Below are 57,671 nucleotides of genomic sequence, written 5' to 3'. Positions count from 1 at the left end.
CCGTTTGCGGAGGGCAAGCATGGCATTTTTACGGATGACACGATTGCTGGCATCGCTGCTAAGTATGGCAAGACAAACGGTCAAGTGATCCTCCGCTGGTTGTTGCAACGCGGCATTACCGTGATTCCAAAGTCTGTCCATCAAAACCGAATGGCAGAAAACATCGCGGTGTTTGATTTTGAACTGTCAGACGCCGATATGGCGACCATGAATAGTCTGGACAAACAAGAAAGCCAATTCTTTGACCACCGTGATCCGGTGACCATTGAACAGATTTTCGGTTCAAGTCTGGCACAGTTACACGATTAGAGATAAAAAAGGAGACAGATTATGAAAACAATCACCTTAAATGATGGCAACAAGATTCCGGCTATTGGGTTTGGCACCTTCCAAATTCCCAGTGACGGCTCAACCTATAAAGCTGTTTTAGAAGCACTGAAACTTGGGTATCGACACATTGATACGGCCGTTGCCTACTTCAATGAAGGCGAAGTGGGACAAGCAGTTAAGGACAGCGGCATTCCCCGCGACGAGATCTGGATCACCAGTAAACTTTGGCTGCAAGACTACGGCGAGGAGGCGGCACAAAAAGCGATTGAACTTTCTTTAACAAAACTAGGGCTGGACTATCTGGACCTGTATCTGCTTCACCAACCATACGGCGACGTGCCAGGTGCCTGGCGGGCACTGGAAACTGCCAAACAAGCGGGTAAAATCAGATCTATCGGTGTTTCCAATATGACCCCTAAACTTTGGCAACAGTTCGTGCCGAAATTTGCCACGATGCCAGCTGTGAACCAAGTTGAGTTTAACCCATACTTTCAACAGCAGGACCTTCGCGCGCTTTTAGCGACCGACGATGTGAAGATTGAGGCTTGGGCACCGCTGGGGCAAGGCAACCAGACGTTGTTTAAGGAACCAGTCCTGACCGCCTTGGCATCCAAGTATCAAAAAGACGTTGGGCAGATCATCCTGCGATTTGAAAATCAGGAAGGCATTATCGTTTTCCCGAAATCCGTTCACGAAGCACGCATTAAGAGTAATCTCGACATTTTCGACTTTGAACTGACGGCCGATGAGTTGGCGCAAATCCGAACACTAGATACCGGAAAAGGGATGCATGATCCCGATGCACCGGGTGTGGGTGACATGTTGTTATCTGCGTTTGACGTGCATGCGTAAGACTAGATGAGTTAAAAAACCACTTCGGAATAACTTCCTGGGTGGTTTTTTGATACCCCCAACCTCAGAAATGACATCGATTTTTGCACCTAACTATGCGATACTAAGAGGACTAAGTCGCGACGATGGGGTCGTCACAATCGGGGGAACGCATGAAAAAATGGGGTGTATCGTTTATTTGTCTGGTCTGGCTATTACTGATGCCAGTCACGGCTGCTGCTCGCGCGGGTGGTGGCGGTGGCGGAGGAGGCGGCGGTGGGGGCTTCGGGGGATCATATAGTTCCGGCCGCTCGACCTGGTTTAACACCGCCGAAGAATATGTTGCGATTGGGTATGTCGGCTATAGCGGGGTAAAGATGGCGGTTCGACTTCGGAAAAAATGGCGCAACCGGGTTCGCGAAACGGCACCCATTGACCCGAAATTAGCAGCCCAATTTGAACCGCTCTTCACTGAGGTTGAAGCCGCCTGGTCGGTGAATCAGCAAGCTGACCTCGCCACCCTCATGCAACCGGATTATTTTCTCGAACAAAAAAAGGTCCTCGACCGGTGGGCAATTGAAGGCAAGCTCAACAAGGTCGATGATCTTAAAATTTTAAATCTCAAACAGGAAGTCACGCCAGACAAGAATCGCCCGCACGTGGTGGTCTTTGCTGAAGCGCGTGACTATTTCATTAAACCAAAAGAAACCAAAACCATTCAGCAAACGGCTTATCGCAATTGTAAGCTGAAATCGTTTCAGGAGGTTTGGAAACTCGCTTATAACGTGGACTCGAAATTAATTGTGACCAATATTCGTCAGTAGACTGAAAAGTCAGTGCAATCATGGGAATCCCTTGATTGCACTGACTTTTTTGAAGTATTGGGTGGATAGTTCGTTGCATTCCGCAATTCGGCAGGCCGTCGTAGTGGCTCGCGACTGAGCTAACTCGATTCTGCTGCGCAGCTCTCGAGTGGATCTCAGTCGACTCGCACATCAGTAACCGACCCAAGTACGGTCGCAAACTGATGTCGACACCACGACAACCTGCCGAATTGCTCCATTCCACTGACGTTGAGCTTATTTTTTACCATTAATTAAGCATCGCAATAGCGTTCAAACGAGTTTGCAGAGAATCCGCCCTCGACTGCTAGTAATCCCATTGACAGCCATGCTTCTCACAATGGGCAAGTCGTTGGTAACAATTGAGTAACAGGTTTCATGACCCCACTTTTGAAGACTTTACCATCAATGAAGCGCCACATTAGCGTGTTTTAAATCACTCGCCAAACAATAGAAAGACCCTTTCAGTGTCGCGAAATCAAAGCGAGATTCGCCCGCACCACGTGCTCATTTATCGTGCTCAGTTCCTCATATGAAACGGTGTCGGGATGGTTAAACCAGTAGACATAGGCGTTTAGCAGGCCAGCTGTTAGCTGCTGTAAGACAATTTGCGAAGCGCCGTCTGGTCGATTACCCAGGAGTTCTCCGCAGAGTGCCTGAAACAACATTTGCTGCAGCTGGTCGACTAAGGGGCGGTGCTGCTGGTTGAGACACAGTAGTTTAAAGCCGGTAAAGTTGCTCATGAGGATGCGGTCGAATACCGCTAACAGGGCTTCTGGTGTGTCATAGTTGTGGGTCAGGGCGTGGTCCACTTCGGTAAACAATTGATCCGAAAAATCTTCAAAAATATCGGCTACTTTTTCATAGTGAATGTAAAAGGTTCGCCGGTCGATCTGGGCGGTGCGGCACAACTCCGCCACCGTAATCTTCGTGAGGGGCTTATCCGCCAACAGCGTGAAGAGGGCGTCGCGTAATTTTGTTTTCGTTTTTATGATTCGCCGATCCATTTTTCTTCACCTCAAAACGATAAAAGATAATGCACACATTTTAAATAACTGGTACGAAACACCTGATATTACCTTCTATAATAATGGACAATCAAGCAATTATCCATTAGGAGGTCTTCATTATGTGGTCAATGCTTCATACTGTTTTTGCCACTTACAACGGCACAACGTACAGTTTAACTGACTTTGTCAACGCACTGAGCCCCAGTAATCCCCACTACATCGCAGCTTTAGCGGTAGCGGGACTTACCTTTGCGATTGGGTTCATCGAATATATTTACAGTTTCCTGCTGGTCAACCGGGAGAAAAAATCACCGTACAACGTGTTGATGCACACGTTCTACTTTGCCATCGACAGCATGGGGATCTTTGTGTTTGCCCTTGCATCGCACGCCACTGGCGGGTTCTGGGTATTTACGGCTGCTTCGATTGCGGAGGTCGTTTGGACACTGTTCGAAATTTACAACCTTGTTCTTTGTATCTACGTCGAACGCGTTGATATCTGGGGGTCAGCCGTCACGGTTGCCCAAGCTTGGTGGAAGGTGCTCGGCTGGCTGCTGGTCATGATTCCCACGGTCAATTTGTTCCGGGTCTTCATGAATGATCCCGCCATGTTGAAATGGTACATCTTCACGAACATCCTGATGGGCATCATGCCTGGTCTGTACTGGGAAAAACGCGGCACGCGGCTTGGTGCCTCGTGGGGACTGGCCATCGTCATTTGCGTCGGCACGATCAACTCATTCCTGCTGACCAACATGTGGGCAACTATCAGCAGTTATTTCAGTATCCAAAACAACCCGTGGTTCTACGTGGTCGGCGTGGTCGCAATCTTCTTTTCGATCCGCGCCTTCTGGGTGCTGCACAAACTGCCAGCAAAGCCCAAAACGATGCCAAATGGCAAGAAAACGATTTGGTAACGGGCTGAATACCGACATATTTTTGAATAGTGTTTATTAGTGTAACTATTTTGCACAATCTTTAGTATAATAAAGAATGAACCCGCAACCTTGAGGCAATCGTTGATGGCCTTAACAAGCTGGTTCATTTGTACATATTTGGAGGACATATCGAGTAGGCTGCTGGTGGGGGTCGCGCACACTGACAGAGGACATCGAAATGACAGAAACAACATGGCTCGTGCAGCCACTATTTACGGGTATCTTTATGGTGCTGGGACTCCTGTTGTTTTACCAGACACTCGGTAAAACAGTCGCGCGTCTCACGCAACATAATGCGATCAAAATTAATTTTAGAAAGGGGCCATTGTTTGTTTACAGCGTAGCCTATTGGACGCTGATCAGCGGGTATGTGCAATATCGGATCGGACTGACCAACAACGCCTTAGGATTTTTGAACTTCGGCATTTTGATTTTATTTTATGTGCTGCTATATCTGAGAATTCGTGGGTTGGCCTGGGTCGCAATCGGGACAATGGTCGCGCAGATCTTATTTTTAAACGGCACGCAAATGCGCATCGATAACGCGATTAGCACAGTGATTATGTGTGCCATTTTGGTTGGCATGACGGTGCTGGTCAATCGGAGCCGCACTGGTCTGAAAATGCTCATTGTGGCCGTGGATATCTTAGATGTCTGTACATGGGGCATCCTGCTTTTTGTGAAACTACCTGGCGTTTCTACCGTAACACCGCACATGCTGTGGGATAACTGGTTTGCGTTTATCGTCATGAACGCCGCACTGATTTACACACAAACGCGATTAAACGACGATAATACCTATATCTGGAACGTCGCCACCCGCGCCACGGTGGATGCGCTCACCCAAATTCCAAACTTTGGGACGTTTCGTAATGAACTGCAAAAGGACTACGACCAATACTACGACACCGATGACGTGCTGACGATGATCACACTGGATGTTGACCATTTTAAGAGTTTTAACGACCAATACGGTCATCTGGCTGGTAATCAAATCTTGCGGTCAGTGGGCCGCTTCTTAAATGATGTCGTCTCACCATTTCCAGGCGCCGTGGCCTGTCGTGTCGGCGGTGAAGAGTTTAATTTACTGTTGCCTGATGTGACCCTTGACCAAGCAACCCGAATCGCTAAAGGGATGCAGGCGCGGATGGCTGAACAGGTGATTCATTACAATGAACAGCGGATGTCGATCACCATCTCACTCGGCGTTGCGCAACTCAGTCACCAGGATGAAAAAGCCACTGACTTCTATCAGCGAGCCGATGAATTACTTTATCAAGCTAAAGCACAAGGGCGCAATTGAGTGGCTACTGAAATGGCGCAGCGGTAATTGAACAGTGTGTTGTGTTAGGATTCAGTTTATTTGGTCGTTGCATTCCGCAATTTGGCACTCCGTGTGGTGGCTCGCGATGAAGCTAATTCGATTTCTGCTGCGCAGCTCTCGAATGGATCTCCATCGTCTCGCATATCACTAGGTGGCCCGCTTATCTGCTACATTGTGGAAACGTGCTCCGCAAGCCAACTCCCTACTGTGTAAGTCAACTTTGTCAGAAATTCAGAACCGGAATTTCCGACAAAGTCGCCTTACACTCCGGGAGTTACCCGGCTTGCTACACACTCTGGCAGCATCGACACCACAGCTCCGCGCCAAACGACTCCATTCCACTAACTGTGAGCATGCTTCTCACTTTCACACAAGTACCGTAATCCAATTAAACCTGGTTCGAAGATTATCCGCACTCGACTGCTGATAATCGAATGACAGCGAACTTAGTGATGGTGATTGCGGATTGACAGGATATTATGAATATTATAGTAGTTGAACAACGTCTTGTTCTGCAATAGTTGAGTTAGTATTTGTTTCGATGATGCGCAAATGTTAGCGTAGTGAAGCCGGTCGGCATTGCAGGCTGTGGTGTCGGTGTTTGTTGGCGAGGGTTCTTTCCTCGCCTACAAACACGGGAGACGGAGGAGATCCTTGAATTTCTGACAAGAAATTCAATAGCTCCGGAGCGACGCTTTTACATTGCCGAAACGTGCTCCGCAGGCCAACTCCCTACTGTGTAAGGCGACTTTACCAGAAATTCAAGCCCGGAATTTCCGGCAAAGTCGCCTTACAATCCGGGAGTTACCCGGCCTGCTCCACACTCTGACAGCAGCCTGCAGGGCCGACCGGCGCAACGAAGCGTAATTATCCCACCATTAAATGCGATGGCACTCATCACTCTGAGTAAATCATCGCGTTTTTGTGCAACCTGGCTTAAAATAGAGGGGACACTATTTAGTTAGGAAGAATGCTATGACAACACATACAATTGCCGTTCTCTCGGACAGCCATGGTAACGGAACTGCCATGCGTGCTGTGCTAGCGGACGCTGAAAAATTTAACGTTGATGAGATCTGGTCGCTTGGTGATATCGCGTTTGGCGGGCCGTCGTCTGAAGACTGCTATCAACTGCTGAGTGAAGTGAACACGACACAGTATCTCAAGGGAAATTGGGAATCAGCTTACAATATGTTTACTGATACTAAAAAGATCAACTTGGATGACCCGACTCAGGTTTACTACGCCATGTTAGTTGCGTACGATTACGACCGGTTCGGCCCTGAACGCGACAAACAGTTGCACGAATTGCCCATGACGGGACGTAAGGAAATGGATGGGTTAACGATTTCGCTGACTCATAATTTACCGAACATCAATCGCGGGCACACGCTCTTTCCGGTTGAAGCACAGGAAAATTTCGATGCCATTACGCCAGATGAGGACGTGGACATCGCGATATATGCGCATACCCACACCCCACTTTGGCGGTACACTTCCTCGGAACAGATGGTGTTGAATCCAGGCTCTGTCGGGCAGAGTTGGTTTACCCGACAAAAATTTCTAGCTGACCGAGACGCGAGCTATCTGCTTTTGACCCTGGCTGATGGCAAGGTCATGGATGTGCATTTCTGCCGGGTTCTATTTTCATGGGAAACAGAGATTCAAATCGCGAAGGACCGGCATTTTCCATACGTGAGCGTTTATCAACATCTTCTTGAAACGGGCAATGCGTCAACGCATAACGCAGAGGTGCTTGGCAAAATCAATGATGCGCACAACTATCGGCAAACAGTGATTGATTTTTTGAAGGAACTTGAGGAAAAATAACCACCAGCGATGATTTAATAACAATCAAGAAAGCAACAATAAATAAGCCGTACCACTGACACGAAGGGAAGCATAGCAATGTTCACAGAAATCGGTACCGCAATTAAACAGGCCGCAACCATTGTGATCCTGCGTCACCAAAATCCAGATCCAGACGCCATTGGTTCACAGACTGGATTGGCAACGCTGATTCGGGAGGCTTACCCGGATAAGCAGGTGTATACGCCAGGGGTGACGCAAGCTGGGCTGACTTGGATCGGTGACATGACGCCAATCACGGATGACGTTTATACAACGGCACTGGTCATCGTGGTTGATACTGCCAATACGCCACGCCTAGATGCTTCGCCCGCGTATCGGCAGGCCAAACAGGTCATTAAAATTGACCATCACCCAGATGTTGACCACTTTGGCGATATCGTTTGGGTCGATGACCAGTCGGCAAGTTGTGCTGAAATGATTTACAAATTGACCCTGCACATTCCAGATTTAATATTATCGCAGAAATCGGCCACAGCGCTGTATGCTGGTATCGTGGGGGATACCAACCGGTTCTTGTATGATAGTACGACGGCCGACACGCTGGCCACTGCGACTGCCTTAGCGAAAACGGGCATCAATGTGTCTGCAATCAGTCACCACGACTACGAGATCACACCCCAGACAGCCCGGTTGGAAGCTTATATTCTGACTAACTTTACTTTAACTGGAACGGGGCTGGGCTACGTGATTTTAGACCTAGCAACGCTGCGTCAGTTTGACCTGAAGAAGGGTGACCTTGATGACGTTGTGCCGCTGATCGGTCAGGTTTCAACAGTGCGGGATTGGGTGGTCATCAGCGAACAGGCCGATGGTCGCTACCGGGTCAACTTCCGCTCCAAGGCCGTTTCAATTGAGCCGATTGCCCGCAAGTACGGTGGTGGCGGGCATCCGCTAGCGAGCGGCGCCTACGTGAAAGACCGGGCCATGGTTGACGCGCTATTGGCCGATCTGGATCACTTAAACCAACAACCATAAAAAAGAACCGCTATCGATGTCCGATAGGCGGTTCTTTTTAGATTAATGCATAAATGAGTGGCAGCGTGACTAAGCAGCCAGTGTCGAAATACCAAATAGCGGGATTGCCTGGTTTGTGTCGGACTTGTACTGAACTGAAAACAGCACGACCAAACTTGCGGTGGGGCAGGCGGCCATGAGGATGGTTGCCAGCGCGCCCGTTCCCGTTACGCCAAGCACCTTCAACAGGACGATCATGACAACTGGAAAAATCAGGTTGCGCAACGCTAATGACAACCAAAGGTGGCCGTTGAGGGTTTGCTTGCTAATGCGAACCTGTACCAGACTGGCACCCACTACAAACATGGCAAGTGGCGTGTTCAGGTTGCTGATGTCGGTGAGAAATTGGTTGACGGGATGCGGCAGATCAACGTTGCCAATGAAGATGCCCAATCCGACAATCACCGCCCACAAATTGGGATTCTTAATGAGTTGACGTAAGGTGTCACGCCGGCTGGCCTGTTTTTCGAACAACCCAATGCCGTGCGTCCAGTTAAAAATATTATAGATAGCCAGTGAAATTGAGGCAAAGAAAACACCCTTACTGCCAAACAGCGCCTGAACGAGTGGAATCCCCATGAAGCCAGCGTTGGAATAAATACTGGCAAATTCAAGGACGCGCTTGGTGGCACCATCCTGAACGCCGTGAAACAGCACCTTTGACACGACGATTTCGATGAGATAAAACAGGACCAATGCGATGACGATCAGAAGCAGTTCTTTTAAATACCGGGTGGAAAATGGCATTTCAAACGAGTTAATAATGAGGAAGGGGGAAACGACGTACAGTAAGATATTCGTGAGGTCCGAAACGGTAAACCCGCTGAGTGACCCCGCCCGTTTGATGCCGATCCCCGTGATGATCAGAGCGGCAATGATGCCAATTTGTGTTAATAAGACTGTGATGTTCATTTTGATTACTCCCAACGTTTCAAGCATCCAATAACGTGAAAACTAGCTGACTTGTCAGCTAATTAATTCTATTTTAGGTGTGCTATACTAAATTTGTCAAGAACGGGAAGTGAAAAAATGGACCATTTGTATTTTTTAGTAAGTATATGGCTGGCATCTACCGGGAATCGAAGGTGGAGATCAAAGCCCAGTTTGGGAAGCTCGGCGTGCACACCACCGAGGGCGATATTCTGCTGTTTATCAACGATAATCCGGGTATCAGTCAACGCGAAGTGGCGTATAAAATGGTATTGGATTCAGGCATCGTGACGCGCCATATGCGCAGCCTTGAAAAAAAGGGATTTGTGACGCAGGTCGTTGACCCAGCGGATGCCCGGCGCCGCGTCATTAATTTAACCGCTAAGGGGCAAAAGACCGTTCGCGGATTGCAGGCCATTTTGTCACAGTGGTGGCAGGAGCTGTTTGCCCAAGCTGGCGTCAGCGATTCAGAACAGACCCAGGCGGATTTGGCGCGGCTCTACCAAGTTATTATTCAAAAGAAAAAACGCTAGTCGGCGCGGCTAACGATCCATTGGGGGATGAATCATGGAATTTCGCCAGTTATCTTACTTTAAAACGGTCGTTGAGATGGGCAGTTTTACGGCCGCTGCCAAACAGCTACATATGGCCCAGCCACCGCTTTCCAGGCAGATCAGCAACCTTGAGGACGAACTCAACGTGCAGCTGCTGAATCGGGGTGCCAAGGGGGTGGTGCCGACGGATGCCGGTAAACTGCTGTTGGCTTATGCTGACCAACTCATTCAACTGCGTGCGGAAGCGGATCACCAGGTGCGTTTTTTGGGCACCGCTGTTTCCGGGAAATTACGGTTGGGGATGATCTCATCTGCTGTTGGAGTCGTGCCCAACACGCTGGCAACCATCACCGACTACTACCCCAACGTCCAATTATTGATTTCAGAGAGTGACACCTATCAGTTGATTGACCAACTTGAGAAGCATCAAATCGATGCTGCAATCGTGCGGACACCATTTTCGGTGCGCCACATGCGCGAGGAGGCACTCATGGAAGAACGGATGGTGGCGGTCGTGCCTAAGCCTATGAAACGGGATTAGCGTCTCGAATCTCGATTCATGATCTGGACGCCCTGCCGCTGATCGTGTACCGGCGCTTTCGTAATATTTTCAATCAAACGTTCTTTGAACAGGACATTAATCCATTTATTGCCAGCTATTGTGACGACGCGCGGACAGCGGTGCAGCTGGCAAACGCCAAGCTCGGCGTCGCACTGGTGCCAGAATCGGTCGGGCTGGCCTACCTCGGCATCGGTGTGACGATCCACCCGATTAATTTTGCGGGGTGGCGGACGCAGGCGAAATTACTTTGGCCCAAAGACACGGCTGCCAGTCCGCTGCTTAAACTATTCATTCAGCAATTTCACGATTAGGCAGTGCTTGCTGGCACAACCACTAGTTTTGCATATTAGATTTACTTTAAAAGTATGACTTACTAACGCCGACATATAAGCGTTAGTAAGCCTTTTTACTTGAAATTAGTTTGATTATTGTTGGATTTTTGAAATTGTGCCGTTTATCTCATTTTATAGAATCATTGTCATACCAAGCTTTCAGGTATCTCTTATAAAACCGATATACCTGAGACTGGTAGAATTTGACGTCGCGGTATTTTTCAGAAACCCCCATAATGAGGCCCGTAATCAATTGAAGGGGGTCTCAATGATGAAACTTTTGAAAAATGTTAAGTTCTTGGCAATCGTTGCGGTACTTGTTATTGGCGTTGGGTTTGCCTGGTTCAAGCTCGGTGTGCAACCGACACAGGCTGCTAGCACTAAGGTGAGTGGTCACGAGCCGTTAAACGTCCTAGTAATCGGGACAACTGATAATGGCAAAACGCAGTCAAGCATGACACTCGTTTCGCTGAATCCGAAGAAACAAGAAACGCTGTTAACCCAGATTCCAAATAACGAGGAAACAACGATCCGCGGGTATAAGAACTATGCGCTGATGCCGTTATCAACCGCTTTTGATGCTGGCGGCGCAACCACAGCAGTGCAGACAGTGCGCGATTTAATGCACGTGTCAGTGGATGGCGCCGTTGTCACAACTCAGAAAACGGCAACTAACCTAGCGAAAGTTGGGGCTTTAAACGTGTTAAAGGATAACACCAGCACGAGTTTCTCAACGCGTCAGCTTAAGACCATCACCAGCGACTATCTCGCAGCAACGAGAACGGTTAAGACACAACGGTTAACGGGTGCCAAGAGGGTTGCTAACGGGCAGACCTTGTCACTTGCAACGCCGACTGACTTAACCCACGTTCAAAAGGCCATTTCAGCGACCCTTAAGTAATCGCAAAAAACCACTCCTCTTATACGCTGGGAGTGGTTTTTGTTAGATGAGTCAAATGGCATTAATTGCTGAACGGTTTCACTACGCTGCGATACTTGTAATCGACATCATGGGTAGTAAAATGTCATAATTGGTGTCATTATCAGGCATGGTATACTAATGGCAACTTAAAACAAAGGACGTGACTACTTTTGGCACAAAAGAGTTTAGCTGATTATGAAAAGGATATTCCAGCAGTGGCAGATCTACTGAAGGATGATGAGACTTTATTTAAGTTCTTCAACGACCTCACCCCAGGTTACCAACGAGAATGGGCCAGATTCATTTTTGGCGCCAAGGCTGAGGCAACGAAGGAACGACATATTGAACAAATGAAAATCGTTTTTCGGGCTGGGTTTAAGTCAAAGCGGGCCTATGATTCGCAAAAGTAAGCGCGTTGAGAGAACCGTCCCTTGCCTTCCGAAGGGTATTTCCATTGTTAAGTAATTCAAAGGAGGGCTTTGATGTCGTTTTGTTCCACCGACACCATAGCATGCAATGCCGACCGGCACGACTACGCCACGATACTTGTAATCGTCAGCATTGATGGTAAGCCTTTATAAGTGGTGTCATGGAGGCTGTTAATTAATCGGCACGGGCAATTTGCACATCATTAAAAGCATTGCTGTCAATGGGCTTAATGGCAGTCGAGGGCGGATTCTCTGCAAACTAGGTTTAACGCCATGGTAATGCTTAACTAGTGGTAACAAGCAAGCTTAACGTCAGTGAAATGGAGTAATTTGGCACGGTGCTGTGGTGTCGACATCAGTTAGCGACCGTTCTTTGGTCGGTTACTGATGTGCGAGTCGATGGAGATCCATTCGAGAGCTGCGCAGCAGAAATCGAATTAGCTTCATCGCGAGCCACTTCAGCGCCGTGCCAAATTGCGGAATGAAACGGAATATCACCTAACATTGGAAAGACTCCCTCTGAATCGCGTTTCGGCAGGTAGCCAAGAAAGCAATCAACGTAAACTAAAACACAAAAGAACGCACATCAACCGGAATTGTTTCCCGAGTTAATGTGCGTTTTATCTGCTTAATCAACGGCCCGCTGGCTTCTAGCCCGCAACGCATAAAGAATCGTCACGGTATCCACGACTTCCTGTAGCAGTGCCCCAACAATGGTTGGAATGACACCGAAGCTGGCAATCAGCATCAGAATCGTACAGATTGCGATGCCAATCAAAACAGATTGACGGGCAATCTTCATGGTATAGCGGGCAATCGTTGTTGCGGTAACGACCCGGCTGAGGTCATCCTTCATGATCACAGCATCCGCGGATTCGCTGGCCGCCGTAGCACCACTAGCGCCCATCGCGAGCCCGACGTCCGCCGTGACCAGCGACGGCGCATCGTTCACGCCGTCACCGACCATGGCAACGGGGCGTTGCACTGGTGACAGTGTGGCCAGGACCTTGATCTTATCCTCCGGCAGGCAGTCCGCATGCACCTCATCGATGCCAACAGCCTTGGCGATTTTTTCAGCAATTGGCTGGCGGTCGCCGGAAATCATGACTAAGTTTCGAATGCCAAGTTGATGCAATCCCGACATCGTTTGTCTGGCCTCGGGTCGTAATTCATCCGCAAATTCAATTCGGCCCAAATAGTGATCATCAGCTGAAACGTAAACGGCGGTCACCGCTGATTTTGTGATCGAATTAGCCGGCATCACAAAGTCGGCCTTACCCGCCTTGACCAGCCGACCATTGACGGTGGCCTGAACACCGCCACCAGTGACTTCAGTCAACGCAGTGGCACTTGGTAACGTGTCCGGAGCAGCCGCGACGATGGCGCGTGCCAAAATATGATTGGACTGCTGTTCGGTGGTTGCGGCCAATGTTAACAGCTCAGCAGCCGTCGTTTCCGGTTCGGGCAGAACGGCTGTGACGGTCAAATTACCCTTGGTGATCGTGCCCGTTTTATCAAACGCCACCGTTTTTACTTTGGCCAGCTTTTCGAGCGTGGTCCCAGTTTTGACGATGATCCCGCTCTGACTTGCGCGACTCATCCCCGCCACCAACGCAATTGGTGCGGCTAAAATCAGCGGGCAGGGTGAGGCGACCACCAGTACCTGCGCAAATCGCACCGGATCGCCTGAAACGATCCATCCCGTACCAGCAATCACGTAGGCCAGAATGGTAAATGGCACGGCGTAACGGTCCGCCATTCGAACGAAGTGGGCGGGCTGGGCCTCCGCTTGTTTAACGAGTTGGATGATACTTTGATACTGGCTATCCTTGGCCTGCCGATCCGCCACGAATTCAAAGGCGGCGTCACCGTTGACTGCACCAGACATCACTGATTCGCCGGCACGCTTATCGATTGGGCGAGACTCGCCGGTAAGTGACGATTCATCCAGGGTCGCCGTGCCCTTTAACAAGGTGCCGTCAACAGGGACGACCTCACCTGGTTTGACCAGCAGATGGTCGCCGATCTGCACGTCATCAACGGGAATTTCCCGAGTCGTTTCACCGAGTAAATGGGCAGTTTGCGGCGAGTTTTCGAGGAGCTGTTTCAAATCCGAGTTCGCCTTACTAGCGGCGTAATCTTCCAGAGCGTCGCCACCGGTGAGCATCAGGAGGACGATAAGGGCGGCCCAGTATTCGCCGATGGCTAGCGTGGCGATCACAGCAGTTATGGCCAGCAGATCCACGCCGAATTTGCCTGACCGCAACGTTTTAACCATGTCGATGAACATCAGGAGTGCGATCAGCGAGCCAAGGACTGTAACTAATACCTGAGCAATCCCGTTTTGGTGCGCGCCAAATTCCAGACCGAAGGCAACCACTGCCACGATGAGCACCAGCCAGAGCCGTTTATAATTTGCGAGTTTTTGCATGAAACCACCTCCAGTAAACCAATTGTTTCCTGTCTTAATTATCTCGTGAAACCCGATTCAGGTCGAGACAACTGCTCAACAATGCCAACTTTAGGTAATGCGTAAATGTGTTTTCGGAATAACAGTTGGCCAAGACCTTGAGAAACCATTTCGTTTGGCGCGGTATCTGACGGGTGACTGGAATATCGGGTATAATAGCATCGATACTGTAAAAGAGGAGAACAACAATGCCGACTGTACTAGTGATCGAAGACGAGCCAGGGATGGCCGCCTACTTAAAAACTGAATTACAATTTGAAGACTATAGCGTGCTGCTGGCCTACGATGGGCTGGAAGGGCTGCAGGTCTACGAAGACAACGCCCAGGTCGATGTGATCTTACTGGACTGGATGTTGCCTAAAATGGACGGCCTTGGCGTGCTGCGGCGCATCCGGCAGACCGATGACGTGCCGATCATTATGATGACTGCCCGGGATTACGTGAGCGATAAAGTGGCGGGCCTGGACTACGGCGCGGATGATTACATTACTAAACCATTTAAAATGGAAGAGCTGCTGGCGCGGATTCGGGTGGTGCTGCGACGCGGCCACGAACGCGCAACTTATCAGGTCAACGACATTCAGCTGGACACTAAGGCGCATTCAGCCGTCAAAAATGGGACGTTTATCCAACTAAGTCAGCGTGAGTATACGCTGTTGTTGACGCTGATCAAAAACGTGAATCAGGTCGTCAGCCGCGATGAGCTGCTGGACCAAGTCTGGGGCACCGACTACACTGGCGGCACTAATATTTTGGACGTGTACATTCGCCATCTGCGCGAGAAGATCGATGACGACGATAGCGACGTGATCCAGACTGTGCGCGGGATCGGGTACACCATGAGGACGGCAGGCAATGACAACTAAGGCAAAATCCTATACCAGCGCTTCTCGTTTCACCCGGGTCTACGCCATTATGATTATCGTGATCGTGATGCTGACGAGTTTGTCGATTCTCACCGTCGTGGGGTACCGCTTGCTGGATGATAAACGAGATTACAGCACTGATGTCATTCAAACGTTAAAGAACGCCACGACGAATGGTGACGTCAAGTGGCGGTTTTGGGAGTCAAACTACGATGTCAATACGAACTCAACGTTTGTGGCAGTCCGAACCACCAGCAACGGGACCACACTGTTTCACCACGTCACAAAGGGTACCAGGACGCTCACCAGCCACCCGTTGCACGCACTGACTCGGAGCGGCCCAACGAGGGTCTGGGCTGTACTTTAAAGCGACAGCAACGCGCCGCGCGACCGCCCACGGCCAGCCAGTGACGGTACACTACACCGTTTGGCAGAGCCTTGATCGCGTCGTGCGGATGTTTGTCATTATTATTGAACTTGTGATCATTATTTTGATTTTAAGTCTCGTCATTGGTGTCTGGATCATTTCACAATTATCGAAGCGCCTCAACCAACCTTGACCGCATTGACCGACTCGACGCAAGACCTGATTCAAAAGCCCAAGCAGTCGTACCACGAAACATTGACTGTACCAACGAACCCGGAGGAAGTTCAGGAACTTGGCGACGTGTTTAATACGCTGCTCGGGTCGTTAAACGATACGATCTTGAAAAACCAACAATTCATTTCGGACGCCTCCCACGAATTGCGAACCCCGATTGCTGTCATTTTAGGGCACACAGAGCTGCTTGAAAAACACGCCGCCGACCACCCGGAAATTATTCAGGAATCCGTGGGTTATATTGATGATGAAGCCCACCAGATGCAGGAATTGGTGACGAGTTTACTGGCGCTGTCCCGCTCCACAAAAGCTGAAGCTGAGTTGACCACGGTTGACGTTGTGCCAATTATTCGAACGGTGGTTGCGCAATACCAGCAAGGACAACAGGTGGTGATGAAGCTACCAGAAAAGTTGCTGATTCACGCTAATGCTGGGCAAGTCCAGCAAATCTTGACCGCGCTTATCGATAATGCGCGTAAGTATTCATCGGTTGAAACGCAGGTTACGGTGAGCGCAAAGCGAGAATCCGAAAACACGGTTGCCATTACTGTTGCCGACCATGGCATTGGTATTAGTGACGCGGATAAGGCAAAAATTTTTGACCGGTTTTACCGCGCCGACCAGTCCCGCTCCAAACAGGTGGCGGGGTATGGCATCGGGCTTGCAATCGTCAGACAGTTGGTTGAATTGAATGACGCAACCGTTGATGTGAAGGATAATCAGCAGCTGGGAGTTGTTTTGTGATTCGGTTTAAGAGTGTGTAGCAAGGCGGTTTGAGGGCGGAGCGTAAGCTGACTCTGGCAGAAAATCCCGGGCCTGGATTTTTGCCAGAGTCGGCTTACGCAGTAGCCTCAGCCTTGCGAAACACGTTTAGTCTCGAGGCTAATAGATAACGTGTCGAAAAGGTAGGCTCTGGATTGTGGTCTTCATTTTTAAAGTGGTTACTGATTACGATTTTTAAATTTTACATTGCGGAAACGTGTTCCGAAGGCTGAAGCTACTGCCCTCAAAACGCCTTTCTCCACACTCTTAAAGATTTTCAGAAACCCTTAATAAACCATACGTAGCGCCGTTGTTCGAAAAAAATTACACTTATTTGTGTGATTTTTAAAACAACGGCGCGTTTTTGCGTAGTTATAAGGGTAAGGGTGAAAGTTATGAATAATCGAATGGATCGGCATCGCCAACACAAGCGTGGCCGGTGGATCGCACTTGGTGTCGTTATTGCCTGTCTCTTGGGCATCTTTTACGGGTTGAATACCATCTACCGCTCCGTCAGCAGCAGTTTATCTGATTCTTACACGAAAATTCATGAGAAGGGTGGTCGGCCGGCTGACGCCATCATCCGCAAGGGTCAGCCGATCTCAATCCTGTTGATGGGGACTGATACTGGGGCCTTAGACCGGACCGATAAAGGGCGCACAGATACCATGATGCTCATTACCGTTAGCAAAACGAAGGGCATTCATCTCGTGTCGATTCCACGGGACACGATGATCGCCATTCCCGGGTTGGAGTCGACGTTCCCGCAGAAGATCAACTCGGTATACACGTTTACTAACGTCAGTGATACCATGTCAACAATTTCGAAGTATCTGAATGTGCCGGTGGACTACTTTGCGCTCGTGAACATGGGCGGCCTGGAAAAATTAGTGGATCAGATCGGTGGGATTACAGTGGAATCGCCATTGTCGTTTACCTTCAGTACGGATACGTCCCACGAGACTGGTAAGAATCTTTACCAATTTTATAAGGGGAAGACGACCTTTAGGTATGCGAAGGATGGCGTTCACTTTAAGACCTACCATAAAATGAATGGGAAGGCGGCGTTAGCCTTTACGCGGATGCGCTACGAAGATCCGCGTGGTGATTACGGACGTACTGAGCGTCAGCGGCTGGTGATTGCACAGCTCGTCAAACAGGCAAAGAACCCGGCGCTGTTACTGAATAAGACCTTCATGAGCTCGATCTCAAAGAATTTGCGCACCAATCTGACCACCAAGGATATGTTGAGCCTAGCTACTGAGTACTACAATCCTAAAAAGAAGGTCAAGGCCATTTCTGTAAACGAAACGAGCTTGTGGTACGAGGGCATCTCCTTTCAAGTGATGCCGCGACTGGAGCAACAACGCGTCACAAATGAACTGCGTAGTGACCTTTCCTTGACTCACGCCACGACTGGTCCGGTATTAGCTGGAAATCCTGATAAATTTACAATTCCGCAAGCGGTCAGTCAGGTATTGTATGCCAATACTTCTAGCAACTCACAAGCGGCAACCAGTAACTGACAGCCGATGACATGCGCGTTCATCCGAGTTCTTTCTAGTTTTCCCTTTCAAAACAGCACGTTAAACGCTATAATGGATTAATTTGTAAGTGCATATACGTGTATCGTCGGGCGCATTGGTCAAAACAGAAAGTTGGAAATGCTTCATGTATCGTTTCTTTGTACAACCCCAGGTCAACCGGTTCAAACAGTCAATCGTGGGTTATGAGACCCTCATTCGCGAATCTCGCGATGGTCGCTGGCAGTTACCAAAAGACTTTTCAGCCATATCATTGGCGTGTCAATTGACACTGCTTCAACGTTGCGTTGACACGTTAAAACTGAAATCACACTACCTCGGCTTTAATTTAAACCGGACGCAGATTCAGGACCCCGAAGTTGTTCAGCACCTGATTCACTTTCAGCAACGGGCTTTTCCTGTTCGACTTGTCGTTGAATTGACCGAAGAAGTGTGCGGATCACCAAAGGACGCGGCGTGCGTTTTGGACCGTATCAGAACGTTACACGAGGGCGGGGTGCAAGTGAGTTTAGATGACGTCGGGACTGGCGAAAACCAGTTTAGCGCTATCAGCACTGTTGCCGTATGTATCAGAATTGAAGTTGGCCATGCAAAATTTCCGTCATGATAACAACGCAGATGCAATTCCAAAAGCGCTGCATGATTGGCGGCAGATCAGTGCTGACAATGGCTTACGATTTGTCATTGAGGGTGTCGAAACACAGGCTGACCAGCAGATGTTGGATGACCTCAACATTGGGTTACGCCAGGGGTATTATTATGGAAAACCGCATCTGTTGTTTTATCGCGGTGAACTGAATCGTACCAGTCGAATTGAGAAAAATGCCTAACCGGCACAGAAAAAAAGCTTCAGTTACTGCGCATTTACGCTGTAACTGAAGCTTTTTGTCATGGTTGGGGATTTCTAGCGACCATTAACAGTTTTTATGATTAGTCATTTGTTTCTTTTTTGCGAAGACCGAGCAGGCCCAAGAAGCCAGTTAAAACGATCATGGCCAAACCAAGAATGGATGCTTCACTGGTTTCATGTTCGTTCGTTTGTGGCAGCGTCTTAGCTGATTGTCCAGCGGCTGCATTGTTTTGACCAAGTGTACCAGTAGCGGTTGTGTCCGCAGCCGTTGAGGTTGATGTTAAATCAGCCCCAGTTTGGGCATTAGCGGATGTGCCTGCCTGCGTAGTACCGTTGTTGGTGCTTGCAGCAACTAAGTCGTTTGCGCCACTCGTTGTGACATCACTGGTGCCTTCACCTGAAGTCGTTCCAGTGGTGCCAGTACTTGTCGTTCCAGTTGCAGTATCACCAGCCGTAGCAGTTGAAACATCAGATGATGTCCCAGTCGTGCCAGTTGTGGATGACCCGTTATCCCCAGTTGATGTACCAGTGGAAGACGAGCCATTGTCACCCGTAGTTGTACCAGAGCCGCCGCCTTGTTGCGCAGCTGCAGCAGCGACACTAACTGCAATGTGGTAGTTTTGTAAGGCTTCATCGTAGGCTGCTTGTGCGGCTGTGTAGGCTGAAGTGGCGTTTGTCAGTGCAGTATTAGCGGCATCAGCTGCGGCTTGGGCGTCTGTAATTGCTTGCGCCTGTTGGCCTAAGGTTGCTAACTGTTGTTGCAGTGTTGTCAATTCTTGCTGGGCCGTTGATGCGGTCTGGCCGTCAGCAACCAATTTGTCGGTGGCGGTATCGAGCGCTGTTTGAGCAGTCGTCAACGCGTCAGCCTTGTCCGCTGCGGTTTGCTGAAGCGGTGTGAGGGCGTTTTGCGCGTCCGTTAACGTTTGTTGATCAGTGGCAAGTTGCGTTTGAGCTGCTTGTAGACTGGTCAAGGCGTTTTGTGCGTTGGTTAACGTTTGTTCATCATCAGCCACTTTTTGCGTTTGGGTGGCTAAGAGATCTTCGTCGGCAGCCAACTCTGACTTTACTTGGTTCAAGGTGTTTGTCACATCGGTGAGATAGGTTTGCGTGGTTGTTAAAAGATCCTTGGCATTAGCGATTTGATCCGAAGGCGTTGTTGGATCAGCTAGTAAAGCTGTCAAATTCGCTGTTTGTGAGGCGACACTGGCTGCTGCAGTATTAACCGTGGTCGTTCCGTTAGCAACCTGTGCTTCCATGGTTGTGACATTGTTTTGTGCCGTGATTTTATTAGCTGTATCCGTGGCCAATTGCTGATTGGCATAAGTCACCTCGTCAGCAACTGAGTCATCAGGATCCAAATTCGTGACGGTCGTTTGGTCACTGTCGACAGTGGCTTGTGCCTGATCCACAACTGCTTGTTGTGCGGCAACAGCGTCGTCAGCCGCAGTTTTGTCAGCGGTAGCTGAATCAACGGCAGTTTGGGCGTTGGCAACGTCGGTCCGGTCTGTAGCGACCTGGGCGTTATCAACGTGTCCAGCAACATGGGCTCGCTGACGATGGCGTCAGATCCTGAGTCGCAGTTTTACGGTGTGAATTCCCTTGGCTATCAAGCGTCAAAGGCGGCCGTTAACTTTGCCACCATCAGTTTTAGCAAGGAATTGATCGATACGCACATTACCGTCAATTCCGTTAACCCAGGCTGGATCGCTACTGAATTTGGCGGTCGTCCCAGTGATGCACCAACCCCAGCTGGGATGCAGTCGGTTGCCGAAGGGGCTGCTCAGATCATCAAGGCTGCGAGCGACCCTGAGTTTACGCAAAATAGTAGTTTTACAGAAAATGACGGCCCACTGCTTGGTAGGGTGGCCGGTTAAATAGCTGTTTAAGAAACGTTAAGCACTGGATGACCAATTCGGGCTTAACGTTTTTGTTGTGGATCAAGCGACGATGACGACAGACTCGGGGAGATGTGGGAAAATTCAATCAGAAAATTTTATAAATTTTAGCGCCATCTCATCTTGATTATTGGACGATTATATTTAAAATGAACAATAAGACGAATGTTATCCAACAGAAAACGATTTCAATTCTATTAAATTGGCATAATCTGTTCAAAATTTACTGGATTTATGGTAAATTAATTATAAATACACATTTCGTGATTTATGTTGTATAACGGTGGCCAGAAATTCTCTGTAAGTACTCCTCAGAACTTCGACCGTTATGCCGGGTCCTTAAGGAGGGGATTCATGATGATTACCGGTTTGACTGCAGATAGTTTCTTTACCCAGTTAACCCTCTTAATCTTCGCCATATTTTTCGTTTCGGGTATTATGATTGGTTATTCTCGTACCTGGCATCTGTTAGAAACGAACAACGGACTGACCGAGCAGCAACAAAATGCCATTCGATTAGGATTACCGTTAGTCGTATGGCTCTTAGGGGGCGTGCTGTGTTTGGCAGGCTTATTTTCGAGCGCCAACACACACATGTACACAAGCATTGGCGTGTTTCTCATTGCGTTCCCGATTTTAGATACACAACTGAAAACGCCTGGCTATCTGGCACGGTGTGCGGTGCTGTTTATCGTCTGGGAAGTGGGGCATATCCAGAATCTGTTCTCCGTGCAAAATATCCTAGTCAGTCTTGGCTTACTAGGCCTGTTTTACTTGATCCGGACGCATAAAATGGCTGTGCGATACCGATTTTGGACGTGCATGGCAGCGGGACTCTACGTTGCGCTGGGCTTTTGGCTGACGTATCCTGGTATACCGATCACTGATATTAATCTCTGGTTCAGTATTGGGTTGTACATGGTTATGACGGCCATTACTTGCGGGTATTGGATCATCCAAAAGAGCCAGGATATGGTGAGCCCGAAAAATAAGGGTGATCAGGATATCACGCCAACGACGCTCTATGCTTCATATGAACGTGATGTCAACAGTCTATTTGATGCCAACCGTGGCAGCAAGACCTCAATGACCATCGCTATCATTGACATTGACCGGTTTACAGACATCAACGATCGGTTTGGTCGCCGGGGTGCCAATGCCATTTTGGCAGATTTTGAAGCACTGTTGCAACAAGTTCTTCAACAATATAGTACGGCTTACCATTTGTTCCGGTCTGGCGGTGAAGAGTTCAATGCCATCTTCACCAACGCCACGCCGGTGGATACTGCGCCGATTCTGTTGGACTGCTGGGATACCGTGCGGACACACGAATTTTACTACCAAGAGCATGAAGCTGACCTGACGATTTCCGTTGGGGTGACGGCAGTTCAAACAGTGGATGAATCGGTTGAAGATACTTATAAACGCGCAACGAAGAGTTTGAATCAAAGCAAACGCGTTGGCCGCGATGCCATCACTGTTGAAGGTGTGGATCAGCACGCGCGCCGGGCCACTAACTGGTACCCAACGTACCGTTACTTTGTGCAGCCCATCGTCAATGCAAGTCAGTCAGACCACCCATTATTGTTAAACGAAATGCTGTTGCGTGAGTTTGATCGTAATCGTTGGCGCCTACCGGAAAGCTTTGAAATTCCGGTCACCACGCAGATCAGTCTGATCAAGCAGGTGCTCAATCATAACGACTGTCGAGGCGTTAATATCAACCTGACAGCGAAGCAATTCTCCGACCCAGAAATTGCGAAAGCACTCGTTCATTTTAAAAAACATGAACCGCGAATCGATGAATTCGTGGTCGAAATTATGGATGCGCCGACGAGTGAGATCGTCGAAAATATCAGTCACATTTATGCCGCCGGCGGCATCAAACTATACTTGGACGATGTTGGGTCCGATAACAGTTATGAACTGGTGTTGGATATGTTTAAGTATATCGATGGCATCAAATTTGCTATTCAAAACCTCAGAAAGACCAATGCTCCTGACCAACTGTTGGAAAGAATTGGTTTTTGGAAAAATATTGCCAACCAAAACAACCTAGAATTCGTCCTAGAAGGTGTCGAAACAAATGACGAATCTCAGTATTCTGTCGACCACTATGGCATCTTCAGACAGCAAGGCTACTATTTTGCGAAGCCGTCGTTGCCAGAAGAAGAGAGTGTGAAGTAAGGCGGTTTAGGGGCGGTGTGTAACGGACTCTGACCCAAAAGTCCAGGCCTGACTTTTGGGTCAGAGTCCGTTACACGTTAGCCCCGTGCCTTGCTGAACACGTTTAGTCTCGAGGCTAATAGAAAGCTGAGTGCAGAACAAGGCGGTTAAGGGGCAGAGTCCATTACATGGCCGCCCCTTGCCTTGTGGCGCACGTTACGGCTCGAGGCTAATAGAAAGAGCTCTGAAAAGCCCGAGCCTGACTTTTGGTCATCACCCGTAACACTTGTCCACAGTTTATTGACAGACTCTAAGACCAAAGTCAAAAAATAAGATCAAAAAAGAACGCCGCAGCCCTACAACTGCAGCGTTCTTTTACTATCCCAAAAAATAATCAAAATAAATCCTTGTCAAACGAGTATCACTCAGTTATAGTGTACTAGAAAGCTAATACACTAGTAAAGGAGGACACACACCTTGGAATTCGACGATAAGATCCCAATTTATTACCAGATTAAGCAATATATTTATCAAGAAATCATTGTGAACCACCTGGCACCGGGGGATAAGCTGCCAGCTGTTCGGCAATTGGCGTTAACCTTAACAGTTAACGTGAATACGATTCAGCGAGCGCTGGGTGAACTCATCAATGAAGGCATTTTAGAATCCAAGCGTGGTCGCGGCAACTTCGTGACGACGGATGTGAGCACGTTGACTGATATGAAGCATCGTGTTGTGGAGGAGCAGTTGGCACTGATGTATGACCGGTTGGCGGACCTGCAGATCACGCCAGATGAGATGGTGACTTATCTTACCGATTATATTTCAAAACGAAAGGAGCAGGCACAAGCATGACAGTATTAACGGTTGAAAATTTAACCTATAAACGAAATTTAAAAACGATTCTAACAGGGTTGAATCTGACCCTCGATGGCAATCAAATTGTCGGGTTACTCGGGGCAAACGGGGCTGGGAAAACGACCTTAATGCGACTGATCGCAGGCGCTGCAACCAGTTACCATGGCACGATTGCCATCGGTGATCAGACTAAACCGGCTGAGCGGAAGGCAATCGTCAGTTTCAGTGAACAGGTGAGTGGCGTCAATGATAGTCGAAAATTAGGCCAGATCGCACAATTTTATAACCATGTGTATCCTGACTTTGATATGGATACCTTCAAAAACTTAGCGGCAGATTTGAGTTTAGATGAAAATCAACGGTTCAATCAACTCTCAAAAGGGAACCACCAAAAGTTCGTGGTGGCCATTGCGCTATCACGTCAGGCCAAGTTGTACCTGCTGGATGAACCCTTTAACGGCATCGATAGTATGAGCCGTAAGAAGATCGTTGCCAGTATTATTCAGTGGAAGCCAGAGACTGCAACGATTCTCATTAGTGACCACCACGTTGCTGACATTGCGAACATTTTAGATGCCGTCGCTGTGGTCAAGGACCAGACCGTTGTTGATCAGAAAAAGGCCGATGAAATTCGGGAAAATGGTCAGAGCATTGAAGATTACTATGAAGGGTTTTACGCGGAAGGGGAGAGCGATAATGACTAGTTTTGGCAAACTATTAGTAACGATGTGGCAAGAAAAGAATCGGACGGTTTATCAACTGACCGGTATCGGATTGATTGGTCTGATCGTTTGGACGCTATTGGAAGTGTTCCGTGGCAACAGTTTTAGCGTTATCGGCGATTTGTCGGCTATGGTCTTTGGACTTGTAGGTTTTGTGCTCTTCATTTTGCTGGCCCGAGACCAAGAACACGTGTGGACGGCAAATAATTACCGGTTGATTCCGGTATCTGATACGAAATTATATACAGCAAACGTATTAACAACGCTGCTAAGCTATGTTTATTTTGTCGTGATTCAAGTGGTTATTATCTTCATCTGCAGCCTCACGAATTTTGGTGATCCATTTGGTCAAAGTTCAGTCGTCTACTACGACACGTTTGGCGTCATGATCCTGATGGCTGCACTGTTGCTGTTTGGCTGGATTTTCATCAGCACGATTCATCTTGTAACTACCTCGGTAGCAGCGTTCTTACCGGCATTCCGGCAAAGACTGATCCGGGTTATCCTAGCTATCATTGTGTTCTTTGTGGTCGTTAATATCGTCAGCTGGATGCAAAAACTACTGAGTTCAGCTTTAGGCAACATGGTGAACCTCAACATGTTGGGAGGTACCCCAACGGCGCAACTGGGAAGCGCAACACTGATTGCAGCAGGATATTTCTTAGTGAGTGCGGTCATTCTTTCTGTTGTAAATGTTTATTTGATGAAGCATTGGGTGGAGACGAGTACGAAGGCAGCCTGAGTGCGAAGCAAGGCGGTCTAGGGGCGGTGTGTAAGGGACTCTGGCAGAAATGCCCGAACTTGGCATTTGTGCCAGAGCCCGTTACACGTTAGCCCCGTGCCTTGTGGAGCACGTTAAGGCCCGAGGCTAATAGAAAGGCTGAGTATTGAACACGTTACGGCTAAAGTCGAATAGAAAGTCAGAAACTAAAAAAGTTCACAACGACAACAAACACAGGGGAAGCCAACATGCAACTCATCAACCAGGGGAACGGCCTAAAAAAATGCATCATCTTTATCTGCGTCATGATCACATATCTATGCAGCGGCGCGCTATTGGTCAAGCTTGGCCTAAAAGAAACAGACCAAGTGTTCATGATAATCCACGTGGTCATTGCCATCGTCTTACTGGGTATCATGCTCATGACAATTAGAACAACGAATATAACAACCGAACGCATCGGCTTTCGTCGTCACACGCGGTTACCATTGATCGTAATGACTATCGTGATGGTGTTGCTCATGCTGATTGACAATGTCCTGCCGAACTTTGTGCAGGTCTTTCACCATCCAGCAACTATTTTAGCGGTGACGTTAACCGCAGTGATGGCGGGGGTATTTGAAGAGTTAAGTTGCCGTGGGTTACTATTTTCAGGATTGCTGGCATTCTCACAAAACTCGCGGCACCCGTTTATCAGTTCGGCAATCTGGAGCAGTCTGATCTTCGGCTGTCTGCACTTGTTTAACATCATTAGCGAGGGGCAGGGCGTCGAAGTCACTGTGCAACAAGTTTTCTACGCCGCTGTGATCGGGGTGTTTTTCGCCGCGATTCGAGTTGCGGCAAACGGCCTGTTGATCCCAATTATTCTGCACAGTATGATTGATTTTACGCCAAATATCACATCGGTCAGTTCGTCAGTGATGGATTGGACGAGCCTGCTGATTGTTTTCATTCCGATTCTGGTTGTCGCACTTTGGGGGCTATGGGCAGAAGAACGGGTATTGAAATAGATTTCGTCAATTAACTTTAATTAGTTTTATGTTAAACAATTGTATTTAAAATTATTAGTGATAAAATGAGTTCATCTCGTTAAGTATGATGCGCCACGTTCAATTTAACGATTGCGCGATAATTTTAAAATAAGCGTTTAAAGTGAGGCTAAATAATGACACAAACTGTTTTGATTTCAGGTGCCAACCGCGGCATCGGTCTAGAAGTTGCCACTCAACTGGCACAGCAAGGCAACCAGGTGATTATCGGCGCCCGGCAGCAAGCTGCTGGCGAAAAGACCGTGGCTGATTTGGTTGCGTCAGGCATCGACGGGTCGCAGTTAGACAGCGTTCAGTTGGATGTGACAGATGACGCGTCAGTCACAGTTGCTGCGGCGGAGATTCGTCAAAGTCATCCTGATTTGGATTTACTGGTCAACAATGCGGGCATCGCTGGCGACATGACGAAGCCGGCGCTAGCAACCACTGCTGCCGATTACGCGGCCACACTAGAAGTGAATTTTTACGGGTCGTTGCGGATGATTCAGGCCTTCATGCCGATCCTTGAAACGAATAACGGCCAAATCGCGAATATCACGGGATTAGGCACACCGTCCGTTTTCTATAACCCGGCTGCCTATTCAGTGTCTAAGGCAACGCTCAACGCACTGATTCAAAGCTTGGCTGTCGATATTGTGAAGACGAAGCGACCAGTCTCAATCTACGGCATTTTTCCAGGTGGGGTGTCAACGGACATCAACAACCACATGGAGGGGCCGTTTATGAAGACGCTCGCTGAAGGCAGCAAGGCCATCGTTGATATTTTGACGGATGAGCAACCACACAACGGTGAGATTCTTGGGTCTGATGGCCAGGTCTTGTCTTCGATTGAACGGCAACAACGATAAGCGACAAAATAAACCGCAACTGAGAGAGTGTCATCTCCTAGTTGCAGTTTATTTTTGTCTTAATTGGTTTTGATGCAGCGTTCCAGGATGCGGTTCACCCTTGATCTCATGGGAAACGTGTCCCAGCATCGCGTCCACCATTTCTAAAATATGCGGGTCATCCAGACAGTAAAACATGTGCTTCCCCTGCTTGGTTTTCGTCACCAGCTGATACTGGTAAAGAATGGCAAGCTGGTGGGAAACAACTGGCTGATCAATGCCTAAATGGTCAACGATGCTGGACACGTCCGCTTCGTGATTTTCTAAAAAATAGAGGATCTTGATGCGATTTTTATTGCTTAACACTTTATAAATTTTAACCGCTTCATCAATGAGCGCGTCATTCACGTCCATAGTGCGTTACCTCGACTCGTTAAATTAACGTTAGCAGGTGACTGATCAGGCCGCTGTCCCAAAAGACATACAGGCCAATGACGACGTAACAGATCTTCATCAGTTTTTCGCCGTGTGCCGCCATGACATTGGCGACAGCAGGAATATCAGCGACCATTTTGATCAAGACGACCACGATCAGGGTCAAGCTGCCGATAAACACTAACGTCATTAAAAAGTGTACCATAGTTTCGCCCACAAGGACTGGCAGGAAAATGGAAAGATTGCAGCCGGCGCAAACGGACAGGTAGGTCCCGCACACCGCCCAAATGGGGGACTTGCTGGATTTATCACCATTGTCATCGTCGTCATCATGAAATGCCATGTAGATGGGGAGGATGCCCAGAATACCCAGCACCCATTCAGGGAGAAAGACGGCCAACGCCTTGCCAACAAAGAAGCTGAGGGTCAGCAGGATAAGATTCCCTAAGAGGTAGCCCAACATGACTTTCGGCAGTGCATATTTCTTTAATAAAAAGATCAACATGAAGAAAAAATCTAAGTTGACGCTAATAAACGTCAGTAATAGGAGCCAATAATTCATTGTCGCAGCCTTCTTTTGCTTTGATACATATATTATATGTTACATATGATATATGTCAACAAAAATGAAGGTCAGCAAAACTTATTTTGCCACAAAAAAGCCACCGCAACAGTTGCCACGGTGACTTGATATCGTTTAAATTAAGCTTCGGCTGTCTTAGCAGCTGGTTTCGGTGCGCTGGTACGCAGACCGATGCCGGTAAAGCCGCTGATCAGCGACATGACTGGGCATAGCAGGCTGAAGAAGACGAAGGGCAGGTACTGAATCGTCGGCACACCCAACGTATTCGCGATGAAGACCCCGCCAACGCCCCAGGGAACGAGGTAGTTGAGCACGGTCCCGCCGTCTTCAAGCACCCGGCCAAGCGCGGAACTCTGCAGACCGCCATTATTGAAGGCGTCCTTGAATGACCGCCCTGGCAAAATGATGGAGAGGAATTGTTCACCGACGAAGATGTTGACGCCGATGCAGGACGCAATGGCTGCGGTAACCAGTTTCGCGTGGCTGTTGAGCTTGGTTGCCAGCGGCGTCATGATGGCGCCAATCAACCCAAAGTTCACCAGTAAGCCACCAAGTGACAAAGTCAAAACGATTAAAGCGACCGTTGGCATCATGCTGACGATACCGCCACGGGACAGGAGTAAGTTTACTTCTGAGTTAGCGGTCTTGGCAACGTAGCCGTTAGTGATGATGTCCGTTGCTTTCGTAATTGAGAGACTCGGCTGGTTGATGAACATCATGCCAGCTGAGACGAAGACGTTTAACAGCATGGTTGGAATGGCTGCCATTTTAAAGCCGGCACAGACGAAAACGAGGACGATCGGAATCAGAGAGATAATCGAGATATGAAAATCACCAGAGAGGGCGGCTACCGTAGTGTTGATCTTGCCCATGTTGGCGTGGCTGTGACCTAAGCTCAGGACCGCGAAAGCGACTGTTGAAATTGCGGCTGCTGGCAGGGTCGACCACAGAATCGTTTTCATGTGGTCAAACAGGTCGGTGTCCACCACGGCCGCGGCTAGGTTGTTTGTTTCAGATAACGGGGAGAGTTTGTCGCCAAAGACACCGCCGGAAACGATGGCACCCGCAACCAACGCCGGGTTGAAGCCCATGGTAATGCCGATGCCAAAGAAGGCGATACCAACAGTTGAAACGACGGTGAAACAGCTCCCAACAGCGGCTCCAACTAAGGCACAAACGAGAAAGACAGTGGGCAAGAACCATTGCGCGCTGATGGCTTTAAACCCAATGACCATCAACGTTGGGATGGTGCCGGCTGCAATCCAGGTGCTGATCATGGCCCCAATTAGAATGAAGATCACGATGGGGATAATTCCCTTATCGATGCCGTCCTTGATTCCGGCGTTGATTTGATCCCAGTCCAGCCCCTTGAATTTAGCCCAGAAAATCGTGACCGTGATGGCCAGCAGCACTGGTACCTGCGGCGATAGCCCAAGGCCAATAACGCCGCTGCCCATGATTGCCAGATCAATGACTAGCACGATAATTGCTTCCCTTAAACTTAGTTTTACCTTCATCATTTTATTCACCCTCAATAATTTATTATGTACATTTGATAGTTGTATGGATTTTCTAACCGTGCTCTTGAATGACGCTTCGTTACGATGCGGGAAATTGTCGACTTTTAGTTATACTGTTTCAGTCTGATATTGTGCATTGTGTAAATCAGAAGCTACAACTCAGCGATGTAACTCTTGATGTATTGCTCTTGATAGCTTGATGAGAAGTTGAAGGCAAATTTTTCTGGAAACTGTCACTGACTGCTTTTGCGATCTTTAAATCCTCCTTAAATACAAAAAATCGTCCCCATTGCACAAATGCAACAGGGACGATTAGACTTATACCGCGGTACCACCCAGATTGTGCCTCAAAAAAGACACCTCTCTCTGAAGGATAATGGTCTCAGTGCAACCAGCGCCGGCAAAGGAACGGTATTTCGAAACAGTTACCCTGATTGGCTCGCAGCACCCGCCAACTTCCTGACACCCAGGTAACGTCCTACTTGTGTTATCCGACATTAAATATTAATGAGAGTATATCGCTGATTATTAGAAAATGCAAGGCCAACTGACGATTGTTGATTGGCAGTGTATGATGATGATAATCTAAAACTTGTTTAAATCCTTTAAATAGGCGGACTATTTTGACGGAAAATATGCTAGGGTTAAGCGTTCAGGATAGGTGAGATACGATTAAACGGAACCATAGGAGTGACAATGACATGACAACAAATCGTACCGTGGTGGCACTATTACACAAATTAAGAAAATTACGCGACTGGTACGTGATCACCCAAGCAAATGGGGTGACCCTGCCAGAAACGACGACGGAACCAATTACGCGCGTCCATTATGTGTTTCATGGAAAGGTGCAAAAGGTTGGTTTTCGGTTGTTGTTGAAAACCATCGCTGACCGGATGCATTTAACGGGCTGGGTCATGAACAATGACAATTTGGATGTGGTGGCGGAAGTGCAGGGTACTCCGACTCAGTTGGCGTTTATCAAGCACTATTTGTCGACGGGAGTCAAACGCATTCAGGTCGCGCAAATTGAGGAGCGACAGGCTGACATTGCGTTGAATGAGCATCAATTCATTATTAAATAGCAACATAAATGCTTAGCAAATTAAAAAACAGCGTCATCAAACTTGCCAGAATAGGGGAGTTTGATGACGCTGTTCTTCTAATCATTATTTGATATATTGTTCATAATCAATACCCAATCGTTTAGCGATATCGGTCACTTCTTCTAAGGTATGATCATCAATGATAATCCCGTTTGCCTTCCGGTCGTCATAGGCGAGGGCTTCCTTATCACCAGCAACGTAGATCGTCTTACCAGGTACGGCTGGCAATTCACGAATTTGTTGCAGGTAATCGGAGAACTTCTCAATGATGGCATCTTTGTCGCCGAAGATCGATGGGTCGATGGCGATGAAGCTTTGTGCTGGACCAACGGAGAGGTCTTCTGGCGTGATTTCAACGGAGGTGTTTCCCATTGAAAGAATCGACGTGAAGACTTCGACCATAACACCTAAACCAAAGCCTTTGTGGCTCCCAGTTTCTTCGGTGACACCGCCAAGTGGGGTCAGCCCAACGTAGGCTTCTGGGTCACGAGTCTTGTTTAAGGTTTCCGTGTTGTTGTGGTCGTAGACAGGTGTTTGCCCGTCCTTAGCCACCCAGAGTGCCGGCAGATCCTTGCCCAATTTACGATAAACCTCAACCTTGCCTTGAGGCACCGTCGTTGTGGCGGCGTCAAAGATGTAGTTGTGTGGGTTGGCTGGCATTGCAAAGGCAATGGGATTGGTCCCGACAAACGCCTGCATGGAGAAGGTCGGTAACATGGCTGGCCGCGAGTTACATGAGGACATCCCGATCAGGCCTTGTTCAGCAGCCATGTTGGCGTAGTAACCGGCAATGCCATAGTGGCAGAGTGCCGGGTCGTAACGATCCCAATGCCGCTTTTTTTCGCCTTTTCGATGGCAATTTCCATACTGTAGATCCCGTTTAACTGACCTAACCCGAAGTTGGCGTCAACCACTGCGCTGACGGGCGTCTCTTTTACAATTTCCGGCCGGCTCTTCACCCGGATCTTCCCGTTTTGAATAAAGTGGTCGTACATAAACATCCGTTGGACCCCGTGGGATTGGATGCCGTGTAAGTCGGTGTAAATTAAGGTTTCAGCAACCTTATGTGCTTGGTCATCGGTAAACCCGTAACCTTGATAAATATGAAACACTAATTCCTTGATCTTATCGCTATCATATCGTTCTACCATATGTATTTCACCACACTCGTTAGATTTTGAACAATGAAACTTTATTAAAAGTCACAATGTAAATGGTAGAGTAGTCTACCGGCCTTGTCAACGTTATTTTAATGAATTGTTAATCGTTTATTAATTTTAATGATCCTGTCATATTTGCAGCTTGTGTCAGCACGAACTAATCCATTTCTTGCCAGTTATTGAGCTGAAAGTTGTAACCTTAGAATTACAAGATACCAGCGCAAACTTAAAGTGAGCTTAAGCAACCATATCACTTGGTTGTCGAGATGATTAAGCGTATCATTTTCTTATTGAAACTAATCAACGGGGGTCATAAAAATGGCATTAAATACGGCAAAAACAGACTTACTCATTACTGAGGCGATTCACAAAAAGCCCGTGTTGCGGACGCGGTTCACATCGCAGGCTTACTTCGTGTTAGCGATGGTCATGGACTTACTGGACCAGGGTGTTCTGGTGCAGGATGGCGGTCAGCTAACGATTGCGGATGAAGCCAAGTTCGATGCGTTACCAGCATTTTTGGCGAACTTCCAAAAACAATTTCGGGACACGCTAACGAAAACGGAACCGTTAGCCAAACAGTTACAGTTCTTAACCAGCTGGGATATTGCGAACGACTTATATGATGGTATCGGGCCAGAACTGTTGCAACAAAAGGTTGTTGAGAAGGTGACCTTCCAAAATAATCTAGAGCCGCACATCATTTATGTGCCAACGGATGGCAGCCGCAACGGTGCCATTAACGATTTGAAACAAACGATGCAATTGGATGTGCCGCACGTGACCATGCATCTGGTAGCAATTCTAGAGCAGCAGGATGCGTTAAAGTGGCTGATTCCGGATGCGGAAGAACGAAACCAACTCTTAGCCCAGTTCCACGCAATCGTGGATCGCGACCCGTACTTTGAGGTGATCCAGGAATTGACAGCCACTGCGAGTGAAGTGTTTATTCAGAAGAAGTTTTGGTTGGATTCGTGGCTAAGTTAGAGTGTGGAGCAGGGCGTTTTGAGGGCGGAACACGTTTCGGCAATATAAGATAGACCCACGTCGCAACCAAGCACGTAGACTAATAAGAATGGTAAATCCCGGGCCTGAATTTTTGCCAGAGTCCGTTACATGGCCGCCCCTTGCCCTGCGGAACACGTTTCGGCTATCTAAAATAGACCCACGTCGCAAGGACAATTTAACCAAAAAACAAACAGTGCATCTGAGCAATATTGGTACACGATTCCAACCTATCAATCAAGCCCTTAATTAAAACCCTAAAAATAGCCATCCAAACGAAATATCGTTAAGGACGGCTATTTTTGGATTAAAATGGTCAAATTCTAAATGTTAGAAAACCGCAATCGCCTTCCCAACGATCTCATGCGCTTCAAGCGCCCGTAAGCCCTCAGCAATCTCATCACTGGCATAGCGCTTAGTAATCAGCGGATTCACCTTACCGTCAGTAACCAACGCCAACAGTTCGCCAGCCATTCGCCCAAGGTCAGCAACCTGCCGAGGGTCGCCGCTGCGGTGAGCACCGCCTAAGTCGAGTTTACTGATCGACAATGCTTTATCAGCGGGCGCATCCGTTGGGGTTGCCAACACACAGACGAGCTGACCATTGTAGGCAATGCGCTCAAAGTCAGCTTCCGGGTCGCCAATGGCGTTGATGATCAGGTCCGCACCAAGTCCACGTGTCAGCTCGAGCACGCGTTGCGTCACGTTTTCTTCTTGGTAATCGATAATGGCGTCAGGATTTAGCGCAGCAACGAAGTCTCGCTTAGTTGTCGACACCGTTGTGATGACGTGTTTACCAGCAGCGTTTGCGAGCTGGATGGCCATGCTGCCGACACCACCTGCCCCCGCGTGAATCAGGACGGTCTCGACGTTATTTAATTGTGCCTTTCGAAAGAGTGCTTGGTAGGCTGTCATACCGGCACACAAGGAGCCAGCAGCCGATTCGTAGTCGACGGTTTCAGGAATGCGTGCCAAAGCGGCAGCGGGGTAGGTCACATATTCTGCAAACGCACTATCTTCGGCAAAGTTTGCGTGGCCAGCAACCCGATCGCCAACGTTGAAGCCTTTGACCCGGTCACCAAGCCCCATGATCTCGCCGGCCACATCTAACCCTAAAGTGTGCGGGTAAGTCCAATCAAAATAACCGTTAGCAACGATCTTAGCGTCAACGGGATTCAATCCAACGGCCCGGGTGCGGATCAGGACCTCGTTTGCGCGCGGGTTGGGCATGGAACGGTTCGTCCATTCAAGTTGTTGGAGCGTTTTTGCTGCTGGTTCTGGAACGACAAGTGCTTTCATGATGCGACCACCTCTCCTATCAAGTCGAAAACAAAAGCGCCACGATGTGTGTAGCGCTTACTTTCTGTTAATTTAATAGTAGACTGATGTTGGCGAGAAAGCAATGAACTGCCATTTTTAAGTTGCTAAATGTCCGTCACACACTTAAGCACGGGCAATCAAGTCATGTTGTAAATCCGCCAGCCCGGTCGTCATATAAACGTGATAGCTATCCGGATTCACCAACCGTTGAGTCGCGGCGGGCAGTTCAGCAAGGCGCTGTTGACTGTACTGCCGGATTGCGTGCACATCACTGGGACACTGCGCTGGATCAATCGGCGTTTCTAACAGGATCAGTTCAGCATCAAAGCTGCTTAAATGATGCACGCGATTCACGCTCAGCGGGTTGCTATCTACAACGGCCACGGTGTTGCTCAGCTGTTCATCACTGCCGGTAATGAGGTCGGCAAATGCTTCGCGCGTGCTTTTCCGATAGAGCCGATAAAGCTGTTTTTGCCCAGGAATCGTCACCTTTTCACGCTGTCACTGATCTTGATTTTTGGATTGACCTGACCATCCGTTTCGATGGCTGCCAGCTTGTAAACGCCGCTGAGTACCGGTGCCGAGGCGCTGGTAATGAGTTTTTCACCGATCCCAAAATTATCGATGGGGGCACCTTGGTCCAGCAACGATGTCATCACAGATTCGTCCAGAGCATTTGAAATGGTGATCTTAGTGTCTTGAAAGCCGGCTGCGTCCAAGAGGTGACGGGCGTCGCGGGATAGGGTGGCAATGTCACCGGAATCAATGCGAATCCCCACGGGGTGATGACCGGCAGCTCGCAATTCTTTAAAGACAGTGATGGCGTTCGGCACACCAGACGTGAGCACATCGTAGGTGTCCACGAGTAACGCGCTGTTGTCGGGGTAGAGGGCTGCCCATTTGCGAAACGCGGTCAGCTCATCTGGAAAGGCTTCGATCCAACTATGCGCCATGGTGCCGGCGACTGGAATGTGAAACAACTTAGCGGCTAACACGTCAGACGTGCTGGCAGCACCGCCAATGACGGCTGCCCGGGCACCGTAGACGGCGCTGTCGGGGCCCTGTGCGCGTCGGGCGCCAAATTCCATGATCGGCCGACCCTTGGCAGCAAACACCATCCGCCGCGTTTTCGTGGCAATGAGTGACTGGTGATTAAGGATGTTTAAAATTAAGGTTTCCAGGAGTTGCGCTTGTGCAATTGGCCCCTCGATTGTCATCAGCGGTTCGCGTGGAAAGACAGGTGTCCCCTCCGGAACGGCGTGGACGTGACAGTCCAGGGTGAGGGTGGCCAGGTGGTCGATAAACGCCGGTCGCCACAGGTTTAGACTGCGAAAATAGGTCAGGTCACTGTCTGAAAAATGAAAGTCAGCGAGTTGGTCAATAATTTGTTTAAGTCCGGCAGCCAGCACAAAACTGCCCTGGTCAGGGACTTTGCGGTAGAACACATCAAAGGTTGCCCGCGTGTTTGGCAGCTCAGCATCAAACCCGTTTGCCATTGAGTATTCATAAAGGTCGGTCAGTAAGGATAAATTGCGCATGATCATCATCCGTTCGATTTTGTAGGACAGGTGTCAAGACACCTGATTGATTAGTGCTATTCTACCACGAATTCGCCTCCTGTCACGACTGATGAGGTGTGGTAGACTAAGACTATAACGAAAAAGGACGCGATGACATGGATAGTAATGCACGACGAGCACGAATTCAAGCAATGCTGACAACGGGACCGACACCGATCAGTGCCAGCCAAATTGCCAAAAAATTGCGGGTCAGCCGCCAAACGGTGGTGGGTGACGTAGCGTTGTTGCGGGCCGAAGGTGAACCCATTGTGGCCACGTTAAAGGGCTATGAATACGAGGCACAATACACCCACAAAGCCATTATCGTTTGCCGGCATTTTCCGAACGATACGGCCGATGAACTGACGCGGATCGTTAATGCGGGCGGCACCATTGTGGACGTTGAGGTCAGCCATCCGCTGTATGGTCAGTTAAAGGGCATGTTGCAGATCAAAACGGTCGCCGATGTGAACTTATTTGTGGGCAAGTTGAAGGAACAGCAGGGCATTTATTATCAGAGTTAACAGATGGTGTCCATACACATACTGTGGCTTATGAAACGCCTGCACAATTAACAGCTATTCAAACCACATTGCGTGAGGCGGGCTACCTGTACGAGTAACCTGACCTGAAGGGAGTTTTGATGATGGATCAATTAACCTTAGTCACCACAACACTGGATCAAATGGGGATTCAGTACCAGATCGTGAGCCATCCGGCAGTGACGACCACTGAGGCGGCGGATGCCTATATTGAAGGCATTGAAGGGGTTCGCACCAAGACGATGTTCTTGACGAACAAGAAGAAAACGGCCTTTTATCTGCTGGTCATGGACGACGCCAAACGGCTAGATTTTCATGAATTTCAAGACCTGACTGGCGCCAAACGGGTCAAAATGGCATCGTCAGAAGCACTGAAGGAAAAACTAGGCCTTGAACCGGCGTGGTCTCGATTTTTGGGTTGCTCAATAACCAAGACCGGGACGTTCAGGTTTATTTTGACAAGGCGATCCTGTCGGAAGCACGGATGAGTTTTCATCCCAACGTGAACACCCGAACGATCTTTGTAGCAACCGACGATGTATTGGCGTTTGTGAAGTCGCAGGGGGGTTGAGCCAAAAATTCTTGAGTTGTCTGACGAGGTATAGATGACGCTTGAGATATCACAAGTAAACTAAAAGCGACTCACAGCTAAGCCTTAATTTGCGTTTAGCCGTGAGTCGCTTATTTTTTTAAAAATGCTATCTGACTATCGAAAACTGAGAATTTTCTCTGCGGGTAAGCGTACAGAACCGGCCGATAGTTGGGCTGCTTTGCCGATTGCCACCAGCAGTACTGGCACGTAGCGAGTTGGGTCGAGGTCCAGGGCCGCCGCAATCTTATCGTGGTCAAACCCTGTCATTGGGCCAGTCTCATACCCGTGTGCCCGGGCAATCAGCATGAATTGCATGGCTGGTAGCGCGACGTCCAGTGTGAACGTGGCGACGAGAGCTGAAGTTGGCATTTCATCGTACACATTTTTGATGATGGTGACTAAATGATCACTGACTTCCTGCGGCATCTTACCCGCTTTCACGGTCTGGTCGTAGATGTCCTGCGCATTTTCAGCCGCTTTGAGATCCGCAAAGAAAAAGACCAGCGCTGACGCTGTTTCGTTTTGATGGGCGTTGGCGGGCATCAGCGGTTTGATCTTTGCCTTGGCCTCTGGTGAGTCGACGATGACGATTCGCCACGGCTGCACATTGAGTGCTGATGGCGCGGAGATCGATTCGGTAATCATTTGCGTGAGTTCAGTCCGGTTGATTTTGACGGCGGGGTCGAAATCGTGAACAGCGTGACGCCCCTCGATAATTTTTTGAAAATCATTTTCTTTAAATGATGACATGATGATCGACCTCTTTTATTTAGAATCCGCAACAGCGCGTTGTCTGCATCTATCATACTAATTTCATGTGAATTGTCAATCCCTGAAGTGAGCCTATATTGCAGCGATGGTAACGCTTACTTATACAAAAATCAGTTGCCGATATATGGTAAACTAGTTCTCTGAGTTTCATTTATTTTTAATCAAGCAACTTTCGGAGGCAGACAACATGTTAGCATTTGCGAACGACTATTCAAAGGGCGCTCATCCCGCCATTTTACAACGTTTCATTGATACGAATCTTGATCCGCAACCCGGGTACGGCCAGGATGCCTATTCCGCCAGCGCGACTGAAAAAATTCGCCGGGCGTGTGACTGTCCTGATGCGCAGGTGACCTACATTTCGGGCGGAACCCAGGCCAACGCGGTGATTATTTCCACGGTGTTAAAGGATTACCAGGGGGTCGTTGCGGCCGACACGGGTCACGTCAGCATTCATGAAGCTGGGTCGATCGAATACACTGGCCACAAGGTCCTGACAATTCCGGGACATGATGGGAAGATCGATGCGCACGAGTTGGCTGAGTACATCAAGGCTTTTACGAGGACGATAACCACATTCAAATGGTGTATCCCGGCATGGTCTATATTTCACAGCCGACAGAATATGGGACACTGTATTCAAAGGCGGAGCTGACGGCCATTTCAGCCGTTTGCCGCCAGTATGACATCCCGTTGTTTATGGACGGTGACCGCTTGGGATATGGGCTAATGAGCCCCGCAAACGACATCACGCTGCCCGAACTTGCCAAACTCGTGGATGTGTTCTACATCGGTGGGACGAAGGTTGGTGCGTTATGTGGGGAAGCTGTGGTCTTCACGCATGATAATCAGCCGGAGTTCTTCAACAACCGGGTCAAGCGTCGCGGCGCGCAATTAGCGAAGGGCCGGTTGATCGGGGTCCAGTTTGAGGCCTTGTTTACGGATGACCTGTACTTTAAGATCAGTGCCCACGCAATCGAAATGGCCAAACAACTGAAAGCAGCCTTGACTGAGAAGGGCTACCAGTTCTTCATTGACTCGCCAACTAATCAACAGTTCGTGGTGGTCGATAACGCCAAGATGGCAACACTGAAGAATGATGTTGATTTCAGCTTCTGGGAAAAGATTGACGACACCCACACCGCAATTCGGCTAGTGACAAGCTGGTCAACTACTGAAGATGAAATTGAACAATTGAAACAGGTGCTGTAATGGCATAGCAAAATCCCCGGTGCAAGTGACTTGCGCCGGGGATTTTATGTCCTTTTTTGGACGAATGATTGCTGTTGAAATTTTGGGTGGTTACATGCCGCTGCGTTCCACCGTTCGGCCCTGCAGGCTGAGGTGGGGTCGCTCCGGAGCTATTGAATTTCTTTCCAGAAATTCAAGGATCTCCTACGTCTCCCGTGTTCGTAACCGACCAAAAAACGGTCGCTAACGAGCACCGACACCACAGCCTGCAATGCCGACCGGCTCCACTACGCTACATTGTGGAACAAGTTCACTGACAGCGATACTGTATCATAATTGTTGTGCCATTATCTGTTCATTAGTAGACACCAGCACGCTACCATGGTGTGAAGCATTGCTGTCAGTGGTCCGATTAGCAGTCGAGGGCGGATTCACTGCAAACTAGGGTTAACGCCATTGTGATACTTAGCTAATAGTAAAAGTAAGCTCTACCTCAGTGGAATGCAGCAATTCGGCAGGTTGTCGCGAGCCACTACGACGGCCTGCCGAATTGCGGAATGCAACGGACTAAAGCACTTAACCAAAACACGGTCAAGTAACAAACGAAACGTTATCCCCGCGGTGCCCAGCCAGCGATGTCGCTAGGTTGAAAATCATAGGTCAATCGTTGCTGATAGGCTGTTTCGTAAGCGGCACATTTCTGCTCGTAATCGGTTTGCATCATGGCAAAAATGTTTTCGCGAACGGTCTTTTGTGGATCGGGATAGATAACTGGCAGAATGTGCAGGGTGTAAGTCACGTCGTAAAAATTGGTGCTCTTAGGTTGGTCGGTGTCTGTCATTTCGACGAAGCAGGAAATGATCGGTGCTTGTAACTGAGCAGCGTACTGGTAGGCCCCGCGCTTTGGCGGTCGCGGTTTGCGGTAGTTGAACCACATTTCTTGTTCCGGGTAGATCAGAATGTTGTGGCCGGCATCCAAAACGTTGGCCATCAGATTCGGCAGCGTTTTGCCGATGTAGCTGATGCTGTCGGTGAGCGGAATCGTGTCGATGTTGCGCATCATGTAGCCCAGCAGGCCGTTCATGTCGAAGTTGGTCAGTTGGCTGATGAGATAGAGCCGTTTCATGTTCAGACCGCGACGCACGACCATGTTTTCGTAGGGGCTGAAATGATTGCTGGTGACAATGGCGCCCTGGTGCAGGCCGGCTAGGTTTTCCTTACCGACCACGTTGAGGTGTCGCGTCTGCCAGCGGGTGTCTACGTTGAGCATCGTGCGGGCGACAAGGTTGTTAACGCGATAGGAGAACCGGGATTGGTGGTCTAGGTAGGCCGATAATTCATGCTTGGCCTGGGTCGCATCCAACTGTGGGTCGCCGAGTTCCACTTTCGCGTTGAAATCTTGATGCTGCACAGCTTGCTGAATGTTGGCAATCACAGGTTCGCGATTTGGCAGGTCAGTGATAGCACTCATATCACCACCTCCTCGCGGTTCTTGTTGCGAATTTGGCGGAAGGTGTTTGTTGCGGTGGCTTGCGTTTCAGCCACCTTTAAGATCCGGTCAAAATTGGCGCGGTCGGCTTCCTTTGCGGCATCATTGTAGGCGGCTAAACCAGCTTGCATCTCGTCATAGTACGGGGTTTGCTTGGCGTAGTCCCAGAAATAACCTTCGTTTGCCACATTCGTATAGTGCCATGGCTTGGCAAACAGGTTGAAGTGAATCAAGGATTGATGAATTTGCGGATCCGTTTCCATTTGCACATTCCAGCTTGGATCCAGGATAGTTGTGCGCTGTTGACACATGGCGTTCAGGTAGTCCTGGTCAGGCGCTAAGCAGGTGACATGATAGGCGTTCAACAAGTTTAAGAAGGATTGGCTGAAATGCATGTCGCGCAACGCCTGCAGGTTCATGACCAGCACACCTGAGTTGATGTAACGATTGGCAGCGACGCCGATCGCGTCAGTTGCATAGGCTGCCGTGACTGGTTTGCCTGCAATCGTCGGTCCATGGCAGCCGCAATCAGATTGTCGTTTAACGGTGTTGCATAGAGCGCACTGATGTCGTCAAGCACCACCGTGTCGGCGTCGAGGTAGACCGCTTTATCGTATTGTGGAAAGAGGTCGGCGATGAATAACCGGAAGTAAATGGTAAACGTGAAGTAGTCCATTCGCAGCTTATTGCCGGTATCGGTGATCTCTGCCAGCAGGTCGGGATTGATCTGCTTAAAGGTGAGATGGAATCGGCTGTCCGTCACTAAAGATTGCAAATTGATGCGGTTTGTCTCGGACAATTTTTCCGACATCACAACGATCTCGTACGTGTTGTCCGGACTGGCATTTGCCATCAGTGACTTGAGTGAAACAGCTAAATAAGGTGCGTAATGGTTATCGACGGCGTAGAAAATTGGTATGGTCATTTAGGCCACCTCCTTGAGTTTGGGTGCCAGTGCCTGATACTGGGCAAGTAGGGCATCGTATTCGTGCAGTCCTAATTCGTCATGCATTTTAGTGACCTGCCAGGGCTTTACGGTGAGCGTGTGCACCCACGGAAACAGGCGAAAACTAGTGGTGAAATGTTGCAACACTGTGCCAGCGTGTAGCCGACGTTGTTCGTTGTAGCGGCGCGGTAGGATCCGCTTAGCGACGGCCAGCTTGTTCAGTGCGGATTGGTCGGGCATAAAGAGTTGCTTGTTACGGCAAAGCTGGCGGCACCGGGCGAGCAGTCCGGTTTGCCGGATGAACTTTAAATTCATCAGGAGCACACCCGAATTTAAATAGTCGAAGTGGGTGACCCGGTTGTGGAAGAACCAGCGCCCGTAATAGTCCGGCACGCCAGCAATTTCCACGCCTGTAAGATCTTGATTATACAGATCATCCAGCGATCTTCGGCAAATGACATCGGTATCCAGGTAGAGGATCCGGTCTGGCAATGCCGGTAGTTGGTCACTGAAAAGACGCAACATACAATAGGGGGTAAACAGGGTCTCCATGTTCGCAGTAGGGGCTTCACGGTTGAACTGCGCGCTGATGTCGATCTTCGTAATGGTGCTGTTTGGATCGTCTTGATGCAGTTGTTGGGTTAAAAACGCCACAGTTTGGTCGGATAACGGCTCGTATTTCTTTCGAGCTGTCTGCAACGCCGCCGTAAGAATATAAATGTGCAATGATTGCTGATGGTGGTGGCACAGCGATAGGATCGAAAGTAATAGTCCGTCTGCCATATTGGCGTCGCCACAGTAAAGAATGTTCATTTTGACGCCTCCCTTTCATAGTGGATATATTCAGTTGTATTGTTTTCCCGCGCCCGGATTTTCAGCTGGTCAGTGACCTGTTGGCACAACTGTTCTTGTTGTTGAGCTGGCCGCAGTGTCGTATCCGGAAAGAACGGCCCATCAACGAAAACGGTCATAGCGGGATGATGCCGCCACCGAGAAGCTTGGTAGGTCGTGATGACCGCAAACGTTGGTGCCTTGGCTGCCACCGGGTAGTGAAACGTTGCCCGTGAGAAGGGCCGAATTCCGGTATAGTAGGGCCAAACATGGGCTTCTGGATAAACCATGATGGCCCGGTGTTGGTTAAGACGGGTAGCGATGGCTTTGGCAAATGCTGGCATTTGATGGAAATCCGAAGGCACGATAAGCGCGCCCATGGGCACCACTTTGCCAATGACGGGCACACCCAGATTGGCCGGTGCTGCCAGTGTGTCCACCCGATGCGCGCCGGTGACGATCATCGGCATAAACACATCGCCAACGGGTTGCGTGTGGTTGCCATAGAGGACGATGCCGGTATGACGAAACGGAGTCAGCACGTCGCGATTTTTGATCCGAACGCCGCGCCACAGTCGCCAGTAGCACCAGCCAATAAATTGAAAGAGCCGGTAAATCACACTAGCCAGCACCCGATAGCCAGGATTGGTGTGCACCCATTTGAAATTGGCAGCCAGCTTTTGATGTTGCTGCTTATTGGTCACAAAGTCATCAGTGTAACTGCGATAATATCTGGTTTGATGCGCTGCTGTTTGATTCAGGGGAATTCACCTCCATGTGATGGTTTTGAGAAAAGAGACAGTTCTGGTTAAAATGATGTGCTGAGCACTCACTCAACTTTGCTGTTGGGTCTATCATAGTCGATTTGTATCAGATAAGCTGACCTAATGATTCAAAATAATGTGTTGAGCACTCACTCAACTTTTTGAAACACCTACCATCTCTTTCTTACAAAATCAGTATACCACCTTTTACTTGAGTTACAAGTATTGTTAGGCATCCCAAATAAAATAATTGACAGTTCATGAACAACTGATGGTTAAGACACACAAAATAGAGCTAATTACTGGTAATTAGGTGTCTGCGGCTGTAAACTCTTTTAGTCAAAACTGTGCATATTGTAGAAAATAACGACTAATAGTAACTTTCACATCAGCTATGAATGAATAGTGTAATCTGAAAGAACAAAGGGGGCATATGATATGCAGGCATCATCCAATGCTAGCGGAAAGCAAATGGGGCCGCAAGATGATCCCGAGACAAACGACAACTCGCTGTGGGACATGTTCAAATTTGTTTTTGGTAAGGTGCTGAATAAACGCTGGCTGCTCGTCATCAACGTGATTGCACTGACCATTATCACCTTACTGCAGTTCGTCATGCCGCAGATCGAGCAATTTATCATTGATAAGGTCATTCCGCAAAAGGATTATCGTTGGCTGTTTATGGCGATTGGCGGGTTACTGGTGACCGCGCTCGTGCTCGGTATTTTTAACTATTTATCGACCTACTACATGAGCGTGATGAGTCAAAATGCCATCACGGACCTGCGAAATCAGTTGTACCAATATTTATTGAAAATGGATACCAAGTTCTTTGAATCTAGCAAAACTGGGGATCTCATGACCCGGCTGACGAGTGATATTAACAACCTGCAAAGTCTGATCTCAGCCAACATGCTGAGCATGATCGGTAACGTCTTCACGTTTGTCGGTGTGCTGGGACTCATTTTTTATATTAACTGGCAAATGGCGCTGGCGGTGAGTTTGACCTTCCCGTTTTAATTTCTGGTGTACCGCGTGTTCCGGAAACGGATTCGCGATGCCTTTCACCGTGCGCGGGCATCCCAAGCAAGAATGTCGAACCAGATGCAGCAGACCCTGACCCAGATCGACCTCATTAAGAGTTTTACGAGTGAGGGGTTGGAATCAAAACGGTTCGATAAGGTGGCGCAAACCAACCGAAAAGACCTGATCGATGCCGGACGTAATCAAGCGATTTTTAACCCGCTGATCGACGGCATTAGCTATGTTGGTACGGCAATCATTCTGTTGCTTGGCGCGTACTTTATCATGCACGGTCAACTTACTGTTGGGGCCTTGGTTGCCTACATCACGTACGTTGCCATGGTGCAGACGCCAATTCAGTCGTTTACCAGACTGTTGAACCAACTGCAGCAAGCACTGGTTTCATACGGCCGAATTCAAACGATTTTAAAGGAAGAACCGACAATTGTGGACGATACTGATCCAGTGGCGTTTCCGACGCTAAAAACGGGGATTGATCTGGATAAGGTCAATTTCTCATACGACGCGAAGGATAACGAAAAACGGGACGAGCCAACGTTGCGTGACATTAGTTTTACCATTCCCTATGGTAAGACGACTGCGTTAGTCGGCCATTCTGGTTCCGGAAAAACGACGATCACGCGATTGATCGACCGCTTCTATGATCTGCAAAGCGGCGATATTACCTTTGACGGGGTGCCAATTAAGAAAATTAAAATGGCTGATCTGCGACGGCACATTGCGATCGTGTCGCAGGACGTGTTTATTTTGGATGGCAGCATTAAAGACAATATACTGTATGGCCGGACGGATGCAACGGATGAAGAGGTCTGGCAAGTCATTGAGATGGCGGATCTGATAACTTTTGTGAAACAGATGCCGGACCAGCTTGAGACCCAGGTTGGTGAACGGGGCGTGAAGTTGTCTGGCGGTCAAAAACAGCGCCTGTCAATTGCGCGTGCCTTGTTGAAGGACGCGCCGATCATTATCCTGGATGAGGCAACGGCAAGTCTGGATAATGAGTCGGAAAAGGCGATCCAGCACGCGTTGGATAATTTGTTGAAATCAAGAACATCGTTGGTAATTGCGCACCGACTTTCAACGATTCATAACGCGGATAAGATAGTGGTGATGGCCGCGGGCGAGGTTGTGGAGCAGGGGACGCATGATAGTTTGATGGAGAAGAATGGGACTTATGCGGGGCTTTATAATGCGCAGTTTGAGTAGAGTAGAGTGTGGAGAAAGGCGGTTTAGGGGCGGTGTGTAACGGACTCTGACCGAAAAGTCCGGGCCTGACTTTTTGGTCAGAGTCCGTTACACGTTAGCCCCGTGCCTTTCGGAACACGTTTCGGCTCGAGGCTAATAGAAAGCCAGTAGCCCAAATCTCCCTAGAATCAAAAACCCACAACCCAATTACAAACCAACCTAACTAATAAACATTGAAAGAAATTAACATCACCACCAGAGAAGCACCCATCAAGGCCACAAAGCCAACGACAGGGTGCTTTTTCTTACCCATAAAAACAATAATAAACCCTAAAATCCCCCCACTCATCCTGTACGCACCCTACTACCTCGTGGTTAAATAGATGAAGAATCCCATATTGGGATGATTGAGTAAAGTTAAGCAACGTGGCACTGGGAACCACGCTAAATCAAAAAAATGAACGCGTGAGACAGGCCTGTGAGTGTCCTTCAGGCCTGTCTCACAAGTAAAAAGGGGTTTAAACCATGAAAGTAACGATCTTACTCGTAGAAGATGAGGATAGCCTAATCTCATATCTGCAACAGGAACTGCAATTCGAAGACTATGACGTGATCACGGCCACGCGGGGTGAGGACGCCCTTGAACAGTATGCCGCACATAAGGATGAGATTTCACTGCTGATCCTTGACTGGATGCTGCCGGGGCTTGATGGGCTGGCGGTCATTCGCCGGATCCGCAAACAAAATGATGACGTGCCGATCATCATGATGACCGCCCGTGATTACGTTGGCGATAAGGTGTCCGGCCTGGACGCAGGCGCTGACGACTACATTACGAAGCCGTTTGATATTGAAGAACTGTTAGCACGCATCCGGGTCATTTTACGGCACAGTCAGCAACATGAAAATCGTGATGACACTTATCAACTGGGGAACCTCACATTAGACGCCAAGGCGCGACAGGTCACGTATGCCGATAACGTCGTCCAGCTGACACAGCGGGAGTATGAACTGTTGCTGGTCCTGATTCAGCATCAGGGTGAGGCGCTCACGCGGGATGAATTATTGGATCTCGTTTGGGGCGTGAACTTTGAGGGTCAAGTGAACATCGTAGACGTCTATGTCCGCTACTTGAGAACGAAGCTGGATAAGTACGCTGATAAGCCGCTGATTGAAACGGTTCGCGGTGTCGGCTACCGGTTAGGCGAGGATGCAAAATGACCAAAAAATTGTTTAATTCCAGTGCGGCGCGAATTACCCGAGTGTATGCACTGATGCTGGTGATCGTGACGCTGCTGACCAGTGTGGCGGTGATCTCGTATGCGGGCGCCAACCTGATCCACGTGCACAAGGAAGCCACTGAAAGTACGATGGAGGGTCTGAAACGGTCGTTTATCGGCGACCGGTCCATGTGGAACTGGTGGCGGTTCAGCCGGGCGAATGATACTAAGAATACGTTCATTCGCGTCCGCACGAATCCGGTGCATAAGAAAGGACAGACCTTCTATTCTAAAAATTCCCAGCGCTTTTTAAAGAAGAGTCAGGCCAAACCAAGCGACCCCATCTTGCTGGGACACATTGCGCGGTCGTCTAAGAATGTGTACTACTACCATTTGAAATCAGTGACGAAACAAAATGTAAAACAAAACGAAACGGGCGTTCAATACGACGTCTGGCTCAGACTGGACGACGTGATTGACCTGTTAGGCAAAATTGTCGCGACTATCTTGGGCATCGCGCTATTGAGTTTTATCATTGGCACCGCACTGATCTACTTGGTCGCCAAACGGTTGAACCGGCCACTGGTAGAGCTGACGCGCAGTTCTAAGGTGCATACAAAGGACGTGGCGACAGCGGGCAGCGCCCAGTTGCCGGTACCGAAAACGCCCCAGGAAGTCCACGACCTTTCCATTGAATTTAACCACCTATTGGCGTCACTAAACCAACGGTCGGAAGCTGACAGGCAATTTGTTTCCAACGCATCGCATGAATTACGGACGCCCATTGCGGGCATTCGCGGGCATGTCGAAATGATCAAACGGCACGGCGATGACCACCCAGAAATCATTCCCACATCGCTGGATTTCATCGATAAGGAGTCCAAGCGGATGCAGGTTATGATTGAAAATCTGCTGAAACTTTCCAGAGCAAGCCAGCAGTCGCTAGCATTGAGCGACGTGGACCTGAGTGAAACGGTCACCGGTATCGTCGACCGCTACCGGGATGGCATGCGACGGTCGATCGACTTAAACGTTGCGCCGAGCATTACAGCCAAAACGAATCCGGACAGCGTCCAACAGATTCTCGTCAGTCTACTTGACAACGCACAGAAGTATTCGCCAGACGGCAGCGAGATCCGTGTGGGGCTTGCAACGGACGGCCAATACGCCATCATGACCGTCGCTGACCAGGGACGCGGGATCACGGATGACCAGAAGACCAAAGTCTTTGATCGGTTTTACCGCGTTGACCAAGCAACCCCAGGGAACGGCCTTGGCCTAGCCATCGTCAAACAACTCGTCGTATCCAATCACGGCCAAATCAAAATCGTCGACAACGCACCGCAAGGCAGTATCTTTCAGGTGTCCTTTCCGCTTAATAGCTAGTTGAGTGGTTAACCAGGAAAGCATAACAGATAGCTGTCCGTTGCATTCCGCAATTTGGCACGGCATCGAAGTGGCTCGCGATAAAGCTAATTTGGCCGTCGCAGTGCGCCATCCAAATGGATCTCCATCGTCTCGCATGTCACTAAATGGCCAAAGGACGGCTATCAAGTGACATCGACACCACGATACCGTGCCAAATTACTGCATTCCACTCACTTTGAGTAAACTGCATTCGCTGGTTAAGTATCAAAGTAGTATTAAACCAAGTTCGCGCAGAAATCCGCTCTCGACTACTAATTCGTCCATTGTTAGCGATACTTTTTACGATATTTATCATAGCGGTAAAGGCATACAAGTAAGTCCCAAAGTGACCTATGTCTGATTGTTGTCACTTTTACAAATAGCCACTATGCTGTAAATGCGGCATTAGGTTGAAAACATCATAGCTGTTGCTTGATAAGCTGTAAATCAGTAAATACTAGCACGGCAACGTAGTGTGAAGCATTACTGATCATGGGCTAAAAACCAGTCGAGGGCGGATTTCTCTTCAAACTAGGGTTAACGCCATTGAGATGCTTAACCAAAGAAATAAGTGTATCCAAACTGAGTGGAATGCAGCAATTCGGCGCGGAGCTGTGGTGTCGACATCAGTTAGCGACCGTACTTTGGTCGGTTACTTATGTGCGAGACGATGGAGATCCATTCGAGTGGCGCACGACGACAATCGAATTAGCTTCATCGCGAGCCACTACACGGAGCGCCGAATTGCGGAATGCAACGGACTCGTTATCTGACAATGAGAAAAACATACTAAGTCCCACATTTCTAAAAAAGGGAAATGTGGGGCTTTTTTTGCACTTATTTTGCTGACAGTAAATAACCCGTAATACCGATAAAACAGGCATTGTCAGGAAATTCTAAGTTTGTCTGAGCCCAATTCTTAGAAATTCTAAGATGATGCTTACCAACTGTGAATAGTGCGGGATATAAAGACCGGCTAGAATGATGTCAGTTCATAAGGAAAGGACGGATGACCAATGGTGAATTCACTACTAAACGTCCGCGGCCGGCTGCTCACAAGACTGACCGCTTGGGCAAGCCAGCACACAGCAGTTTTGTCCTTTACGGCCAAGACCGTTAGCTACTTTGTTATTATTTTAGCGCTGGTTTATCTGTACGATTACTGCGGCGTTAACGGCGCCCATTTCATTTATAACGAATTTTAAATTGCCAAATTGGGGTTCAAGGAGACAAAATCATGATTAAAAATATTTTAACAACATTGACGCAACAAGCAACGGCTCAGCCAGATCAACTCGCATTTGATTATCTGGGACAGACGAATACTTACGCTGACTTAGAGCACCGGTCCAACAGCGTGGCTAATTACCTGAAGACCTGTCACCTGACGGCCAAGTCACCGGTAATGGTGTATGGGGGTCAGACGTTTGATATGCTGGTCGCCTTTATCGGCTGTGCCAAAGCGGGCCACGCTTATATTCCGGTCGACACCAACTCGTCGACGGATCGCTTGACCAGTATCATGCACACGGCGAGACCGGAGCTCGTGATTGCGGTTGAACCGTTGCCAATTAAAGTGACGGTGCCAGTGACGACCCACGCCGATTTGAATAATATCTATCAAACATTACCAATCAATTTTAAGTCCAAGACAGCGTTGGATGACACGTTCTATATCATTTTTACGTCCGGGACTACGGGGAATCCCAAGGGCGTTCAAATTACTCAGCGTAATCTGTTGAGTTTTGTGAACTGGATGAGCGCGGACTTTAACTTTATGAAACGAGATGTGCTGCTGCAGCCGCCATTCTCGTTTGACCTTTCTGTCATGGCACTGTATCCCACGCTGATGAATGGCGGGACACTGCGCGTTTTGCCGCAGACGGTTACCGCCAACTTCAGCACAATGTTTACGACTTTGGCGAGTCTGCCACTTCAAATCTGGGTCTCCACACCGTCATTGGTTGATATCTGCTTGCTTGATCCGTACTTTGACCAGCAGCACTATCCAGAACTTTCCACTTTCTTATTCTGTGGCGAGGAGTTGACCCCCCAGACCGCCAGCAAGCTCAACCAGCGTTTCCCACAGGCGCATATTGTGAACACGTATGGCCCAACCGAGGCCACGGTGGCGATGACGGCTGTTGAAATCACACCGGAAATCCTCCAAACGTACGACCGGTTGCCGATTGGTTACGTGAAACCGGGAACCAGGTGACCATCGACAGTGCGAGCGTTAACGAACCGGGTGAGATCATCATTGCTGGCTTCAACGTTTCAAAGGGGTACCTTAACAATCCGGCCAAAACAAAATCTGCCTTCTTTGAGACGAACGGTCTGCAGGCATACTGCACCGGCGACCTTGGGTATTTTGACCACAATCTGCTGTTCTATAAGGGGCGTGTCGATTTTCAAATCAAATTAAACGGGTACCGGATCGAACTGGAAGAAGTGAACCACTTTTTGTCGGAAGTGACCTTGCTTAAGCAGGGGGTGGCGGTGCCGAAGTATGATCAAAATCACAAAGTTAGCCAACTGCTGGCGGTGGTCGTCCCGAAGAGCGCCCAACAGCCTAGTCAGGTTGCGTTGCGCCAAGCATTGGCCGGTAAATTAATGCCGTACATGGTGCCACAACGGTTCATTTTCCGCGACTCACTGCCGCACAACGTCAATGGTAAGGTGGACATCAAGGCGCTGATCAGCGAGGTCAACGCACATGCCTAATTTGTCACCGTACGCGGATCCGCAGTACTTTGTGCTTCTGGTGGTGACATTGTTGCCAGCGATGGTCGGGCTGTATTACGGCAAACGACTGCGGTGGTACGAGACGCTATGGACAGCGGCGTTTTTATTGCTGACCTTTGGCGGTGTAAAGTGGCACCAGGGCGTCATGCTGGTGGGGTATGTCGTGTACCAATTGGCGCTAGTGCTGGGTTATGACCGGTACCGCAAACATCACAACCAAACGGCCGTCTTTATAAGCTTGGTCGTCCTCAGCGCCCTGCCATTAGCCCTTGTTAAACTATCGCCAGCGGTACATTTACCAAAGCTGGCACTATTGGGGTTCCTTGGCATCAGCTACCTGACGTTCAAAACCGTTCAGGTCATCATGGAACTGCGCGATGGCACCATTAAACAGGTCTCGCCGTTTTTATTTCTAAGATTTATGCTGTTCTTTCCAACCATTACTTCGGGGCCGATCGACCGCTATCGGCGCTTTCAGCAAGATGACGTTGCGGTTCCGGCCCGGGCGGATTATCTGACACTGGTTAATCAGGGCATCATCCGCATTTTCCAGGGCTTCGTCTACAAGTTCATTATCGGTTACGTGTTTGGTACGTTGATGCTGCCGCACGTTGCCCACCACGTGTTAGCTAACCGGGGTGCCTTCTTTGGTACCGGGTTGTCGTGGTCGCTTGTCGCTTATATGTACGTCTACAGTCTGTATCTGTTCTTCGACTTTGCCGGCTATAGCTTGTTTGCGGTGGGGGTCTCAAACCTCATGGGCGTTAAGACTCCGATGAACTTTAACGCACCGTTTAAGTCGCAAAATATCAAGGATTTTTGGAATCGTTGGCACATGTCGCTGTCGTTTTGGTTCCGGGATTTCGTTTTCATGCGATTTACCTTTTTCGTCATGAAGCACCGGCTGGTCAAGAACCGGATCCGCGTGTCGCAACTGGCCTACTTGGTGAACTTTCTCATCATGGGCTTCTGGCACGGGGTGACCTGGTACTACATCGTTTACGGCCTGTTTCACGCGACGGCCATTATTATTAACGACATTTGGTTGCGGTTTAAAAAACGACACGGCACCCAATTGCCGCATAACCGCTGGACGCAGGCGTTAGCTGTATGCATCACCTTTAACGTTGTCTGTTTCAGTTTCCTGATCTTTTCAGGCGAACTCAATACACTTTGGTTTACACATTAAGGAGAAAAACTATGTCAAACGAACAAATTGTTTTAAACGTTTTACAAGACCTCACGGCAACTGATCTCAGTGCCCAAATGACCACCAACCTCTTTACAACGGGGCTCTTGGATTCCATGGCGACCGTTCAGATGGTTATGGAATTAAATGAGCAGTGCCACATCGACATCCCAATTTCTGAATTCGACCGGAATCAGTGGGACACCCCAGAAAAAATCGTGGAGAAAGTGACCGCGTTACAATGAAACGCCATCCCATTTGGCAACTGATTGGGCCGCTGGTCATCGCCGTTATTGGTGTGGCACTGTTGCTGTTTGCACCGCACCACAAGACAGACGAAGCTGGCGCGCAGGCGGATGCCTCACTGATCAATAAGGCAGCCGTATCGCTATCGAGCAATGTTTACCGCGGTCAGGCGCTGAAAAACGAAGCACTGGAACTGGGGTACGTGCCGTTTTTCGGGTCATCTGAACTGTCGCGGATGGATCCGCTGCACCCAAGTGTGCTGGCCAATAAGTATGACCGCGATTACCAGCCGTTTCTGCTGGGAAAACCCGGGACGCAGTCGCTCAGTCAACTGATGGCCATGCAGACGTTCGGCAACAATTTGGATCACAAAAAGGTGGTCTTCATACTGTCACCGCAGTGGTTCACTAAACAGGGCCAGAATCACCAGGCGTTTAACTTTTACAAGACATCAATCGGCGACATTTCTTGGACGCTGCGAGCGACCAATACCAAGGTCGACCGGATCACGGCTAAACGGCTGCTGAAAGTTGCCGGCAAGGGCGGTGGCACAATGCAGCGCAGTGCCTGGAAGCGCCTTGCGCGAGGAGAAAACCTGACAGGCAACCAGCGCGCCTACTTTGAAGCCCGGCTGCACGTCCTGCAAAACGAAGACCACTATTTTGATCAACTGATGGTCACTAATCGTATGGTTAAACTTGCGAAGGCGGAAAAACAACTACCAGCCACGGATAACAACGCGGCGTTGACTAGACTTGCGGATAGGCTAGGTAAGCGCGACACGCACAATCGATTTGACATCAGCAACGCGTTCTACCGTCACCGGTTAAAACCCGCGGGTATTCGCCACTTCAAGAATAGTCAGCGCAACTTTGACTATCGGCGCTCGCCGGAGTACACGGATTTTGAACTCGTGCTGAACCAGTTTGCGTCTCACCACACCAACACCATGTTTATTCTGCCACCGGTCAACAACAAGTGGGCGGCCTACACGGGGCTTTCACAGACGATGTTGCGGCAGACCAATGCCAAACTTAAGCAACAGCTGGCAAGTCAAGGCTTCACCAATGTTGTTGATCTCAGCAACCAGGGCGGTCAAAAATACTTCATGTCCGACACCATCCACCTCGGCTGGCGCGGTTGGCTCGCAGTCGACCAGCATGTCAAACCGTTTCTCACCCAAAAACAACCCACGCCGCATATGCACATCAAGGACTATTATCTCAGCAAGACTTGGGCTAATCATATCGTTCACTAACGTCAAAACGCGCACTACCGGGGGATGGTAGTGCGCGTTTTATGAGTTGTAAAAGGTTGAGGTTGTAGTTCGTTGCATTCCGCAATTTGGCAGGCCGTCGAAGTGGCTCGCGATGAAGCTAATTCGATTGTCGCTGTGCGCCACTCGAATGGATCTCCATCGTCTCGCACATCAGTAACCGACCAAAGAACGGTCGCTAACTGATGTCGACACCACGACGGCTTGCCAAATTGCTGCATTCCACTACCCATGAGCCTAGTGTTGACGTTGGTTAAACATCAACATACAGTCGATGACAGTTCGCGGATTACCCGCACTCGACTGCTGATTGTCCGCCGTCAGCTAACCAATTGATGATCGAGGTTAATGGTCAGATATCTGAGAGTTGCAAGTTGACGTTGTTGCAGGCGATACAGTCTATACCCATTTATCAGCAACTATCAGCGGAGTGGAGTCGGTCGCATTGCAGGCAGTAGTGTCGGTGTTTGTTGGTGAGGGTCTTTTCCTCACCTACAAACACGGGAGACGGAGGAGATCCTTGAATTTCTGAAGGAAATTCAATAGCTCCGGAGCGACCCACTACAGCCTGCAGGGCCGACCGACGGAACGCAGCGACAGTGGGGCACTTTACTGTTTACTTAGCTGGCATCAAAGGTTCAGCCAGCCATGCCTCGGCGTCACCGTAGAGTTTGGCGACGTCTTCAGGACGGTCAGTGCCAAGCAGATCTTGGCTGATGCTGCCGCCAGCGGCGATTCGGACGTAGGATAGGAATTGATAGGAGGGGCGGAAGTCTTTTAGGTCATCGGGGGTGATGCCTAGATCGGTTCCGGGAACAACGGGGCGCAGGTTGTCGCTTTCGTTGATGGAGATCATGCGGTCAATTTTCCACTCGCCGTTACGATTTTCAACGTAGTCGATCAGTCTGCGAAAGGATTCGATTTCACCAACGACACCGTTGATCACCATGCGCATCCGCGTGTTCGTTGGCACTTCGACGTAGGCCTTGTTGCCATTTTGGTGAATGGTTGCTGGGCTGGTCGCGCCAATAATTGGGAACCGGTGGTCGACTTCTTTTGATTCTGAATGGATAAAGGTATCAAGTTGACCTGATTGCCAGCTGGTCTGGATGATGGCATCCGGGTAGTAACAGTCGGCAATCGCGTCGTTGCCGCGTGCCCGAAAGAGCCGTTCGCGGGCAACTAATTCACTAATTTCAGCAGTATCTTGGGTCATAAGTTAAATCCTCCCTGAGGTTTAGATTAAATATTGTTAATAATACAACTGTTCAATTAGAAACTCAAGAATAAAACACTTTAAATTACAACTTAAGTAAGCCCTCGGCGTTTGAGTGGGCGATTTTTTCCTTGTCAGCATCAGAAATTGATGTGCCAAGCAGGAAGTCTTCGGCGTTACCTTTAATGTAAGGATAGTCTTGTGCCCAGAGCACGTGGTCGGGTCCCATGTAATTCAGCACCAGCTGCATTTGCGGCCAGGTGAACATGCCACTTGGGGTCACGTAAACGTTGTTCTTGTAGTAGTAAGAGAAGGGGTGTGCTAATGTCTTCTCGGTAACAGGGTTCGTGGCTTCATCCAACCGGTCTAACCAGTAAGGGATAAACTCGCCCCAGTGACCTGAGATCAGCTTGAGGTTAGGCAACTTATCAAAGAGGCCAGAAAAGATCAACCGTGCCACGTGTAAGCCAGCTTCCATGTGCCACCCCCATGCGGGTGTTGACATCACAGCGTTCAAGCCCTTGGGATTCATGCCTGAGTAATAGTTTTTCTGAATTTCAGGACTTGGTAAGGATGGGTGGATGTAAAGCGGCACATCAAGTTTGGCGGCCATTTCAAAGATTGGGAAGAATTTATCTGCGTCTAATAAGTTATTCTGGTTGTCCGTTCCCAGCAGGAGGGCACCCTTTAATCCTAGTTTAGTAACCGAACGTTCTAATTCAGCTGCAGCGGCCTCGGGGTCGGATACTGGCAGGGTCGCAAAGCCGGCGTAGCGGTCTGGATGCCGTTTTATCGTGGCCGCGATGTCGTCGTTGATCCGTTGGGTCAGCGGCACGGATAGATCCGTTGGTAACAGGTCAGGGTTGGTGCTGGCATCGCCGTACGAGAGGACCTCCATGTCGATCCCATTGGCATCCATGTAGGCGATGCGCTGGTCGTCCAAGGCCTGCATGTCGTCGGCGGAAGGGGCGTAAGCGACAGGGCCTTCTTGGAAGGACTGTCCCATTTCCTTCATTTCAGCCGGCGTCATCGTTGGGTGGGCCATTAAATAGTCGGTAATTTCTTTGTTGGCGTAATCAAAACCAACGTGTTCCTCTAATGTAATTAATTTCATTGATATCACCTATTTTCTGTATTGATTGAACAGGCATTATCTTAGTGCCAAATGTCCTGCGAGACAATCAATAAGTGACGGTTATCGACAATATGTAACATCTTTCTAATTCGGATTGTGAATGATCTGAGCAATTTTCTCGCCCATTTCGGCGTCTGATTCGACCGCCCCGTTGATCACCCAGTCAAATAGGGTTTCCGTTAATCCGGCAGAAACAAAGGCCTGCCAGTAGTGGTCACTCATCAGCCGATTCTCTGGCAGCATTCCGTGTTGAAAGAGCTGGATGATATCATCCTTAAAAATGTAGTAGATCAAATATTTAAGGTCGGAGCGGATAAACGTTTTGAGTTCATCAACATATGTCCGGTAAAACGAAAAGAAGAGGGTGCCAAACTGGATTGGATCGGTGAAATGGTGTTTTTCCATAAACCGCATCTGGTTTCTAAAAATACGTTCCAGTTTTTCAGTAATCACGTCCTCAAAGCTCGTGTAGTTGCGATAATAAAACATCCGCGAGACGTGCGCTTCCTGACAAAGCTGGGTCACGCTGATCTTTGATAACGGTTTGGTCTTGAGCAGGATGAGCAGCGCTGCGAACAGCGCGTCTCGGCGGTCGTTCATTTTTTGCGAGTCGTAGGTCATGGTGGGTTCCTTTCTAGCGCTGAGGGATTGTGTTTCCGGTTACCTTCTATTTTAATGGCGTAGAGGTCATTTTAACAGTTAAGCTTATTTTATTTACAAAAAGTAAGTTTAAAACTATTGACTTACTAAATGTAAGTGATAGAGTAGATGACATTAAGACAAACGACATCACACATTTGGAGGGCTTACACTATGGTATTAACAAACGGTTACGAACAAAACGAAAATGAAAACCCATTGGACATTTTAAACTTAACTGAGTTGGAAGGAAAAGCAAAGGCTATCATTCCTACTGGCGGGTTTGGCTATATCTCAGGTGGTTCAGAAGACGAATGGACGCTACGTGCAAACCGGACGGCATTCCAGCACCGGCAGATCGTTCCAAAGGCCCTCAGCAACATTGAAAATCCATCTACAGACACCACTGTTTTTGGTATCGATTTGAAGACACCCATCATGATGGCACCAACCGCAGCACAGGGCTTAGCCCACGCAAAAGGTGAAGTGGATACGGCTGCTGGGGTTGCCGCAGCTGGTGGCTTGATGGCGCAAAGCACTTATTCATCAACATCAATTGCTGACACAGCAGCTGGCGGTCATGGCGCTCCTCAATTCTTCCAGCTCTACATGAGCAAGGACTGGAGCTTCAACGAATCCCTGTTGGATGAAGCAAAGAAGGCAGGCGTGAAGGGCATCATCCTCACCGTCGATGCCACTGTTGATGGTTACCGTGAAGCAGATATCATTAACAACTTCCAGTTCCCAATTCCAATGGCTAACCTGACCAAGTTCAGTGAAGGCGACGGTAAGGGGAAGGGTATTGCTGATATCTATGCCGCTGCTGCTCAAAAGATCGGCCCAGACGACGTGCGTCGCATTGCCGAATACACGGATCTGCCCGTTATCGTTAAGGGTGTTGAATCACCAGAGGACGCCTTATACGCAATCGGTGCTGGCGCCGCTGGTATCTACGTTTCAAACCATGGTGGCCGTCAATTAAACGGTGGCCCGGCCAGCTTCGACGTTTTGGAAAGCGTCGCAAAAGCCGTTAACCATCGTGTCCCTGTCATCTTTGATTCCGGCGTCCGTCGCGGTTCAGACGTTTTTAAGGCACTGGCATCAGGTGCAGACCTGGTAGCATGGGTCGCCCAGCCATTTACGGTTTGGCACTCGGTGGTGCTCAAGGTGTTGAATCCGTCTTTACCCATCTAAACGATGAACTGAAGATCATCATGCAATTGGCTGGTACCAAGACCATTGCGGATGTGAAGCATGCACCGTTGCTGGATATTAAGTATTAGTGAACAATTCAATTGAATTTCAAAAACGACTGAGCGATGCTTGGTCGTTTTT

Annotated in this window: 51 protein-coding genes and 9 pseudogenes (1 of these 60 running past the window's edge); 40 read left to right on the top strand and 20 right to left on the bottom strand. The window is 48.9% G+C overall.

Translation table 11 applies throughout. The features are described from left to right. The 3 genes from JCM11969_RS04925 to JCM11969_RS04915 all read left to right on the top strand — a co-directional run. Nucleotides 1–309: the final stretch of an aldo/keto reductase gene (locus JCM11969_RS04925; protein WP_054708943.1), read on the top strand. It extends 561 nt beyond the left edge of the window; only the last 309 of its 870 coding nucleotides appear in the window; the start codon falls outside the window, past its left edge; it ends in the stop codon at nucleotides 307–309. Nucleotides 310–330: 21 nt separating this feature from the next. Beyond that, complete coding sequence (locus tag JCM11969_RS04920) at nucleotides 331–1,182, top strand: aldo/keto reductase (protein ID WP_054708941.1); 852 nt, start codon at nucleotides 331–333, stop codon at nucleotides 1,180–1,182. A gap of 152 nt (nucleotides 1,183–1,334) precedes the next feature. Continuing rightward, nucleotides 1,335–1,985 (top strand): hypothetical protein, encoded by a 651-nt coding sequence (locus tag JCM11969_RS04915; RefSeq protein ID WP_156319257.1) that lies wholly within the window; start codon nucleotides 1,335–1,337, stop codon nucleotides 1,983–1,985. A gap of 482 nt (nucleotides 1,986–2,467) precedes the next feature. Here the strand turns inward: JCM11969_RS04915 and JCM11969_RS04910 are convergent, their stop codons facing one another. After that, nucleotides 2,468–3,010: a TetR/AcrR family transcriptional regulator gene (locus JCM11969_RS04910; protein ID WP_054708935.1), complete on the bottom strand. Its 543-nt coding sequence runs from the start codon at nucleotides 3,008–3,010 to the stop codon at nucleotides 2,468–2,470. Nucleotides 3,011–3,132: 122 nt separating this feature from the next. On the opposite strand from JCM11969_RS04910, the gene JCM11969_RS04905 reads away from it, so the two are divergent. The 4 genes from JCM11969_RS04905 (at nucleotide 3,133) to JCM11969_RS04890 (ending at nucleotide 8,122) form a co-directional block, all read left to right on the top strand. Continuing rightward, entirely contained in the window at nucleotides 3,133–3,930 is a 798-nt protein-coding gene (locus JCM11969_RS04905; protein WP_054708932.1) for a hypothetical protein, read from the top strand. Nucleotides 3,931–4,129: 199 nt separating this feature from the next. After that, nucleotides 4,130–5,254: a GGDEF domain-containing protein gene (locus JCM11969_RS04900; protein ID WP_054708929.1), complete on the top strand. Its 1,125-nt coding sequence runs from the start codon at nucleotides 4,130–4,132 to the stop codon at nucleotides 5,252–5,254. Nucleotides 5,255–6,250: 996 nt separating this feature from the next. Then, nucleotides 6,251–7,105: a metallophosphoesterase family protein gene (locus JCM11969_RS04895; protein WP_054708926.1), complete on the top strand. Its 855-nt coding sequence runs from the start codon at nucleotides 6,251–6,253 to the stop codon at nucleotides 7,103–7,105. 78 nt (nucleotides 7,106–7,183) lie between these two features. Continuing rightward, nucleotides 7,184–8,122, top strand: coding sequence for a DHH family phosphoesterase (locus tag JCM11969_RS04890; protein WP_054708924.1), 939 nt, complete (start codon nucleotides 7,184–7,186; stop codon nucleotides 8,120–8,122). Between the two features lie 69 nt (nucleotides 8,123–8,191). Here the strand turns inward: JCM11969_RS04890 and JCM11969_RS04885 are convergent, their stop codons facing one another. Then, nucleotides 8,192–9,073: an AEC family transporter gene (locus JCM11969_RS04885; RefSeq protein ID WP_054708921.1), complete on the bottom strand. Its 882-nt coding sequence runs from the start codon at nucleotides 9,071–9,073 to the stop codon at nucleotides 8,192–8,194. 146 nt (nucleotides 9,074–9,219) lie between these two features. On the opposite strand from JCM11969_RS04885, the gene JCM11969_RS04880 reads away from it, so the two are divergent. The 5 genes from JCM11969_RS04880 to JCM11969_RS04865 all read left to right on the top strand — a co-directional run bounded on the left by JCM11969_RS04880 (nucleotide 9,220) and on the right by JCM11969_RS04865 (nucleotide 11,871). Continuing rightward, the gene (locus tag JCM11969_RS04880) at nucleotides 9,220–9,624 is read left to right on the top strand and encodes a MarR family winged helix-turn-helix transcriptional regulator (protein WP_054708918.1); all 405 of its coding nucleotides are present in this window, start codon (nucleotides 9,220–9,222) and stop codon (nucleotides 9,622–9,624) included. A gap of 34 nt (nucleotides 9,625–9,658) precedes the next feature. Then, complete coding sequence (locus JCM11969_RS19715) at nucleotides 9,659–10,186, top strand: LysR family transcriptional regulator (RefSeq protein ID WP_263850009.1); 528 nt, start codon at nucleotides 9,659–9,661, stop codon at nucleotides 10,184–10,186. A gap of 44 nt (nucleotides 10,187–10,230) precedes the next feature. Next, nucleotides 10,231–10,518, top strand: coding sequence for a LysR family transcriptional regulator substrate-binding protein (locus tag JCM11969_RS19710; protein ID WP_263850008.1), 288 nt, complete (start codon nucleotides 10,231–10,233; stop codon nucleotides 10,516–10,518). 289 nt (nucleotides 10,519–10,807) lie between these two features. Beyond that, entirely contained in the window at nucleotides 10,808–11,440 is a 633-nt protein-coding gene (locus tag JCM11969_RS04870; RefSeq protein ID WP_156319256.1) for an LCP family glycopolymer transferase, read from the top strand. Between the two features lie 191 nt (nucleotides 11,441–11,631). Beyond that, nucleotides 11,632–11,871: a YdeI/OmpD-associated family protein gene (locus JCM11969_RS04865; RefSeq protein ID WP_054708912.1), complete on the top strand. Its 240-nt coding sequence runs from the start codon at nucleotides 11,632–11,634 to the stop codon at nucleotides 11,869–11,871. A gap of 646 nt (nucleotides 11,872–12,517) precedes the next feature. Here the strand turns inward: JCM11969_RS04865 and JCM11969_RS04860 are convergent. Further along, the gene (locus JCM11969_RS04860) at nucleotides 12,518–14,320 is read right to left on the bottom strand and encodes a heavy metal translocating P-type ATPase (protein ID WP_054708909.1); all 1,803 of its coding nucleotides are present in this window, start codon (nucleotides 14,318–14,320) and stop codon (nucleotides 12,518–12,520) included. A 227-nt stretch (nucleotides 14,321–14,547) separates the two neighbouring features. Between JCM11969_RS04860 and JCM11969_RS04855 the strand changes: the two genes are divergently transcribed. The 7 genes from JCM11969_RS04855 to JCM11969_RS04830 all read left to right on the top strand — a co-directional run bounded on the left by JCM11969_RS04855 (nucleotide 14,548) and on the right by JCM11969_RS04830 (nucleotide 18,962). Next, nucleotides 14,548–15,225, top strand: coding sequence for a response regulator transcription factor (locus JCM11969_RS04855; protein WP_054708906.1), 678 nt, complete (start codon nucleotides 14,548–14,550; stop codon nucleotides 15,223–15,225). Further along, on the top strand, nucleotides 15,215–15,592 hold the full coding sequence (locus JCM11969_RS04850) for a hypothetical protein (RefSeq protein ID WP_054708903.1): 378 nt from the start codon (nucleotides 15,215–15,217) through the stop codon (nucleotides 15,590–15,592). Before JCM11969_RS04855 ends, JCM11969_RS04850 begins: the two co-directional genes overlap by 11 nt. Before the next feature lie 40 nt (nucleotides 15,593–15,632). Then, entirely contained in the window at nucleotides 15,633–15,785 is a 153-nt protein-coding gene (locus tag JCM11969_RS17575) for a hypothetical protein (protein WP_156319255.1), read from the top strand. Next, nucleotides 15,782–16,570: a sensor histidine kinase gene (locus tag JCM11969_RS04845; RefSeq protein ID WP_054708900.1), complete on the top strand. Its 789-nt coding sequence runs from the start codon at nucleotides 15,782–15,784 to the stop codon at nucleotides 16,568–16,570. Before JCM11969_RS17575 ends, JCM11969_RS04845 begins: the two co-directional genes overlap by 4 nt. A gap of 413 nt (nucleotides 16,571–16,983) precedes the next feature. After that, nucleotides 16,984–18,114, top strand: coding sequence for an LCP family protein (locus tag JCM11969_RS04840; RefSeq protein ID WP_054708898.1), 1,131 nt, complete (start codon nucleotides 16,984–16,986; stop codon nucleotides 18,112–18,114). A 145-nt stretch (nucleotides 18,115–18,259) separates the two neighbouring features. Then, a complete protein-coding gene (locus tag JCM11969_RS04835; RefSeq protein WP_054708896.1) occupies nucleotides 18,260–18,739 on the top strand; it encodes an EAL domain-containing protein in 480 nt (159 codons plus the stop codon). Next, a complete protein-coding gene (locus JCM11969_RS04830) occupies nucleotides 18,720–18,962 on the top strand; it encodes an EAL domain-containing protein (protein WP_054708894.1) in 243 nt (80 codons plus the stop codon). Before JCM11969_RS04835 ends, JCM11969_RS04830 begins: the two co-directional genes overlap by 20 nt. Before the next feature lie 100 nt (nucleotides 18,963–19,062). Here the strand turns inward: JCM11969_RS04830 and JCM11969_RS04825 are convergent, their stop codons facing one another. Beyond that, a complete protein-coding gene (locus tag JCM11969_RS04825; protein WP_054708892.1) occupies nucleotides 19,063–20,391 on the bottom strand; it encodes an LPXTG cell wall anchor domain-containing protein in 1,329 nt (442 codons plus the stop codon). 111 nt (nucleotides 20,392–20,502) lie between these two features. Between JCM11969_RS04825 and JCM11969_RS04820 the strand changes: the two are divergent. The 7 genes and pseudogenes from JCM11969_RS04820 to JCM11969_RS04790 all read left to right on the top strand — a co-directional run. Beyond that, nucleotides 20,503–20,856, top strand: a pseudogene (locus JCM11969_RS04820) (SDR family NAD(P)-dependent oxidoreductase); the annotation flags it as partial. A gap of 375 nt (nucleotides 20,857–21,231) precedes the next feature. Next, a complete protein-coding gene (locus JCM11969_RS04815; RefSeq protein ID WP_054708890.1) occupies nucleotides 21,232–23,064 on the top strand; it encodes a diguanylate cyclase in 1,833 nt (610 codons plus the stop codon). 456 nt (nucleotides 23,065–23,520) lie between these two features. Beyond that, nucleotides 23,521–23,898, top strand: coding sequence for a GntR family transcriptional regulator (locus JCM11969_RS04810; protein ID WP_054708887.1), 378 nt, complete (start codon nucleotides 23,521–23,523; stop codon nucleotides 23,896–23,898). Then, entirely contained in the window at nucleotides 23,895–24,605 is a 711-nt protein-coding gene (locus JCM11969_RS04805; RefSeq protein ID WP_054708885.1) for an ATP-binding cassette domain-containing protein, read from the top strand. The genes JCM11969_RS04810 and JCM11969_RS04805 overlap by 4 nt, the downstream gene beginning before the upstream one ends. After that, on the top strand, nucleotides 24,598–25,365 hold the full coding sequence (locus tag JCM11969_RS04800) for a hypothetical protein (protein WP_054708881.1): 768 nt from the start codon (nucleotides 24,598–24,600) through the stop codon (nucleotides 25,363–25,365). Before JCM11969_RS04805 ends, JCM11969_RS04800 begins: the two co-directional genes overlap by 8 nt. A 227-nt stretch (nucleotides 25,366–25,592) precedes the next feature. Beyond that, complete coding sequence (locus JCM11969_RS04795; protein ID WP_054708878.1) at nucleotides 25,593–26,354, top strand: CPBP family intramembrane glutamic endopeptidase; 762 nt, start codon at nucleotides 25,593–25,595, stop codon at nucleotides 26,352–26,354. A gap of 155 nt (nucleotides 26,355–26,509) precedes the next feature. Continuing rightward, a complete protein-coding gene (locus JCM11969_RS04790) occupies nucleotides 26,510–27,241 on the top strand; it encodes an SDR family NAD(P)-dependent oxidoreductase (RefSeq protein WP_054708875.1) in 732 nt (243 codons plus the stop codon). 48 nt (nucleotides 27,242–27,289) lie between these two features. Here the strand turns inward: JCM11969_RS04790 and JCM11969_RS04785 are convergent, their stop codons facing one another. From JCM11969_RS04785 to nhaC, 3 genes are all read right to left on the bottom strand, one after another. Further along, entirely contained in the window at nucleotides 27,290–27,634 is a 345-nt protein-coding gene (locus JCM11969_RS04785) for an ArsR/SmtB family transcription factor (RefSeq protein WP_054708872.1), read from the bottom strand. A gap of 19 nt (nucleotides 27,635–27,653) precedes the next feature. After that, complete coding sequence (locus JCM11969_RS04780; RefSeq protein ID WP_054708871.1) at nucleotides 27,654–28,217, bottom strand: cadmium resistance transporter; 564 nt, start codon at nucleotides 28,215–28,217, stop codon at nucleotides 27,654–27,656. Nucleotides 28,218–28,357: 140 nt separating this feature from the next. Then, the gene (nhaC, locus tag JCM11969_RS04775) at nucleotides 28,358–29,758 is read right to left on the bottom strand and encodes a Na+/H+ antiporter NhaC (RefSeq protein ID WP_054708870.1); all 1,401 of its coding nucleotides are present in this window, start codon (nucleotides 29,756–29,758) and stop codon (nucleotides 28,358–28,360) included. Between the two features lie 701 nt (nucleotides 29,759–30,459). Here nhaC and JCM11969_RS04770 point away from each other — a divergent pair. Next, nucleotides 30,460–30,843, top strand: coding sequence for an acylphosphatase (locus JCM11969_RS04770; protein WP_054708869.1), 384 nt, complete (start codon nucleotides 30,460–30,462; stop codon nucleotides 30,841–30,843). An 84-nt stretch (nucleotides 30,844–30,927) separates the two neighbouring features. On the opposite strand, the pseudogene JCM11969_RS04765 reads toward JCM11969_RS04770, so the two are convergent. After that, nucleotides 30,928–32,015: pseudogene (locus tag JCM11969_RS04765) on the bottom strand (Ldh family oxidoreductase). Nucleotides 32,016–32,342: 327 nt separating this feature from the next. Here JCM11969_RS04765 and JCM11969_RS04760 point away from each other — a divergent pair. Beyond that, the gene (locus tag JCM11969_RS04760; protein ID WP_054708867.1) at nucleotides 32,343–33,011 is read left to right on the top strand and encodes a hypothetical protein; all 669 of its coding nucleotides are present in this window, start codon (nucleotides 32,343–32,345) and stop codon (nucleotides 33,009–33,011) included. A gap of 348 nt (nucleotides 33,012–33,359) precedes the next feature. On the opposite strand, the gene JCM11969_RS04755 is transcribed toward JCM11969_RS04760, so the two are convergent. Together JCM11969_RS04755 and JCM11969_RS04750 are read right to left on the bottom strand one after the other, a co-directional pair. Beyond that, nucleotides 33,360–34,328, bottom strand: coding sequence for a zinc-binding dehydrogenase (locus JCM11969_RS04755; RefSeq protein WP_054708864.1), 969 nt, complete (start codon nucleotides 34,326–34,328; stop codon nucleotides 33,360–33,362). A 144-nt stretch (nucleotides 34,329–34,472) separates the two neighbouring features. Continuing rightward, nucleotides 34,473–35,887 (bottom strand): annotated as a pseudogene (locus JCM11969_RS04750) (nicotinate phosphoribosyltransferase). A gap of 137 nt (nucleotides 35,888–36,024) precedes the next feature. On the opposite strand from JCM11969_RS04750, the pseudogene JCM11969_RS04745 reads away from it, so the two are divergent. Further along, nucleotides 36,025–36,530: pseudogene (locus tag JCM11969_RS04745) on the top strand (3H domain-containing protein). Between the two features lie 24 nt (nucleotides 36,531–36,554). Continuing rightward, a pseudogene (locus JCM11969_RS04740) lies at nucleotides 36,555–37,021 on the top strand (prolyl-tRNA synthetase associated domain-containing protein). A 135-nt stretch (nucleotides 37,022–37,156) separates the two neighbouring features. On the opposite strand, the gene JCM11969_RS04735 reads toward JCM11969_RS04740, so the two are convergent. After that, a complete protein-coding gene (locus JCM11969_RS04735) occupies nucleotides 37,157–37,792 on the bottom strand; it encodes a nitroreductase family protein (RefSeq protein ID WP_054708861.1) in 636 nt (211 codons plus the stop codon). Between the two features lie 208 nt (nucleotides 37,793–38,000). On the opposite strand from JCM11969_RS04735, the pseudogene JCM11969_RS04730 reads away from it, so the two are divergent. Then, nucleotides 38,001–39,025: pseudogene (locus JCM11969_RS04730) on the top strand (threonine aldolase family protein). Between the two features lie 589 nt (nucleotides 39,026–39,614). Here the strand turns inward: JCM11969_RS04730 and JCM11969_RS04725 are convergent. Genes JCM11969_RS04725 through JCM11969_RS04705 form a run of 5 tightly spaced genes read right to left on the bottom strand, consistent with a single transcriptional unit; the run spans nucleotide 39,615 to nucleotide 42,974 of the window. Then, a complete protein-coding gene (locus JCM11969_RS04725) occupies nucleotides 39,615–40,475 on the bottom strand; it encodes a lysophospholipid acyltransferase family protein (RefSeq protein WP_054708858.1) in 861 nt (286 codons plus the stop codon). Next, nucleotides 40,472–40,912 (bottom strand): glycosyltransferase, encoded by a 441-nt coding sequence (locus JCM11969_RS19700; RefSeq protein WP_054708848.1) that lies wholly within the window; start codon nucleotides 40,910–40,912, stop codon nucleotides 40,472–40,474. The genes JCM11969_RS04725 and JCM11969_RS19700 overlap by 4 nt, the downstream gene beginning before the upstream one ends. Continuing rightward, complete coding sequence (locus JCM11969_RS19695; protein WP_054708845.1) at nucleotides 40,909–41,418, bottom strand: glycosyltransferase; 510 nt, start codon at nucleotides 41,416–41,418, stop codon at nucleotides 40,909–40,911. Before JCM11969_RS19695 ends, JCM11969_RS19700 begins: the two co-directional genes overlap by 4 nt. Beyond that, complete coding sequence (locus JCM11969_RS04710; protein ID WP_054708842.1) at nucleotides 41,419–42,252, bottom strand: glycosyltransferase family 8 protein; 834 nt, start codon at nucleotides 42,250–42,252, stop codon at nucleotides 41,419–41,421. Next, entirely contained in the window at nucleotides 42,249–42,974 is a 726-nt protein-coding gene (locus tag JCM11969_RS04705; protein WP_054708839.1) for a hypothetical protein, read from the bottom strand. Before JCM11969_RS04705 ends, JCM11969_RS04710 begins: the two co-directional genes overlap by 4 nt. Before the next feature lie 531 nt (nucleotides 42,975–43,505). Here JCM11969_RS04705 and JCM11969_RS04700 point away from each other — a divergent pair. Then, nucleotides 43,506–45,284: pseudogene (locus JCM11969_RS04700) on the top strand (ABC transporter ATP-binding protein). Between the two features lie 202 nt (nucleotides 45,285–45,486). Here the strand turns inward: JCM11969_RS04700 and JCM11969_RS19690 are convergent. Continuing rightward, nucleotides 45,487–45,612, bottom strand: coding sequence for a hypothetical protein (locus JCM11969_RS19690; protein ID WP_263850007.1), 126 nt, complete (start codon nucleotides 45,610–45,612; stop codon nucleotides 45,487–45,489). 176 nt (nucleotides 45,613–45,788) lie between these two features. Between JCM11969_RS19690 and JCM11969_RS04695 the strand changes: the two genes are divergently transcribed. The 7 genes and pseudogenes from JCM11969_RS04695 (at nucleotide 45,789) to dltD (ending at nucleotide 53,328) form a co-directional block, all read left to right on the top strand. Beyond that, nucleotides 45,789–46,484 (top strand): response regulator transcription factor, encoded by a 696-nt coding sequence (locus JCM11969_RS04695; RefSeq protein ID WP_054708836.1) that lies wholly within the window; start codon nucleotides 45,789–45,791, stop codon nucleotides 46,482–46,484. Beyond that, on the top strand, nucleotides 46,481–47,869 hold the full coding sequence (locus JCM11969_RS04690; RefSeq protein WP_054708833.1) for a sensor histidine kinase: 1,389 nt from the start codon (nucleotides 46,481–46,483) through the stop codon (nucleotides 47,867–47,869). The genes JCM11969_RS04695 and JCM11969_RS04690 overlap by 4 nt, the downstream gene beginning before the upstream one ends. A 1,037-nt stretch (nucleotides 47,870–48,906) precedes the next feature. Then, nucleotides 48,907–49,095 carry a teichoic acid D-Ala incorporation-associated protein DltX gene (locus JCM11969_RS04685; protein WP_054708830.1) on the top strand — a complete coding sequence of 63 codons (189 nt, stop codon included), beginning with the start codon at nucleotides 48,907–48,909 and terminating at the stop codon, nucleotides 49,093–49,095. 32 nt (nucleotides 49,096–49,127) lie between these two features. Then, nucleotides 49,128–50,614 (top strand): annotated as a pseudogene (gene dltA / locus JCM11969_RS04680) (D-alanine--poly(phosphoribitol) ligase subunit DltA). Beyond that, entirely contained in the window at nucleotides 50,607–51,824 is a 1,218-nt protein-coding gene (gene dltB / locus JCM11969_RS04675) for a D-alanyl-lipoteichoic acid biosynthesis protein DltB (protein ID WP_054708828.1), read from the top strand. The pseudogene dltA and the gene dltB overlap by 8 nt, the downstream one beginning before the upstream one ends. An 11-nt stretch (nucleotides 51,825–51,835) precedes the next feature. Next, nucleotides 51,836–52,069, top strand: coding sequence for a D-alanine--poly(phosphoribitol) ligase subunit DltC (gene dltC, locus JCM11969_RS04670; protein WP_054708825.1), 234 nt, complete (start codon nucleotides 51,836–51,838; stop codon nucleotides 52,067–52,069). After that, nucleotides 52,066–53,328 carry a D-alanyl-lipoteichoic acid biosynthesis protein DltD gene (gene dltD, locus JCM11969_RS04665; RefSeq protein ID WP_082409182.1) on the top strand — a complete coding sequence of 421 codons (1,263 nt, stop codon included), beginning with the start codon at nucleotides 52,066–52,068 and terminating at the stop codon, nucleotides 53,326–53,328. The genes dltC and dltD overlap by 4 nt, the downstream gene beginning before the upstream one ends. Nucleotides 53,329–53,962: 634 nt before the next feature. Here dltD and JCM11969_RS18045 read toward each other — a convergent pair. The 3 genes from JCM11969_RS18045 to JCM11969_RS04650 all read right to left on the bottom strand — a co-directional run bounded on the left by JCM11969_RS18045 (nucleotide 53,963) and on the right by JCM11969_RS04650 (nucleotide 56,318). Continuing rightward, nucleotides 53,963–54,562 (bottom strand): hypothetical protein, encoded by a 600-nt coding sequence (locus JCM11969_RS18045; RefSeq protein WP_054708822.1) that lies wholly within the window; start codon nucleotides 54,560–54,562, stop codon nucleotides 53,963–53,965. An 85-nt stretch (nucleotides 54,563–54,647) separates the two neighbouring features. Continuing rightward, complete coding sequence (locus JCM11969_RS04655) at nucleotides 54,648–55,676, bottom strand: amidohydrolase family protein (protein WP_054708818.1); 1,029 nt, start codon at nucleotides 55,674–55,676, stop codon at nucleotides 54,648–54,650. 105 nt (nucleotides 55,677–55,781) lie between these two features. Beyond that, nucleotides 55,782–56,318 (bottom strand): TetR/AcrR family transcriptional regulator, encoded by a 537-nt coding sequence (locus JCM11969_RS04650; protein ID WP_054708815.1) that lies wholly within the window; start codon nucleotides 56,316–56,318, stop codon nucleotides 55,782–55,784. Between the two features lie 192 nt (nucleotides 56,319–56,510). On the opposite strand from JCM11969_RS04650, the pseudogene JCM11969_RS04645 reads away from it, so the two are divergent. Beyond that, nucleotides 56,511–57,619 (top strand): annotated as a pseudogene (locus JCM11969_RS04645) (lactate oxidase). Nucleotides 57,620–57,671 lie beyond the last annotated feature (52 nt).

It is taken from the genome of Secundilactobacillus paracollinoides DSM 15502 = JCM 11969, assembly GCF_001311135.1.
GTDB classification, from domain to species: Bacteria; Bacillota; Bacilli; order Lactobacillales; family Lactobacillaceae; genus Secundilactobacillus; species Secundilactobacillus paracollinoides.
Note: the sequence above shows the minus strand (reverse complement) of the source record. Positions and strands in the feature narration are given on the sequence as shown.

What these genes read in the sequence shown, in the direction of transcription:
- JCM11969_RS04900 (WP_054708929.1), top strand. Translation starts at nt 4,130, where the DNA reads ATGACAGAAACAACATGGCTCGTGCAGCCACTATTTACGGGTATCTTT.
- JCM11969_RS04840 (WP_054708898.1), top strand. Translation starts at nt 16,984, where the DNA reads ATGAATAATCGAATGGATCGGCATCGCCAACACAAGCGTGGCCGGTGG.
- JCM11969_RS04830 (WP_054708894.1), top strand. Translation starts at nt 18,720, where the DNA reads ATGCAAAATTTCCGTCATGATAACAACGCAGATGCAATTCCAAAAGCG.
- JCM11969_RS04685 (WP_054708830.1), top strand. Translation starts at nt 48,907, where the DNA reads ATGGTGAATTCACTACTAAACGTCCGCGGCCGGCTGCTCACAAGACTG.
- dltC (WP_054708825.1), top strand. Translation starts at nt 51,836, where the DNA reads ATGTCAAACGAACAAATTGTTTTAAACGTTTTACAAGACCTCACGGCA.
- JCM11969_RS04790 (WP_054708875.1), top strand. Translation starts at nt 26,510, where the DNA reads ATGACACAAACTGTTTTGATTTCAGGTGCCAACCGCGGCATCGGTCTA.
- JCM11969_RS19690 (WP_263850007.1), bottom strand. Translation starts at nt 45,612, where the DNA reads ATGAGTGGGGGGATTTTAGGGTTTATTATTGTTTTTATGGGTAAGAAA.
- JCM11969_RS04690 (WP_054708833.1), top strand. Translation starts at nt 46,481, where the DNA reads ATGACCAAAAAATTGTTTAATTCCAGTGCGGCGCGAATTACCCGAGTG.
- JCM11969_RS04800 (WP_054708881.1), top strand. Translation starts at nt 24,598, where the DNA reads ATGACTAGTTTTGGCAAACTATTAGTAACGATGTGGCAAGAAAAGAAT.
- JCM11969_RS19695 (WP_054708845.1), bottom strand. Translation starts at nt 41,418, where the DNA reads ATGACCATACCAATTTTCTACGCCGTCGATAACCATTACGCACCTTAT.
- JCM11969_RS04785 (WP_054708872.1), bottom strand. Translation starts at nt 27,634, where the DNA reads ATGGACGTGAATGACGCGCTCATTGATGAAGCGGTTAAAATTTATAAA.
- JCM11969_RS04795 (WP_054708878.1), top strand. Translation starts at nt 25,593, where the DNA reads ATGCAACTCATCAACCAGGGGAACGGCCTAAAAAAATGCATCATCTTT.
- JCM11969_RS04870 (WP_156319256.1), top strand. Translation starts at nt 10,808, where the DNA reads ATGATGAAACTTTTGAAAAATGTTAAGTTCTTGGCAATCGTTGCGGTA.
- JCM11969_RS04860 (WP_054708909.1), bottom strand. Translation starts at nt 14,320, where the DNA reads ATGCAAAAACTCGCAAATTATAAACGGCTCTGGCTGGTGCTCATCGTG.
- JCM11969_RS04805 (WP_054708885.1), top strand. Translation starts at nt 23,895, where the DNA reads ATGACAGTATTAACGGTTGAAAATTTAACCTATAAACGAAATTTAAAA.
- JCM11969_RS04910 (WP_054708935.1), bottom strand. Translation starts at nt 3,010, where the DNA reads ATGGATCGGCGAATCATAAAAACGAAAACAAAATTACGCGACGCCCTC.
- JCM11969_RS18045 (WP_054708822.1), bottom strand. Translation starts at nt 54,562, where the DNA reads ATGACCCAAGATACTGCTGAAATTAGTGAATTAGTTGCCCGCGAACGG.
- JCM11969_RS04895 (WP_054708926.1), top strand. Translation starts at nt 6,251, where the DNA reads ATGACAACACATACAATTGCCGTTCTCTCGGACAGCCATGGTAACGGA.
- JCM11969_RS04850 (WP_054708903.1), top strand. Translation starts at nt 15,215, where the DNA reads ATGACAACTAAGGCAAAATCCTATACCAGCGCTTCTCGTTTCACCCGG.
- JCM11969_RS04710 (WP_054708842.1), bottom strand. Translation starts at nt 42,252, where the DNA reads ATGAACATTCTTTACTGTGGCGACGCCAATATGGCAGACGGACTATTA.
- JCM11969_RS04905 (WP_054708932.1), top strand. Translation starts at nt 3,133, where the DNA reads ATGTGGTCAATGCTTCATACTGTTTTTGCCACTTACAACGGCACAACG.
- JCM11969_RS04885 (WP_054708921.1), bottom strand. Translation starts at nt 9,073, where the DNA reads ATGAACATCACAGTCTTATTAACACAAATTGGCATCATTGCCGCTCTG.
- JCM11969_RS04760 (WP_054708867.1), top strand. Translation starts at nt 32,343, where the DNA reads ATGGCATTAAATACGGCAAAAACAGACTTACTCATTACTGAGGCGATT.
- JCM11969_RS04695 (WP_054708836.1), top strand. Translation starts at nt 45,789, where the DNA reads ATGAAAGTAACGATCTTACTCGTAGAAGATGAGGATAGCCTAATCTCA.
- JCM11969_RS04735 (WP_054708861.1), bottom strand. Translation starts at nt 37,792, where the DNA reads ATGTCATCATTTAAAGAAAATGATTTTCAAAAAATTATCGAGGGGCGT.
- JCM11969_RS04655 (WP_054708818.1), bottom strand. Translation starts at nt 55,676, where the DNA reads ATGAAATTAATTACATTAGAGGAACACGTTGGTTTTGATTACGCCAAC.
- JCM11969_RS04725 (WP_054708858.1), bottom strand. Translation starts at nt 40,475, where the DNA reads ATGAGTGCTATCACTGACCTGCCAAATCGCGAACCTGTGATTGCCAAC.
- JCM11969_RS04815 (WP_054708890.1), top strand. Translation starts at nt 21,232, where the DNA reads ATGATGATTACCGGTTTGACTGCAGATAGTTTCTTTACCCAGTTAACC.
- JCM11969_RS04880 (WP_054708918.1), top strand. Translation starts at nt 9,220, where the DNA reads ATGGCTGGCATCTACCGGGAATCGAAGGTGGAGATCAAAGCCCAGTTT.
- JCM11969_RS04920 (WP_054708941.1), top strand. Translation starts at nt 331, where the DNA reads ATGAAAACAATCACCTTAAATGATGGCAACAAGATTCCGGCTATTGGG.
- JCM11969_RS19700 (WP_054708848.1), bottom strand. Translation starts at nt 40,912, where the DNA reads ATGAACCTGCAGGCGTTGCGCGACATGCATTTCAGCCAATCCTTCTTA.
- JCM11969_RS19715 (WP_263850009.1), top strand. Translation starts at nt 9,659, where the DNA reads ATGGAATTTCGCCAGTTATCTTACTTTAAAACGGTCGTTGAGATGGGC.
- nhaC (WP_054708870.1), bottom strand. Translation starts at nt 29,758, where the DNA reads ATGATGAAGGTAAAACTAAGTTTAAGGGAAGCAATTATCGTGCTAGTC.
- JCM11969_RS04650 (WP_054708815.1), bottom strand. Translation starts at nt 56,318, where the DNA reads ATGACCTACGACTCGCAAAAAATGAACGACCGCCGAGACGCGCTGTTC.
- JCM11969_RS04915 (WP_156319257.1), top strand. Translation starts at nt 1,335, where the DNA reads ATGAAAAAATGGGGTGTATCGTTTATTTGTCTGGTCTGGCTATTACTG.
- JCM11969_RS04755 (WP_054708864.1), bottom strand. Translation starts at nt 34,328, where the DNA reads ATGAAAGCACTTGTCGTTCCAGAACCAGCAGCAAAAACGCTCCAACAA.
- JCM11969_RS04770 (WP_054708869.1), top strand. Translation starts at nt 30,460, where the DNA reads ATGACAACAAATCGTACCGTGGTGGCACTATTACACAAATTAAGAAAA.
- dltB (WP_054708828.1), top strand. Translation starts at nt 50,607, where the DNA reads ATGCCTAATTTGTCACCGTACGCGGATCCGCAGTACTTTGTGCTTCTG.
- JCM11969_RS04780 (WP_054708871.1), bottom strand. Translation starts at nt 28,217, where the DNA reads ATGAATTATTGGCTCCTATTACTGACGTTTATTAGCGTCAACTTAGAT.
- JCM11969_RS04835 (WP_054708896.1), top strand. Translation starts at nt 18,260, where the DNA reads ATGTATCGTTTCTTTGTACAACCCCAGGTCAACCGGTTCAAACAGTCA.
- JCM11969_RS04890 (WP_054708924.1), top strand. Translation starts at nt 7,184, where the DNA reads ATGTTCACAGAAATCGGTACCGCAATTAAACAGGCCGCAACCATTGTG.
- JCM11969_RS04855 (WP_054708906.1), top strand. Translation starts at nt 14,548, where the DNA reads ATGCCGACTGTACTAGTGATCGAAGACGAGCCAGGGATGGCCGCCTAC.
- dltD (WP_082409182.1), top strand. Translation starts at nt 52,066, where the DNA reads ATGAAACGCCATCCCATTTGGCAACTGATTGGGCCGCTGGTCATCGCC.